The organism is Rheinheimera sp. (assembly GCF_030824435.1).
Lineage (GTDB): Bacteria > Pseudomonadota > Gammaproteobacteria > Enterobacterales > Alteromonadaceae > Pararheinheimera.
This window is the reverse complement of record NZ_JAVBXS010000052.1, coordinates 1-57671: the sequence shown is the minus strand read 5'-3', so window position 1 is coordinate 57671 and position 57671 is coordinate 1. Positions and strand designations below refer to the sequence as shown.

General features: G+C 47.4%; 45 protein-coding genes and 1 tRNA gene (1 of these 46 running past the window's edge). 30 read left to right on the top strand and 16 right to left on the bottom strand.

What is annotated here, in order from left to right:
* The 4 genes from RCH83_RS11600 to RCH83_RS11585 all read left to right on the top strand — a co-directional run.
* Positions 1-1972, top strand: partial view of an AAA family ATPase gene (locus tag RCH83_RS11600; protein WP_306522189.1) — the 3' portion only. It extends 50 nt beyond the left edge of the window; only the last 1972 of its 2022 coding nucleotides appear in the window; the start codon falls outside the window, past its left edge; its stop codon occupies positions 1970-1972.
* 30 nt (positions 1973-2002) lie between these two features.
* Positions 2003-2470, top strand: coding sequence for a DUF6641 family protein (locus RCH83_RS11595; RefSeq protein WP_306522187.1), 468 nt, complete (start codon positions 2003-2005; stop codon positions 2468-2470).
* 71 nt (positions 2471-2541) lie between these two features.
* On the top strand, positions 2542-2988 hold the full coding sequence (locus RCH83_RS11590) for a JAB domain-containing protein (protein ID WP_306522185.1): 447 nt from the start codon (positions 2542-2544) through the stop codon (positions 2986-2988).
* A gap of 22 nt (positions 2989-3010) precedes the next feature.
* Positions 3011-3424, top strand: a complete 414-nt coding sequence (locus tag RCH83_RS11585; RefSeq protein ID WP_306522183.1) for a DUF2787 family protein — start codon at positions 3011-3013, stop codon at positions 3422-3424.
* Here the strand turns inward: RCH83_RS11585 and RCH83_RS11580 are convergent.
* Complete coding sequence (locus tag RCH83_RS11580; RefSeq protein WP_306522181.1) at positions 3421-4077, bottom strand: hypothetical protein; 657 nt, start codon at positions 4075-4077, stop codon at positions 3421-3423. The genes RCH83_RS11585 and RCH83_RS11580 overlap by 4 nt on opposite strands.
* A gap of 68 nt (positions 4078-4145) precedes the next feature.
* Between RCH83_RS11580 and RCH83_RS11575 the strand changes: the two genes are divergently transcribed.
* The 3 genes from RCH83_RS11575 (at position 4146) to RCH83_RS11565 (ending at position 7159) form a co-directional block, all read left to right on the top strand.
* On the top strand, positions 4146-5360 hold the full coding sequence (locus tag RCH83_RS11575; protein ID WP_306522179.1) for a site-specific DNA-methyltransferase: 1215 nt from the start codon (positions 4146-4148) through the stop codon (positions 5358-5360).
* Between the two features lie 99 nt (positions 5361-5459).
* Positions 5460-6509 (top strand): DUF262 domain-containing protein, encoded by a 1050-nt coding sequence (locus tag RCH83_RS11570; RefSeq protein ID WP_306522213.1) that lies wholly within the window; start codon positions 5460-5462, stop codon positions 6507-6509.
* A 2-nt stretch (positions 6510-6511) separates the two neighbouring features.
* Complete coding sequence (locus RCH83_RS11565) at positions 6512-7159, top strand: hypothetical protein (protein WP_306522177.1); 648 nt, start codon at positions 6512-6514, stop codon at positions 7157-7159.
* 129 nt (positions 7160-7288) lie between these two features.
* Here RCH83_RS11565 and RCH83_RS11560 read toward each other — a convergent pair.
* Positions 7289-7375: transfer RNA gene (locus tag RCH83_RS11560), tRNA-Leu, on the bottom strand.
* 369 nt (positions 7376-7744) lie between these two features.
* Here RCH83_RS11560 and RCH83_RS11555 point away from each other — a divergent pair.
* Together RCH83_RS11555 and RCH83_RS11550 are read left to right on the top strand one after the other, a co-directional pair.
* Positions 7745-8242, top strand: a complete 498-nt coding sequence (locus RCH83_RS11555; protein WP_306522209.1) for an RDD family protein — start codon at positions 7745-7747, stop codon at positions 8240-8242.
* Positions 8243-8701: 459 nt separating this feature from the next.
* Positions 8702-9046, top strand: a complete 345-nt coding sequence (locus RCH83_RS11550) for a hypothetical protein (protein WP_306522175.1) — start codon at positions 8702-8704, stop codon at positions 9044-9046.
* A 165-nt stretch (positions 9047-9211) separates the two neighbouring features.
* Here the strand turns inward: RCH83_RS11550 and RCH83_RS11545 are convergent, their stop codons facing one another.
* Genes RCH83_RS11545 through RCH83_RS11535 form a run of 3 tightly spaced genes read right to left on the bottom strand, consistent with a single transcriptional unit; the run spans position 9212 to position 15224 of the window.
* Entirely contained in the window at positions 9212-10747 is a 1536-nt protein-coding gene (locus tag RCH83_RS11545) for an efflux transporter outer membrane subunit (protein ID WP_306522173.1), read from the bottom strand.
* Positions 10740-13901 (bottom strand): efflux RND transporter permease subunit, encoded by a 3162-nt coding sequence (locus tag RCH83_RS11540; protein ID WP_306522171.1) that lies wholly within the window; start codon positions 13899-13901, stop codon positions 10740-10742. The genes RCH83_RS11545 and RCH83_RS11540 overlap by 8 nt, the downstream gene beginning before the upstream one ends.
* A 9-nt stretch (positions 13902-13910) precedes the next feature.
* Positions 13911-15224: an efflux RND transporter periplasmic adaptor subunit gene (locus RCH83_RS11535; RefSeq protein WP_306522169.1), complete on the bottom strand. Its 1314-nt coding sequence runs from the start codon at positions 15222-15224 to the stop codon at positions 13911-13913.
* Positions 15225-15644: 420 nt separating this feature from the next.
* Here RCH83_RS11535 and RCH83_RS11530 point away from each other — a divergent pair, with 420 nt between their 5' ends.
* Positions 15645-16262, top strand: a complete 618-nt coding sequence (locus tag RCH83_RS11530) for a TetR/AcrR family transcriptional regulator (RefSeq protein ID WP_306522167.1) — start codon at positions 15645-15647, stop codon at positions 16260-16262.
* A gap of 135 nt (positions 16263-16397) precedes the next feature.
* On the opposite strand, the gene RCH83_RS11525 is transcribed toward RCH83_RS11530, so the two are convergent.
* On the bottom strand, positions 16398-16607 hold the full coding sequence (locus RCH83_RS11525; RefSeq protein ID WP_306522165.1) for a hypothetical protein: 210 nt from the start codon (positions 16605-16607) through the stop codon (positions 16398-16400).
* Between the two features lie 398 nt (positions 16608-17005).
* Here RCH83_RS11525 and RCH83_RS11520 point away from each other — a divergent pair, with 398 nt between their 5' ends.
* Positions 17006-17971 carry a sensor domain-containing diguanylate cyclase gene (locus RCH83_RS11520; RefSeq protein WP_306522163.1) on the top strand — a complete coding sequence of 322 codons (966 nt, stop codon included), beginning with the start codon at positions 17006-17008 and terminating at the stop codon, positions 17969-17971.
* Positions 17972-18042: 71 nt separating this feature from the next.
* On the opposite strand, the gene RCH83_RS11515 is transcribed toward RCH83_RS11520, so the two are convergent.
* Positions 18043-18750, bottom strand: coding sequence for a SapC family protein (locus RCH83_RS11515; protein WP_306522161.1), 708 nt, complete (start codon positions 18748-18750; stop codon positions 18043-18045).
* Positions 18751-19090: 340 nt separating this feature from the next.
* Here RCH83_RS11515 and RCH83_RS11510 point away from each other — a divergent pair, with 340 nt between their 5' ends.
* Both RCH83_RS11510 and RCH83_RS11505 read left to right on the top strand, forming a co-directional pair.
* Positions 19091-20833, top strand: a complete 1743-nt coding sequence (locus RCH83_RS11510; RefSeq protein WP_306522159.1) for a phosphoethanolamine transferase — start codon at positions 19091-19093, stop codon at positions 20831-20833.
* Between the two features lie 279 nt (positions 20834-21112).
* The gene (locus tag RCH83_RS11505; RefSeq protein ID WP_306522157.1) at positions 21113-22048 is read left to right on the top strand and encodes a porin; all 936 of its coding nucleotides are present in this window, start codon (positions 21113-21115) and stop codon (positions 22046-22048) included.
* A 147-nt stretch (positions 22049-22195) separates the two neighbouring features.
* Here the strand turns inward: RCH83_RS11505 and corA are convergent, their stop codons facing one another.
* The gene (corA, locus tag RCH83_RS11500) at positions 22196-23140 is read right to left on the bottom strand and encodes a magnesium/cobalt transporter CorA (protein ID WP_306522155.1); all 945 of its coding nucleotides are present in this window, start codon (positions 23138-23140) and stop codon (positions 22196-22198) included.
* Positions 23141-24002: 862 nt separating this feature from the next.
* Between corA and bamE the strand changes: the two genes are divergently transcribed.
* Positions 24003-24281 (top strand): outer membrane protein assembly factor BamE, encoded by a 279-nt coding sequence (bamE, locus tag RCH83_RS11495; RefSeq protein WP_306522153.1) that lies wholly within the window; start codon positions 24003-24005, stop codon positions 24279-24281.
* Between the two features lie 89 nt (positions 24282-24370).
* A complete protein-coding gene (locus tag RCH83_RS11490) occupies positions 24371-24814 on the top strand; it encodes a hypothetical protein (RefSeq protein WP_306522150.1) in 444 nt (147 codons plus the stop codon).
* Between the two features lie 580 nt (positions 24815-25394).
* Here the strand turns inward: RCH83_RS11490 and RCH83_RS11485 are convergent.
* Together RCH83_RS11485 and RCH83_RS11480 are read right to left on the bottom strand one after the other, a co-directional pair.
* Positions 25395-28082: a TonB-dependent receptor domain-containing protein gene (locus tag RCH83_RS11485; protein ID WP_306522147.1), complete on the bottom strand. Its 2688-nt coding sequence runs from the start codon at positions 28080-28082 to the stop codon at positions 25395-25397.
* Between the two features lie 167 nt (positions 28083-28249).
* A complete protein-coding gene (locus RCH83_RS11480; protein ID WP_306522145.1) occupies positions 28250-30949 on the bottom strand; it encodes a hypothetical protein in 2700 nt (899 codons plus the stop codon).
* 414 nt (positions 30950-31363) lie between these two features.
* Between RCH83_RS11480 and phoB the strand changes: the two genes are divergently transcribed.
* Positions 31364-32050 carry a phosphate regulon transcriptional regulator PhoB gene (phoB, locus tag RCH83_RS11475; protein WP_306522143.1) on the top strand — a complete coding sequence of 229 codons (687 nt, stop codon included), beginning with the start codon at positions 31364-31366 and terminating at the stop codon, positions 32048-32050.
* A 72-nt stretch (positions 32051-32122) separates the two neighbouring features.
* On the top strand, positions 32123-33454 hold the full coding sequence (gene phoR, locus RCH83_RS11470; protein ID WP_306522141.1) for a phosphate regulon sensor histidine kinase PhoR: 1332 nt from the start codon (positions 32123-32125) through the stop codon (positions 33452-33454).
* Positions 33455-33467: 13 nt separating this feature from the next.
* Here the strand turns inward: phoR and RCH83_RS11465 are convergent, their stop codons facing one another.
* On the bottom strand, positions 33468-34238 hold the full coding sequence (locus tag RCH83_RS11465; RefSeq protein ID WP_306522139.1) for a hypothetical protein: 771 nt from the start codon (positions 34236-34238) through the stop codon (positions 33468-33470).
* Between the two features lie 261 nt (positions 34239-34499).
* Entirely contained in the window at positions 34500-35795 is a 1296-nt protein-coding gene (locus RCH83_RS11460; RefSeq protein WP_306522137.1) for an amidohydrolase, read from the bottom strand.
* A gap of 281 nt (positions 35796-36076) precedes the next feature.
* On the opposite strand from RCH83_RS11460, the gene RCH83_RS11455 reads away from it, so the two are divergent.
* From RCH83_RS11455 to RCH83_RS11445, 3 genes are all read left to right on the top strand, one after another.
* Entirely contained in the window at positions 36077-37234 is a 1158-nt protein-coding gene (locus RCH83_RS11455; protein WP_306522135.1) for a DUF547 domain-containing protein, read from the top strand.
* A gap of 176 nt (positions 37235-37410) precedes the next feature.
* Positions 37411-38607: a DUF547 domain-containing protein gene (locus RCH83_RS11450; RefSeq protein WP_306522133.1), complete on the top strand. Its 1197-nt coding sequence runs from the start codon at positions 37411-37413 to the stop codon at positions 38605-38607.
* Between the two features lie 277 nt (positions 38608-38884).
* Positions 38885-39946: a DUF547 domain-containing protein gene (locus RCH83_RS11445; protein ID WP_306522131.1), complete on the top strand. Its 1062-nt coding sequence runs from the start codon at positions 38885-38887 to the stop codon at positions 39944-39946.
* A 37-nt stretch (positions 39947-39983) separates the two neighbouring features.
* Here RCH83_RS11445 and ppx read toward each other — a convergent pair whose 3' ends face one another.
* From ppx to RCH83_RS11430, 3 genes are all read right to left on the bottom strand, one after another.
* On the bottom strand, positions 39984-41519 hold the full coding sequence (gene ppx, locus RCH83_RS11440; protein WP_306522129.1) for an exopolyphosphatase: 1536 nt from the start codon (positions 41517-41519) through the stop codon (positions 39984-39986).
* Complete coding sequence (ppk1, locus tag RCH83_RS11435) at positions 41516-43633, bottom strand: polyphosphate kinase 1 (RefSeq protein WP_306522127.1); 2118 nt, start codon at positions 43631-43633, stop codon at positions 41516-41518. The genes ppx and ppk1 overlap by 4 nt, the downstream gene beginning before the upstream one ends.
* A gap of 105 nt (positions 43634-43738) precedes the next feature.
* Positions 43739-44245, bottom strand: coding sequence for a glycine cleavage system protein R (locus tag RCH83_RS11430; RefSeq protein WP_306522124.1), 507 nt, complete (start codon positions 44243-44245; stop codon positions 43739-43741).
* A 323-nt stretch (positions 44246-44568) separates the two neighbouring features.
* Between RCH83_RS11430 and RCH83_RS11425 the strand changes: the two genes are divergently transcribed.
* The 8 genes from RCH83_RS11425 to RCH83_RS11390 all read left to right on the top strand — a co-directional run bounded on the left by RCH83_RS11425 (position 44569) and on the right by RCH83_RS11390 (position 54759).
* Positions 44569-45531: a PstS family phosphate ABC transporter substrate-binding protein gene (locus RCH83_RS11425; protein WP_306522207.1), complete on the top strand. Its 963-nt coding sequence runs from the start codon at positions 44569-44571 to the stop codon at positions 45529-45531.
* 336 nt (positions 45532-45867) lie between these two features.
* Entirely contained in the window at positions 45868-48159 is a 2292-nt protein-coding gene (locus RCH83_RS11420) for an ABC transporter permease subunit (RefSeq protein ID WP_306522122.1), read from the top strand.
* 14 nt (positions 48160-48173) lie between these two features.
* The gene (pstA, locus tag RCH83_RS11415) at positions 48174-49835 is read left to right on the top strand and encodes a phosphate ABC transporter permease PstA (RefSeq protein WP_306522120.1); all 1662 of its coding nucleotides are present in this window, start codon (positions 48174-48176) and stop codon (positions 49833-49835) included.
* A 98-nt stretch (positions 49836-49933) separates the two neighbouring features.
* Positions 49934-50740: a phosphate ABC transporter ATP-binding protein PstB gene (pstB, locus tag RCH83_RS11410; RefSeq protein ID WP_373689767.1), complete on the top strand. Its 807-nt coding sequence runs from the start codon at positions 49934-49936 to the stop codon at positions 50738-50740.
* Between the two features lie 32 nt (positions 50741-50772).
* A complete protein-coding gene (gene phoU, locus RCH83_RS11405; protein ID WP_296296102.1) occupies positions 50773-51483 on the top strand; it encodes a phosphate signaling complex protein PhoU in 711 nt (236 codons plus the stop codon).
* 178 nt (positions 51484-51661) lie between these two features.
* A complete protein-coding gene (locus RCH83_RS11400) occupies positions 51662-52336 on the top strand; it encodes a TIGR00153 family protein (protein ID WP_306522117.1) in 675 nt (224 codons plus the stop codon).
* A 19-nt stretch (positions 52337-52355) separates the two neighbouring features.
* Entirely contained in the window at positions 52356-53627 is a 1272-nt protein-coding gene (locus RCH83_RS11395) for an inorganic phosphate transporter (RefSeq protein ID WP_306522115.1), read from the top strand.
* Positions 53628-53844: 217 nt separating this feature from the next.
* On the top strand, positions 53845-54759 hold the full coding sequence (locus RCH83_RS11390; protein ID WP_306522113.1) for a hydrogen peroxide-inducible genes activator: 915 nt from the start codon (positions 53845-53847) through the stop codon (positions 54757-54759).
* Between the two features lie 36 nt (positions 54760-54795).
* On the opposite strand, the gene RCH83_RS11385 is transcribed toward RCH83_RS11390, so the two are convergent.
* Entirely contained in the window at positions 54796-55020 is a 225-nt protein-coding gene (locus RCH83_RS11385) for a hypothetical protein (protein ID WP_306522111.1), read from the bottom strand.
* 232 nt (positions 55021-55252) lie between these two features.
* Here RCH83_RS11385 and queA point away from each other — a divergent pair, with 232 nt between their 5' ends.
* Both queA and tgt read left to right on the top strand, forming a co-directional pair.
* Positions 55253-56287, top strand: a complete 1035-nt coding sequence (gene queA / locus RCH83_RS11380; RefSeq protein ID WP_306522109.1) for a tRNA preQ1(34) S-adenosylmethionine ribosyltransferase-isomerase QueA — start codon at positions 55253-55255, stop codon at positions 56285-56287.
* A gap of 134 nt (positions 56288-56421) precedes the next feature.
* Positions 56422-57570, top strand: coding sequence for a tRNA guanosine(34) transglycosylase Tgt (gene tgt, locus RCH83_RS11375; RefSeq protein WP_306522107.1), 1149 nt, complete (start codon positions 56422-56424; stop codon positions 57568-57570).
* Positions 57571-57671: the final 101 nt, after the last annotated feature.

The following is a 57671-nucleotide window of genomic DNA, read 5'->3' as shown; positions in this document are numbered from 1 at the left end:
GCAGTTTGCCATGCTTATTGTGAATGAACTGCTGGAGCAACACGACGAAGAAGTGTTAACCCCATCCACGGTGAATCGCATCATCTGCAGGCGTGAATTGGGGCCAGTCCAGCGCAGCCACTCAGAGCTATTAGACCTGCTCAATACAGATGACCGCTACCCAGCACAAACCAAGCTGATGCAGCAAAACTGCCTGAATCTGTGTGGACTATTTGGTGTCCCAGACACCATGGCAAAGGTGATTGAATTCGTGCTGGTGCATAACGCTAATACAGGCTTACACCACTTGGTTCAGGCGACTGAACTCACCCTGTTAGAGCAGGATTTTACTGACCTTATTGCGCAGCAAGCAGGGTTAAGCCGTGCTGAAGTGTTGGAATACTTGATGGTTTTGGTGGCACAGGGGCTGTTTTTAGAGGGCTATGACTGTGGTGAAATTCATACCATGGGCATACCACGCCCCATGTTACAAACTCTGATGCGTGAAGAGGTGGATAGCAAAGAAATGCTATTGCATACCATGCTGCACCCAAGCCCTGAGCCAAAGTTTAGGCTCAAACACTTCCCGCATGTGAATACCGACCTGTTAAGTCAGTACCTGCATCAAGCCTGTGCGGAGCAGCATGGGGGGGTTAGCATTTTACTCTATGGTGATGCAGGCAACGGCAAAACCGAGTTAGCGCGAACCTTGGCTGACTACAGTGGCCGCATACTGTTTGAAGTGCGCAACCTGAAAATGGATGAAGGTAAGCCCAGCAACGAGTTCAGTGCCAAAAATGCCAGTGGTCAGCGTCTTGAACACTTGGCCTTGTTGCAGCGCCTACTGGCGGGTTCATCGGATGCCATCTTATTGATAGATGAATGTGAAAGCTTGTTTCGTCAGGCTGATGGGGGTTATAGCAAAGAGACACTACACCGGATGATTGAGCAATCCGAAGTGCCTTGTATCTGGATCACCAACCATGTCTATGAGCTGGAAAACAGCTACATCAGGCGCTTTAAGCTCTGCGAAGAAGTGCGCCAGCCGGATAAGAAAACCCTGCTGTCGATTGCAAAACAGTCGTTTAAGGGCTTATCGGTCAGTGAGAAATACGCGAAATCACTGGTCAATACGCCAAGTATAACCCCTGCCATATTGCAAAATGCAGGCTATATCGCCAACACCATGGCGGTTGCCAGTAGTGAAGCGCAGCAAGTGATTGGTGATGTGGTGGAAGGAACATTACGGGCGTGCATGCTGTGGAAAGATGGCCTGACGTACAAACAACAAATGGCATTCGACCCAACCTTACTGAACCTGAAACAAGGGCCAGAGGTACTGAATGAAATTGCCTATGCGGTGGAACACCAACAGCCCGTACGGGTGCTGTTATGTGGACCGCCTGGCACGGGTAAAACCGCCTTTGCGCATTATCTGGCCGAGCAGAACGACCATGACCTGTTTCGGGTGAAATGCTCAGACATCTTAAGTAAATACGTGGGAGATAGTGAAAAGCAGGTGGCTCGGTTATTTGAAACCGCCCACCACGAACAGAAAATCCTGCTGCTCGATGAAGTGGACAGCCTGCTCACCAGCAGGGAGCGACTGAAATCACACCATGAACTGACGCTTGTTAACGAACTGCTAGCACAGATGGAGTGCTTCACTCAGCCGCTGTTCGCAGCAACAAACTACGAGACGCTATTAGACAAAGCTGTACTGCGTAGATTCGATTTTAAGCTCGACTGTGACTACTTGACTGCACCGCAAGTGATAGCGCTCTACAAGCGCGCTCTGAGCGTTAAAACGCTGGCAGATGAAGAGCTTAGCGCACTAGCTCAGCTCAAGCTGCTGACCCCAGGCGATTTTGCAATCCTTGCTCGTCGCATGATGTTTCAACCCAAGCAAAACCATCGCACTTCGGCACTCGAGCTGCTGAAAGGCGAAAACAACCGCAAGCAACCCAACAGAACCATTGGCTTTGTCCATTAGGCTCTGATTAACCAAAACTCCGAGGTATCTATGACTACATTATTGAGTTCTCTCAAGGTGATCGACCGTCCAAAAATCGAGCCGAAGCCACCGATTTTAGGCAAGCGTATGAAGTTGATTGAAAAGCTGGATGAACAGCTTGCTATGGCGCAGTGCATGTTACAAAACCAAGCCTTTGAGGCGTTTAAAGACAAAAGCATCAAAGACCCTGAAACTGGTGAGCGCAAAATCGTTAGAAAACGCAAAGCCGTCCGGCCTTGGTATTACGACAGCGATAACCACTACTACTTTGAAATCAAGGTGGGGTTAAAAACCATGGAGCTGGCGAAGGGTAAAACGGCTATTGATGTAGGGCCAAAAGAGAAACTGCTGGAGGTGATAGGCATCATCATTCAGGCGGTTGAACGTGGTGAGTTAGACCAGCAGATTTTACAGGTATCACCGCCCAAAGCACCGAAGGTAAGACGCACCAGCAAAGCAGAACTCGCCAAAGCGTAATGTGCAATCTATTTCAAAACCACCACAGGCCGGACATCAGTTCCGGCCTTTTTATATCTTTAGGAGGCTTTATGGCAACCCTACGTGAAATTGATGTGAAGTACCGCTTTAAAGAAGTGGAATGCAACATCATTGGTCAATCAGTGACTGAGCCAGAGGTTGTGGCCAAGCTCTTTGACTACCTGAAACACGAAACCAAGGAGCAGTTTATCGTCGTCAACCTGACCAGCCAGCATGACATTAACTGTTTTGAGGTGGTGGCAACAGGCAGCACAGATTCAGTCTGTATGCGTCCGGCAGAGATAATGCGCACGGCCATAATATTAAATCTTAAAGCAGTGCTGCTGATTCATAACCACCCATCAGGGAAATCAAAACCCAGTCAGGCCGACATTAATTTTACAAAGCGGGTCTGTGAAGCCGCCAAGGTGATGGATATCAACATACTGGATCATGTGATCATCGGCCTTGATACCTTCACCAGCCTGCAACAAACCCACTCCCACATATTCAACTAACACCACCAGAAGGAATTTAACGATGCGTATTCAGTACGAGGGCCTTGCTTTGCCTGTAAGTAGCACACTGGTAAACCACCTGATTAAGTTACTCAAAGACCATGACTTTAGCAATGCCAGCACAGTCACCATCAACTTCAGAGATCCAGACTACAGCGCTGAAAAACGTGGCTACCATCCGGTTGAGATCATGTTATTTCGTAAAGGTGATACGTGGCACTTTGCCTACATTACCGACTTTAAATATGTCGGCCAAGGGCAAGACGTTGAACTTGCAAAAGATTTGGATTTTGACTTTCAGGCGGGGGTGTTTCAGACATTGTATGGGTATTACCGGATAGAAGAAGGGTTAGACATCTATCCGGTGTGGGAGGATAACTTTTGCTGTTACTGGCAAAGTATTGGAGTGTTTGTAGTCACAATAACCAATAACTAATCGTCACCAAAGTAAGTTTTTAGAAACTGGTATGCCAAGGCTTTGTCAGCATTTGGTAAAGCCTGAATTACCGCAATAGTATTAATTTTTCCCGATGTCGAATCCCAAAAGTTTTTCTTAACGACCTGATGACGACCACAAAGGGCTTGCCATTGTGCAGGGTCATTAGGGTCAGAATTAGGGTTGACCGAATGCGGCTGCATATGGTCAGGAGTTAATTTGACCGTGCCTCCGCCAATAGGGTCAATATCACCTTCGGCCAAGCAGCAATGATGCCCGCCTTCTGTCCACTCACACCTGTTATTTGCACGAGCAAGCACTAAGCCCCACGTATCTTTAGTTGGAAGAACTCTTTTTCCAGCAGACGCACGTTTCTCCAGTGAATCCAGCACATACTCTTCGACAGACAGATAACTACGATCTCTTTTCGACAAAATCGTATAACCATCATCAGTTCGCAATTCTGATAATCGTTGGTGCCAGTTCTCTGGTTCCTTCCCTGTTATCGGATCTTTTGAAACTTCTATAAGCATTTGTCGGGTAACAACTTTACCTACGTTATCAATCAGGAAGGCTTCTAAACGCTTTTTAATTGCTTTTTGTTCGTAGTTTTTAGTCAACGACCCCATTGGATATGGGTTTTGTCCTTTCATCCAGTTCTCCATATATAGCGGCTTAGCTCTCTGTTATCATACCACCATAAAATAAGAGTAAAAGAAAGATGTCACTAAAAATCAAACAGATAGATTATTCTGAAACACCTGCTGTTAGCGAGATTCCAGACATCAGAAATACAGACGATGACTGTGCTCTTTACGTCGGTGATAACCTTTCGGTTATGAATCAATTGTCAGGCTTCTTATCTGGCTCGGTAAACTTTTGCTACATCGACCCACCATACAACACAGGTAGCAAGTTCATTTACAACGACCGTAGATACTCAACGAACGATCCTGTATGGGGTAGTCATTTTGCTTGGATGGAGTTCATGCGGCCACGGCTGGAATTGGCAAAGACTCTTTTAGCTGACGACGGAATTATTGCAGTCAGCATTGATGACTATGAACAGCCATACCTCAGAATTTTACTCGACCAGATATTTGGCGAAACGAATTTCATAAGCTGTATAACTACCTGCCGAAGCAATAATGGTAAGGGTGCGCGTGGCAATATTGCTACTAACCATGAGTACATTGTTGTTTATAGTAAAAGTAAATCGGCCAAAGTCCGTGGTCTACCAGACTTGGATTTAGAGTCATACAATAAATTTGATGAGCACGGCGAGTATCGGATTGATGGTCTGTTTAGGAAGAAAGGTGACGCGAGCCTCAGAACAGATAGACCTAATATGTTTTACCCACTGTACTTTGATGACCTAGGGCGGGTGTTCACAGAAAATGTGATTCCAGGACTCAAAGAAGTATATCCTGTAGATAGCCAAGGTATAGAGCGTCGTTGGCTTTGGGGCAAAGATAAAGCTACTGCTGAATCATGGAAGCTCTACTCAAGCCCTAAAGGCGTTGTCTACGTAAAAAACTACTTTGACCGTTCTAAACGTATTAAACCAAAAAGCTTATGGGTTGATAATCGTTACCTTACAGAAAGGGCGACAAACCAGATAAAAGAAATTTTTGGTTCAAAGGTGTTTGAGACACCAAAACCAGTTGAACTGTTAGAAGATCTAATTGATAGCCACACATCAGAAAACGCCTTGATATTGGACTTTTTTGCAGGCACAGGGACAACGGCTCACGCTGCATTTAATCTCAATAAAAAAGACAATGGTAATCGGAAGACCATTTTAGTTGAGCAAGATGCAGCTATTGATCCATCGCATGTTGCTTATGAGAACGGGTTCAGAGTGATTAGTGATATTACTCAGAGGAGGCTAGATTGGCTTGTTAAAGTCCACAAGTTTAAATATATCCGAGCATAACTATATTTATCATATCGAAGATGTTTTGTAATGAATGAATTAAGTGATGTATCTTTACTGAATTAATACCCTTAGGTAATAACTTTGAATGAGGTCAACGTGCGAATAGAAGAGTCTAGATATTCAATTGCAGAACTAATCGACATGCATAAACGTAAAGATTTGTTCGTTAATGAAGAATACCAAAGAGCACCTAGACTTTGGCCATCCAGCGCAAGAAGTTACTTTATCGATACGATTTTAAACGATTACCCATTCCCTAAAATTTTCTTTAACGAAATGATTGATCGAAATAGTAGAAGACCAAGGCGTGAACTGGTCGACGGCCAACAACGATTACTATCTATATTTGACTTCGTTGACGACAAATTTGCTCTAGGAAGAAACTCTAAAATTTACCAAGGTCTTTATTTCTCGCAGTTAGAGGAAGATTTACAAACAAAATTTTTATCCTACACGGTATCAGTTGATGTAATTCGAGGTGCTCAACGTGCTGAAATATTGCAAATGTTTAGACGGATGAATGCTTATACACTGCCACTGAATGAAGCTGAGAAACGTCATGCTGAGTATTTCGGTGAATTTAAAGATTGGGTAAATAGACAACTAGATGGATTTGGTGAAATTTTCTCAAACTGGGGCATTTTATCTAATAGACAAATCGTAAGAATGGCTGATGCCGAACTAATTACAGAGATCGCTTTAGCAATAACTCATGGGGTAGTAAGCTCCAGTCCTAAAAAGCTAAAGGACTTATACGAAGTCAAAGATGCATCATTTGATGAGGCTGATGATTTCTCTACTAAACTTGCAGAAATTTTCCACGAGATTCAAACGTCCTTGTCAGAAATTCAGTCATCGTTTATGACAAAACACTACGTGTTTCTGTCTTTAATAGTCTCGATGTACCATTTGAAATGGGGCATTCCGCATTTGGCTGATAAGTTGGGAATCGAACCCAAAGGCTTGTTTTTCCAAGATAAAACCAAAGCAGTGGCAAACTTACTTGAACTTGCTGCGGCTCATGAAATGAAAGATTTAAGTAAACACAAAGAATACGTTGCAGCCTGTTCAGAGGGCGCCAATAGGGAAAAGCAACGACTGGTAAGGGTAGCATACATATCTAGAGCCCTATTAGACGAGATCTGATAATGCATCTAGAAGCTGAACATCGAAAGTTCATGAAGCGGCTTAGATATTTTGAGGGGCAGTTGGGTGACTTTGCAGCTACCCATAATGTCAGGGAGCTTAATTTTGAGCAATTGATGTTTTTAGAAGGATTACTGTCCAATTTATGGCAGAGTTGGGGGCGGTTTAGTCGGTCAATTTTTTTAAAATCAGCAATGGGAGCTACCACCAGAAGTGGTAGCGTAACTCACCCTATAGACCCTATAACTAATAGTGAATCGCGAATTTCATATATTGCAATTAGATTAGCAAAGGGAAACAGAATAGACCCTCTTCTCACCAACCTTGAAAAAAGAAAAGAGCCCACATGGGGAGATATTGACGTTCTTCACACCATAGTTAACGCAAGTACGCTAACGAACAAATCCAAGCTTAGTTCAGGACTCACTTTAGATATATACCCCAAAATTTTACAATCAATTAGAAATTCTTCAGCCCATACAAATACCGAGACAATACAGAGCATCTATGATTATGCATCTCTATTCACGTCTTTCAAAATTCAACATCCATGTGAAGCTCTGTTTTGGACAGATAATACAAGCAAAGATTTTCTTGGGATGACGTGCATAGCTACATTGGGAATTATGGCCGAAATCGCCACTGAATAATTTTGGCGCAAAAGGCAAAAGCAGAATGCTATTTATTAATGACTAGGAGTTTTTACTAAGATTCATTTGTTAATGCATTTAGTAAAACCACTAAATGGCATTTTATTTTGAAATTAATATTAATAGTATTGGTGCCTAGGGTCGGACTCGAACCGACACGAAGTTTCCCTCGGCGGATTTTGAATCCGCTGCGTCTACCGATTTCGCCACCCAGGCATATAGAAGGGGCATTTCTAAAACTTTACAAGACTTTACAAGCTCGGTTTACTTATCTAGTCTTTTTATTCACTTACTAATCAACCACTTAAGCCTAAATTCATCGTTGACGCGTTGCATTTTGAATCCGCTGCGTCTACCGATTTCGCCACCCAGGCATTGAGGGGGGTCTTGCGTGGTAAACAGCCGTGATTATACAAAGCTTGGCTGGCTTCGCAAGCAAAAAATCAATGGCAACAGTTAATTGCGTAATTTTTAAGCGCTCCGGCTTTGGCCTTTGGCTGTTGCCGCTCTGGGCTTGCATGCTAAACTGCGTTTTTTTCTGCATAGTGTATGCGGGCGGAATTTGCCGGAATGAGAGTGGATTTTATGTTTGCAGAAACGCCGCGGGCGGGACTGGTACGCAGATTAGGCGTGCTGCTGTATGATTTTATGACTTTGATTGCGTTATTAATGCTGGCGATGTTGCTGGCGCTGGCGCTGGTGGCTGGGCTGGAAAAAGCCGGTTTGTTGTCGCTGGTGGGTTATCAGGACGCAGCTGAATATATTCAGCGTCATGCTTTGTGGTTTCAGTTGTATCTGCTGGTTTGGGTGTTGTGGTTTTATCTGTATTTCTGGTGTAAAGCCGGGCAAACCCTGGGCATGCGGGCCTGGCGTTTATTGCTGGTGCAGCAAAATGGTGCGCCAGTGACGTTAAAACAAGCACTTATCCGCTTATTTACCTCGTTAGGTGGACTTGGCAATTTATGGTTGTTGGTGCGCTGGAAACAAAAACTGGCGCTGCAAGACCAGCTGTCCGGCACTATGGTTTTAGTGCTGAGTAAAGAACAAAGTCAGCAGTTAAATTTGCACCGTCAGGCGCGTTAATTGCTTTTATCAAAGAGGGCAGGCCGCAGTTTTGCAATAGCAGTGACGCAATAGCAGTTACGCAATAAGCACAGCGGGCGGCTTTGCTGTTGTTTGCCCCGTCTAACCAGCCCTTTTTGGTCTTTTATACTGATTTTGCGGCGAAAAGGGCAAAATCAGTATTGATCTGTGATGTTCCGGCCTTTGTAACCCTGTTATTTTTGTGATGCAGCTGAAAAAAGCAGCAGTGAGTCAGAACATCAAATGGCATCATCAGCTTTGGTATCAAATAATTTTTGCCGGCATTTATCTGCGCGCGAAATGGCTGCAGCCCATGCTGGATAAGGGGGGCAGAATAAAAACAACACATCATCTGATGTTACCGCTGTTGTCACAGCACTTATTTTCAGCAGAACAGCCTCAAGTTTTCCCTTTAGGTTCCGATATAAAAGTATCAGGGATCACCAAGTGGACAACATCATGCAAGAACATCAACGCCTGCAAAAAATTCGCGAAATTGGCATTCGTTTGCATGAACTTGGCCTTGTCAGCAAAAAAGCTGAAACTTCTTATGCATCACTTGCTATTAACTACTTGTTTAGTTTGTATAAAATGCCAAAACCAAGCGGAGTTTCATTACAGGAAACTTTGCAACAACTGGCTGAAGCTGTGGTGCTGGAACATAAACTGGCATATCGTCGTTTAAGTGCAGACTCAGTGCTGGATTTTTTCAGCCACAGATATCAGGTTTCAGCGGCATCAGCTCTGGTGCATCCTTCTTATCGTCGCCGTCATACAGCGGGCGCCAGTTTACAATTTGCCTGATTTTTGCCTGACGCTTGCTATCTTTGCACTTGCCAAAGCGTGGAAAGCAGAGGAAAAAAGGGAAAACACCAGCATCTGCAGATATAAAAATCTGCATCACTACCAGCGGCGGGACAGGAGCCGCTGGCAGTCAATCACACTGATATTTTCCCAAGCAGGAAAGCCTTAGCTCAGGTTGAGTCCCCCGGCAAAATTGCGGTACAACAACACCAATAACTGAAAATTCTGCTGACTTAATCTGGCTTGTTCATCACGGGCGGCCAGTAGTTCCCGCTCTGCATCCAATAACTCCAGAAAATCGGCATTACCAGCTTCAAACCGGGCTTTGGAAAGTGCAACCGCTGTGCTGGTGGCGGCCACTTGTTGTTGCTGAATGAGCTGCTGGCGCCGGCTTAAGTTGTAACTTTCGAGGCTGTATTGCATGTTGCTGAGTGCATCCAGCACTTGCTGGCGAAAATCGGCCAGCGCCATTTGTTCACTGGCTTTGGCGCCTTTAATGCGGGCTTGTACCGAAGTCCAGTCAGCACCTTGCCAGCTTAAACTCGGGGCCAGAGCCCAGGCGCGTTGATCGCTGCCCAAAGTTAAACCGGGCGCTGAGATAAAACCCAAAAAGCCACTCACCGAGACATTGGGATATAAATCTGCGGTGGCTACGCCAATATCGGCAGTGCTGGCGGCCAGTTGCCGCTCGGCCTGGGCTATATCTGGCCTGTGGCGCAACAGATCTTTGGTGATTGCGATGGCCTGAGGTTGTTTCAGCTCTGGCAAAGCTTGTTTGCCTGCTTCAGTTTGTTGTAATTGCAGCTGTTCGGGGCTAAAACCCAACAGTGCCGCCAGCGTAGTGAAAGCCCGGCTTTTATTGGTTTCAAATTGCGGCAAGCTGGCTTCGAGTTGATAGAGCTGGGCTTTAATACGCGCCAGCTCTAAATCTGATGCCATACCAGCGTCCCGTCTTGCCAGAATCAACTGCTCAGTTTGTTGCATATTGGCGAGGTTTTGCTGCGCAACCGCCAGACGCAGCTCTGCACCGCGGTAATCACCATAACTTTGTGCCACCTGGGCAATAATGCCGATTTGCGCGTCCTGCCAGGCAAATACCGCACTTTCTGCCCTGGCATTGGCCGCTTCGCTGGCACGTTTTAATTTGCCGGCTAAATCTAAATCCCAGCTTAAAGTGCCGCGCAGTTGTGATTGGCGGTTATATAGTGCGTTGCCATCAACACTATTTACAGCGCCTGCTACTTCGGCCGGTGTGCGGCTTGTTTGATAGCTGCTATCCAGTGCAACTTTGGGCCAGAGATTGTCGTCGCTGTCGGCAAATACCGCATAAGCCCTGGCCACATTCGCTTGTGCTTTAGCCAGCTGCTGGTTTTGCTCAAGTGCAGTTTGAATAAGCCGGTTCAGCTCGGCGTCCTGAAACTTTTGCCACCATAAAGTGGCGTTATCAGGAAGCGTCATATTGCCAGCTGTTTCAGCTATCGCCGGCATGGCCATGGTGGTGTTGAGTGAGGTTGGCGCCTGATAATCAGGGCCAACGGCGGCACAACCAAGTAGCGCGCTGGTGAAAAGCGCCAGTACTGCTAAACGGGTTTTTGGCAACCGGCTTTGACGGCTGGCGTTGTTGTTGGCAGCCCTCAGAGATTGCCCGGAAATCTGAGTGTTTGCAGTCAGATTTAATCTTATATTCAATAACTTAACCATGAGTCAGCTCCTGCGAGGTGGCAGCACTGGTGCGGGCAGCTCTTTTGGCCAGCACATAATAAAACAGTGGGGTTAAAATCAGACCAAAAATGGTGACACCAATCATGCCGGCAAATACCGCCACCCCCATGGCCTGACGCATTTCAGCACCAGCGCCGGTGGAGAACACCATAGGTACCACACCCATAATAAAAGCAATCGACGTCATCAAAATGGGGCGCAGTCTTAAACGGGCCGCTTCTAAAATGGCGGCCAGTGGCGCCATGCCGTGGTCTTGTTTTTCCTTGGCAAATTCCACCATCAGAATGGCGTTTTTGGTGGCAAGACCAACCAATACGATGAGGCCAATCTGGGTGAAAATATTGTTGTCACCACCGTATAACAACACACCGCTGATGGCTGAAAGTAAGGTCATAGGCACTATTAAAATAATGGCCAAAGGCAGGCTTAAACTTTCGTATTGGGCGGCCAGCACCATAAACACCAGCAGCACCACCAGCGGGAACACCAGATATTCGGCGTTACCGGCCAGAATTTGCTGATAAGAAAGTTCTGTCCACTCGTAGGTCATGCCGGCTGGCAGAGTCTCGGCCAGAATTTTTTCAATAGCGGCCTGGGCTTCGCCAGAGCTAAAACCAGGCGCCGGGCCACCGTTAATTTCGGCTGTGGTGTAACCGTTGTAGTGCATCACACGGTCTGGGCCTGCACTGTGAGATACCTTCACAAAGGAACCCAGCGGTATCATATCGCCTTGATTATTGACCACTTTAAGTGCAGCAATTTGCGAAGGATCTTGCCGGAAGCTTTCGTCGGCCTGCACATTGACCTGATAGGTGCGGCCAAACTGGTTAAAGTCGTTGGCATAAGTGGTACCTAAATAACCTTGTAACGTCTGGAACAGCGTGTCTAAAGAAACGCCCTGTGCTAAAGCTTTGGTGCGGTCTACGTCTAAATCCAGCTGTGGCACGTTTACCTGATAACTTGAGAATACCCCAGCCAATTCAGGCGTTTGCCAGGCTTTCATCATCACTTGTTGCGTTACTTTGGCAAGTTCAACATAACCTAAGTTGGCTCTGTCCTGAATTTGCAAACGGAAACCACCTATGGTGCCTAAACCCTGTACCGGTGGAGGTGGGAATATGGCAATAAAAGCGTCCTGAATACCGGCAAATTTGGCATTTAAATCAGCGGCTATGGCATTGGCTGAAAGCTCCGGGCCTTGGCGCTCGTCAAAACTTTTTAATGGCGTAAACACAATGCCGCTATTGGGGCTATTGGTAAAACCATTGATGCTAAGACCAGGGAAGGCCACTGAGTTGGCAACACCAGGGTGCTCCAGCGCAATACGTGACATTTCTTTGATGACAGCTTCAGTGCGCTCTAACGAAGCTGCGTCCGGCAACTGGGCAAAAGCCACCAGATATTGTTTGTCCTGACCCGGCACATAACCTGTGGGTGTGCTTTGGAATAACCCGGCGGTTAAACCCAACATACCAATATAAATAATGCCAACCAGAGCGCCAAAACGAATCACCTTACGCACCAGCAGGCCATAACCTAAAGAGGCTTTATTAAACAATCGGTTAAATGGCTGAAATAACCAGCCACCTAAGGCTTTGTCCATCACGCGGGTCAGTTTATCTTTAGGCGCGCCATGTGCTTTTAACAACAAGGCCGACAGCGCCGGGCTTAAGGTTAAAGAGTTAATGGCTGAGATAAAGGTAGAAATAGTAATAGTCAGCGCAAACTGCTTATAAAACTGACCTGTTAAACCTGTCATAAAAGCAGTGGGAATAAACACAGCTGCCAATACCAAAGTGGTGGCAACAATTGGGCCTGTCACTTCTTTCATGGCTTTTTGCGTGGCTGCCAGCGGGCTTAAACCATCGGCAATATTACGCTCAACGTTTTCCACTACTACTATGGCGTCGTCTACAACTATGCCAATGGCCAGTACTAAACCAAATAAACTCAAGGCGTTGAGCGAAAAACCCATTAAGTGCATAAAAGCAAAGGTACCGACCAAAGACACCGGCACTGCCACCAGTGGAATAATAGAAGCGCGCCAGGTTTGCAGGAATAACACCACCACCAGCACCACCAACAGCACAGCTTCCAGCAGGGTTTTCACTACAGCTTCAATAGAACCACGCACAAAAACTGTGGGGTCGTAGACGATGTCGTAACTTAAACCCTGTGGGAAACTTTTTGACAGTTCCGCCATTTTGGCCCGCACATCATCAGAGATTTGAATGGCATTAGAGCCAGAGGCCTGAAACACCGGAATAGCCACAGCGTCTTTGTTATCGAGCAGAGATTTCAGTGCATAAGTGCTGGCACCCAGTTCTAACCTGGCCACGTCTTTTAACCGGCTGATTTCACCTTGTGCACCCACTTTAATAATAATGTCGCCAAATTCTTCTACTGAGCTGAGCCGGCCTTTGACGTTGATCAATAACTGAAAATCGCTTTCGCCCGAAGGCTGCGCACCTAAACTACCGGCTGCTGCCTGTTGGTTTTGTTCACGAATGGCGGCCACTATATGTTGTGGGGTCAGGTTCAGCGCCGACACTTTATGTGGGTCCAGCCACACCCGCAGGCTGTATTCACCGGCACCAAATAACCGCACAGCACCTACACCTTCAATACGCGCCAGCTCGTCTTTGACGTTTTGCGCCGCATAGTTAGACAAATACAGCATGTCGTAGCGGTTATCCGGCGAGGTTAAATGCACCACCATGGTTAAATCCGGTGAGGATTTTTCGGTGACAATACCCAGGCGCTGCACTTCTTGTGGCAAACGGGGTTTGGCACGGTCGACCCGGCTTTGTACCTGAGTCTGGGCGCGGTCAACATCTGTGCCTATGGCAAAAGTAATGGTCAACGTCATACGGCCATCAGAAGTGGCCTGGGATGACATATACAACATATTTTCCACACCGTTAATTTCCTGCTCCAGCGGCGAAGCCACAGTGTCGGCTATGACTTTAGGGTTGGCGCCAGGGTAGTTGGCGGTCACCACTACTGTTGGCGGCACTACTTCCGGATATTCGGTTATCGGCAGTTGCCACACAGCTATGGCGCCACTGATTAAAAACAGCAGCGACAACACAGCGGCAAAAATGGGTCTTTTAATAAAAAATTGCGAAAGCATAAGGGCTCCTTAACCGCGGCTGTTGCCAGTGGTGTTGCTGAGTTGCTGGCTGCTGTTTTGACTAATGTCGACTACCGCTTTAACAGGTTGTGCTTTGATTACAGGTTGTTTTGCAACAAGTTTTGCTGCTGCTTCGTCCAGTTGTTGCTGGGTGGTTTTAAGCGCCTGCAAAGTTTCAGCAGAGGTCATAGCCACAGGGTTTGGCGTGATTTGCATAGTCGGGCGTACCCGCTGCAGGCCATTCACCACAATAGTTTCGTTGGCCTTCAGCCCTTGTTTGATAATGCGCAGGCCACCGACTTTTTCACCTAAAGTGACAGCGCGGTATTGCAGCTGCTGTTTGTCGTCCAGCACCAGCACAAACTTGTTGTTAAGGTCGGTGCCAACAGCTTTGTCATCAATCAGAATGCCCTGGTAGCTTGCGCTGCCGGTTAGTTTGATATTGGCAAAAAGGCCAGGGATCAACAGGTTATCTTTGTTATCAAACACAGCTCTGGCGCGGATGGTGCCGGTTTGTGGGTTAACGCTGTTATCGAGAAAATCCAGCTCGCCGGCAAAGCGGTAGTCCTGGTCTGAACTTAGCGCCATCAACACCGGGCTTTGTTCGCGGCTGTCAGCACGTTCACCTTTGGCGGCAAGCGCCACATATTTCAGGTAAGTTTGTTCGTCAGCGTCAAAATAAGCGTAGATTTTTTCGGTAGACACTATGCTGGTCAGCTGGCTTTGGCCGGCGTGCACAAAGTTGCCGCTGGTGATCAGCGCATTGGAAATGCGGCCGCTGATAGGAGCAGTCACCCGGCTATGGGATAAATCGAGTTGCGCTTTATCAAGGGCTGCACTGACTGCTGCCACCTGAGCTGCACTTTGCTCCATTCTGGCGCGACGGGCGTCCAGTAACTCTTCGGCTATCGCTTTTTGCTTGCGCAGTTTTTCGGCCCGTTCAAAGTCGTTTTTCGCCAGTTGCTGGTTACTTTTGGCAGCAATTAACTCGGCTTGCAGCCGTTTGACTTCAGCCTGAAAAGCACGGTCGTCAATCTGAAACAACAAATCGCCTTTTTGGACCAGCTGACCTTCCGAAAACAGCACCTGCGTCAGGTAACCCGAAACGCGAGGCACCAAAGCCACAGTTTCAGGCGCCTGCAATCGACCGGTAAAGTGGTCCCATTCGGTAATACGTTGTTCAACCACAGTGGCAACATCTACTGTTGGTCCTGTCTGAGCACCGGCGGCTGGCGGGGCTGCTTCTGGTTGGCTACATGCGGCAAGCACAACTGCGGCAATGCTGGCGAGTATAAAGTTTTTGACAGTATGTGTTTGGCGCATAACAAGGTCCTTTTAGGGTTGAGCTGGCAGCAATCTTTTGTGGTTGCTGCGTTATGTACTGACTGGTATATTGTACTGGTCGGTAAATATATAGGATGTGAAAACGGAGTCAATGTTTTTCTGTACCAATCGGTAAAAAACTAAAGAACATTTTGTGCTAAGCAAAACAGGCTTTGGCTATATCAAAAAATTTGTTGGCAAAAGGGCTGTAGTTAGTGAGCTTTTTTGTCGCTGGTTGTGGCTGCTTAAGTGGTTGAATTGGCATCGTTCTGGTCAGAGCTGTTGCAGTCGGAAAAATGCTGCTGGCAAGATTTCTGTACCGCTCGGTAGGTATGGCGTGCTTTACAAGGCTTGCAAAGCTGATTACTCTGTCGCCATAGAATTACCCTGTTGCAGTTATGGTTATTGAGGAGTTTTGTGATGTCAGAAAACCAGGCTCAGGTAGGTCGCCCGCGTGCATTTGACATGGATAAAGCTTTGCAAAAAGCCCTCGAAGTGTTCTGGGCCAAGGGTTACGAAGGCGCGTCTTTGCCGGATTTAACCGAAGCTATGGGCATTAATAAACCCAGTTTGTATGCAGCTTTTGGCAATAAAGAGCAGTTGTTTTTAAAAGCCATTGAGCTTTATGAAAACCGCCCTTGTGCTTTTTTTCAACCGGCTTTATTACAACCTACCGCTTATCAGGTGGCGGAACATATGTTGTTTGGCGCCGCAGCGGCCAATGCAGATCCAAGCCATCCAAAAGGTTGTGTGGTGGTGCAGGGCGCTTTGTCATGCAGCGACAGCGCCAATAATGTCAAACAGGCTTTGATTGAAAAACGGCAAAAAGGTGAGTTGCAGCTGCAACAGCGTTTAGAACAAGCCCAGGCCGCCGGTGAAATTCCTCCCGACGCCGACTGTGGTGCGCTGGCGGGTTTTATTGTGGTGCAAATTCAGGGTATGTCGATTCAGGCCGCCAATGGCGCCAGCGCTGAGCGTTTACAACAAGTGGCCGCTATTGCGTTGTCGGCGTTTAAGGCCTTGTTACAAAAAGAATAAAGTGTTATTGATTGGGCTGCGTCTGTACGGCGCAGTCTGGTTATGTTTAAAAATTACTGCAAAAAAACTTTCAAAAGCCTTTTAGAAAACGCTTTAAAAAACCTCGCAGAAAACAGACAAAAACCGCTTTGAAAACTAAGGTTTTTTGCGGTTTTGTGGCAACGCCTGTTTGCAATGACCGGCAGTTCTGAAGTGCGCCGCCTGCTTTACCCAGCCTTGCCCGGGCGAGTGTTGGGCACAAATCAAACCACCTGTTATTTTACTTTGCCACTGATACCAGGGCGCCTGTTCTGCCATGCTGGTGGTACAGAGCAGCAATAACAACAGGATCATTGCATCACGCATCACAGCTCCTTTTTATCTGAAACTTAATAAAACCACTGGTTGCTTCCGGCTTTTTGCTGCTGCAACGCCGGTGTACCGTACATCCTGTACATCACCGGCTTTTTGCTCCTGCAACGCCGGTGTACCGTACATCCTGTACATAAAAAAAATTAAAGCAAAGTAAATGCCAGCTGTTGGCGTCAAACTTTTGTTTTTAAGCATAAAAACCAGTTCAAGGCCAGATTTTGTCAAGCCTTGCTGCCGTTTGTTGTGGTGCTGATGCTGTTGTTGATTGAACCCAAAGCCGTTAGTGGCAGTCAGATGAAGACATGCGTCAGTTCAGCGGTGGTTTTCAGCTGCGGTAAGGAAGACCTGATTGCACGCGTGACACCTGAGATCAGCAAAAGGAGTCACACGCTATGTATCAAGCCACTATTCCCGATAATGAGCCTATGCGGCTCGCTACCCTGCATACGTCACAATTACTGAATTGTCGTGGTAATGAGCAGTTTAACCGGCTCATTCGTTTAGGGCGGCGTTTATTACAAATGCCGATTTGTGCTTTGCATCTGGTCGACGCTGAGCAAATCCGCGTACTGGCCGCTCAGGGTTGTAATTTAACCGGCAGCGACCGGCAAAGTTCGTTTTGTGGCCATACCATTCTGGGAGACGATGCTTTGGTGATTCAGGACACCCGGCATCATCCTTACTTTTTTGATCATCCGCTGGTGCAAGGCCCTGAAGGGATCCGCTGTTATGTCGGTGTACCTTTACGCGCTTTTAATGGCTGCAAAATTGGCACCTTGTGCCTGATGGACAAAGTGCCCAGAGACATATCGGCCGATGATTTGGCCGCTTTGCGTGATTTAGCTTTGTTAACAGAACAAGAACTGGCGGCCTGTCAGCTGGCCATTATTGACGATTTAACCAGTCTGGTGAACAGAAGGGGTTTTGAAACTATGGCCAGGTTGTTGTTAAGCAGCAGTGAACGGCAGGGGTTGCCCGCTGTGTTGTTATATTTTGATCTCGATGGTTTTGCCACACTCAATCACGCTTATGGTGAAGCCGAAGGTGACAGGGCTCTGATGCGTTTTGCCCGGTTGTTAAGGCAAACTTTCAGGGGCAGTGATGTGATAGGGCGGCTGGGTGATGATGAATTTGCCGTCTTGGTGGCTAACAGCAATGCGATGCAGGCCGAGCAGATAGTGGAAAGGTTAAGGCAGAGTACGCTGATGCAGCAAAGTCAGGAATCCTGGTCGAGCCCACTGCAGTTTAGTGTGGCTGCTGTGCATTATTTGCCGGATCAAGGTCCCAGTCTGGAGCATTTATTAAGCCGTGCCGATCAGCTGATGTATCAGCGCCAGCAAGGCCAAAGGTTGTGCTGATGTCCGTTGTTGTACAATAAAAAAGCGAAGCTGATGCTTCGCTTTTTTTCGGCTGTAATAAGTGTAAAAGCTTAAGCAGCGTCAACCGGCAGTTTTTTGATTAAAGTGCCAATACGGTCCAGCGAGCTTAAATGAGCGTAAATGGCTGGTAATACACCAAATTTGCGCAGTGACAGGAATTGTTCATCGCTCAGGGCGTCAAACTTTTCGCGGTTAATCACATAAAAACCATTTAAACGGTGATCTTTGCCAGCGGCATCAGTGTATTGCAGGCCATCGGCTTTAAATAAATCCATCTCTTCAATCTGTTTCACAATATTGCGGCTGACGGTGTTAGCGTCGATATAATCGCGGAAGAACTTATTCACACCGTCGAAAAACTCAGTGTTGCTGCCATCTTCGTTAAACAGCGGCTGGCCTTCAGCGCGGCTGACGTTGTCGGCCTGTTCATTTACACATAACACCAGTTGATCATCACCAGACTGAGCCAGGGTAAAAGGGTAAGTGCGGATAGATGCCGGCAGATAACCACCTGTGTAGCTGTCATTTTCTACAAACAGGTTTTGTTCTTCTTTTAAACCATAAACGGCAACTGCGTTATAACCGCTGTTGTCCTGAGCTTTTAAAAAGAAAATCGGGAAATATGGGGCTGCAGCAACAAATTCTTGCAGCATCAGCGGTGCCAGATGACGGCCATTCACTGCTTCTAATGAGAATTTTGGTACTATTTTTAAGTCTTTATGAGTTTCGTTGCTTAATGCGACTGGCTTGGCGAGCATAATAATTCCTCAGATAAATGTCGGTGGCCTGGCAGATGGCGTATTGTGCAACAACACGCCAGAGAAAAAGCCGGCCTTTTTTAAGATACCGCAGCACCATACTATAAAAATATGACAAAATACCAGTGCAGTTTTGCAGAAATATGCTACCCAAAATGGCATTATGCTGGCTTTTATAAGCAAGCCCACGACTAAAGATTTGAATTCACAAATGAAAGCCAAATCTGACTGCACATTTAGTGTCCAGGTGCCTTGTTTTATTGTCTGCAAATGCCCGACCACAAGGTAAAAAGCTGGCTTGGCCCTTGTTGTGTTTCGCCTGAAATAACCAGAAGAGTGTATGAAACCATTGTTAAAACATCGGATCACGCTGCCGTTGTCGGTGATGTTATTGTTGCTGCTGATTTTGTCGCCGCAGCTGTATCTGTTGCCGCAAAAAACCGACCTGCAGGCTTTTTTGCAGCATGGCATTTTGCCGGCATTGCTGCTGTTGTTATTGTTATTGTCGGTCAGTCACAAGCTCAGTAACAGCATCTGGCTTTTGCTGCCTTTTGCCTTGCTGGCACCGCAGGAGTTGTTTTATCTGTCCACTTATCAGAAAGTGACAGACGCCCATGCCATGGCCATTATTGCCGAAACCGATTTGGCCGAAGCGGCCGGTTATTTATCCGGCCTTGGCTGGTTGATTTTACCGGCCATTTTGTTGGTGTTGTTGCTGGTGGCCTTGAGCAGTGCAGTGTGTAAAGTACAAGAATTGCATTGGCCACGTTTTGGCAGGCCTGTGGTGTGGCTGGCAAGTATTGTGTTATGTGGCTGGTTGTATCAACAGGAGCTGGTTTACCGTGAACTCTATCCGGTAAAACAAGGGCGTAATGCCACTGAAACAGCGCTGGCACAAAGGCCTTTGCCCAATACCCACAATTTGTATCATCAGAGTTACCCGCTGAATTTAGTGCTGGCGGCCAACGAATTCAGACTACAAAAAGCCGCTTTGGCTGAAGTGGCCGCGACTGTTGCCGATTTTCGGTTTGGTACCAGTCAGCCTGTAGCAAGCGCTGAGCGGCAAATTTATGTGTTGGTGATTGGCGAAACACTGAGGCCAGACAGATTGCAGCTGAATGGTTACCCACGCGCCACCACACCCAGGTTGGCAGGTTTGGGCAATGTGGTGAGTTTTAGCAATATGATAAGCCCCTGGGCCTGGACCCGGATGTCGGTGCCGGTGATTTTGTCGCGTAAATCAGCGCAGGATCACAGTTATTTTTCCCGTGAAACTTCCATAGTGGCGGCTTTTAAAGAAGCGGGTTTTGCCACAGCCTGGTTATCGACACAAAGCCCGCTGGGGGTGCATGACAGTTCTGTAGCATTGCATGCCAGCGAAGCGGATGAAGTGCAATATTTAAACCCTGTGGGTTATAAAAAAGAAGGTTTTTACGACGATGTGCTGGTTGGTGCATTTTCGCGGGTTTTGGCAAAAGGTACACAAAAACAACTGATAGTGCTGCATACCCTTGGCAGTCACTTTAGTTATGCCGACCGTTACCCCGACAGTTTTGATTTATTTCAGCCTTCGGGCAAAGGCGAAACCCTTGGCATGCACCAAAGGGCCAATAAAGAAAAACTAAATAATGCTTATGACAATACAGTGGCTTATACCGATTACCTGTTATTTAACCTGATCCGTCAGTTGGAAGAACAGAATGCACTGAGCAGCCTGCTGCTGGTCTCGGATCATGGCGAAAATTTGTTTGACGGTGCTTGTGATAAAAGTGGGCATGGCCACAATACCGAGTTTGACTACCGGGTAGCTGCTTTGTGGTGGGGCTCAACCAAATTCCGCAGCCAATATCAGGCCCAGGTGCAGCTGTTAACAGAACGCCGTGATGCACCTTTACTCACCAGCCAAACCTTTCACACCATGTTGGATCTGGCGCAAATCCGTTATCCGGATGAACGTTTGCCACAAAGTTTTGCGTCGGCACTGTTTCAGCCACAACGCCGTGTGCTGGCATCAGGCATCGACTTTGATACGGCAAAACGCAGCGGCGCCTGCAAGCTATTGCCATCACCGGTAAGCCACTGAACAAGCAGCCCGTAAAACAACCCCACGAACAATAACAACACAGCAGCGGCCACTGGTCGGTGTTGTGCTGTCATATTCTTGTCATATAACAGCCATAAAATAGCCACCCGAACGCCATGAAAATGACGCTAAATTGTCATTTAACAGACACTTAACTGTGATAAAGCGGAAAATTTCCGCGCTGTTGCCGGTTTCGCCCTTGAATTTTAACTGAAGCGGTTATACTCAACGGGCTTAAGCTGTCGAACCTTTTTCCTCAATGCTGAGAAGGATTTACCTATGTTCGCCAAGAATATGTTCGTAAAGAATACCTTTGTTAAAAACACCTTGTTGCTTGCGCTGTTATCCGGCTTGTCTTTACCGTTACAGGCCGACCCTTTGACTGTCTACGGTAAAATTAACGTGACGGCACAACAATCTGACGAAGGTGAAGGTTCGTTCAGCGAGTTAAAAAGTAATGCTTCCCGCTTTGGCTTAAAAGGCGATTATGCGCTGGATGGCGAACTGACGCTGGTGTATCAGCTGGAATGGGAAGTTGACCCTTCAGATGAAGCCAACGAAAAAAATATTAAAGCCCGTGACCAGTTTATTGGTATTAAAGGCAGCTTTGGTACTATTAAAGCCGGCCGCAACGACACTGCACTGAAGCTGTCACAAGGCAAAATGGATTTATTTAACGATTACGAAGCGGATATTAAAACCTTGTGGAAAGGTGAAAACCGGATGAGTAATTCTCTGGCCTATATCAGCCCGTCTTTTAACGGTTTTTCAGTGTTGGTCAGCCATGTGATGGAAGACTCAGCCAAAGGTCAGGACGGCCAGTCAGTGGCGCTGATGTATGGTGATGATGGTTTAAAAGACAGCGCCATTTACGCTTCTATTGCGATGGACAACGATATCAGCGGTTATGACACCAGCCGTGCTTTTGTGCAAACCAAATTAGCTGGTTTTAAACTGGGTGCCGGTGTGCAGCAACAGGAACCTATGGCCGGTGGTGCCAAAGATGACGGCTGGCTGGCAAACGTGGCTTACCCAATTGAAAAATATGAATTAAAAGCACAGTTCCAGACGTTGGAAGAGCACGATGGTTACAGCCTGGGCGCCGACTATAAACTGGGCAAAGACACCAAATTATTCGCCTGGTATTCCAGCTTTGATTTTGATAACAAAGTAGACAGCGACTATCTGGCCATTGGTTTAGAACATAAGTTCTAACAGCACTCTGCTGGCCCGATAAAACAAAACCCCACGTTAAACCGTGGGTTTTTTGTTATTGCCGGGCTGCTTTTCGGCTTGTAAAGACAGCAAGCTGTCAGCCAATAGCCATTAGTCATTAGTCAGTAGCTATCAGCCAATAGCAGTTTATAACCAGCCTTTGCGTTTAAAAAACCAATAAGGCGCTAAACCCGCCAATAACATTAAGCCAATCGCCAGCGGATAACCAAATCGCCAGTTTAGCTCCGGCATCAACTGAAAATTCATGCCATAACTGCTGGCCACCAGGGTTGGCGGCAGGAAAATTACCGATACCACCGAGAAAATTTTAATAATGCGGTTTTGTTCAATATTGATAAAACCCATGGCCGACTGCAGTAAAAAGTTCACCCTTTGTGAAAACGACTCGTTGTGTGGCAATAACGACTCGACGTCGCGCAAGACATCACGCGCCTGCTCCAGCTGATCAACAGGCAAGCGGGCCTTGCGCAGCAAAAAACCAATAGCACGTTGGGTGTCCATTAAACAAAGCCGTACTTTCCAGCTCATATCTTCCAGTTCTGTTAAGCGTGACAAACTGTGTTTAAAAGCTTCGTCCTGTTTGCCTTTTAAAATCACCTGGCTGATCACTTCAAGCGCCAGCGAAATTTCTTCTATGGTATCAGCCAGTTGCTCAATTTTTACTTCAAATAAATCCAGTAACAGCTCGTAAGCATTGCCCACCGACAATAAATGGTTGCGTGCTCTCATCCGGTACAACCTGAATACCGGCAGCTCACGCTCGCGCAAGGTAAAAAGCCGGCCATCCCGAATGGTAAAAGCCACAGTGGTGGTGCTGGCCAGGGTTTCCTGGAAAAAAAACAACGAGTGAATATGCAGGCCGTCTTCATCTTCAAAAAAACGCGCCGAAGCTTCAATATCATCAAGCTCCAGCCTTTCGGCCAGCTGCTGACCAAACTGGTCGGTGACAAACTGTCGCTCCTGCTGATCCGGCTCTTGTAAGTCCAGCCATATCGCCTGTGAAACATCGGCATGTTGTTGTAATTCCAGCCGTTGTAACCGTTGTTGTTGCAGGTTAAATATTCTGAGCATGGGGTTCTCCTGCGAAAAAGCAGACTCAGCTGAGCAAACCCGGTACTGATTTTGATGTGAGAGGAAAAAAACTCACGCGCCCCGGTCAGGCCGCGTAATGGCTCGGACAGGAGTCAGTTAAAACCAGAAAATTCGACTGGGTATGTCCAAGGCATGGGTCTCTGAATAAAAAGTTGCGGCGATCATAAGAAGGCGGCTTGCTGCCGTCAAGCTGGAAATACCAGCGGGTGGTTGGTGGCGCTTGTTAAGCCGTATTTGCTTGGGCTTTCCTGAGGGCTGTTGCATAGGAGACACTGCAATTCAACCACATAGGTAACACTCTGGCCGGTTTTGTGGATGTCTGCGGCATGGCTTGGTTGTCAGCTTGCAGCTGAGGTTGCTATGCCGGGTTTCGCCCCGGCAGGCGAGTCCCTTTCTTTGCTGACAAAGAAAGGGACACAAAGAAATCACCCCGGTGTGCCTTCGAAAGCCCGCTAAAAATCAAAAGTTTGAGGCGCCGCCAAAACTCGGCAAGCGCTATGCGTCGCTTGCCTCAAACAGTTGGCGTCTTAAAACCTCAAACTTTCAATTTTTATCGGCTCGGCAAAACGGGGAGGAAAAGCGCTGGCTGGGTGCTTGGTCTGTTCCTTATTTAGCCAGCAACACGTCACGTATTTTGTCGTAAGTGATTAATTTCAAATTAACTATGCGGGGTTATCCACGTTTTCACCCCCAACCCAAAATCGCTGCTGTTATAACAACTTGTCGTGAATCGTATTTCTGTGTAACGTCAAAGCATCGTCAAGAGAAAAAAGGGACGAACCATGATTTAAGCGACGTTTGTCTCGTTGATTAAGTTGTTAGGCAATAGAAGGAGCTATAGATGAAGTATGTTATTGCAGTGTTTCTTACATTGACGTTGATCGCTTGCGCAGGCACGCCGTTCAATTTTGAAAATGCTCGCCAAGTTAAAGTTGGCATGGTTGAGTCTGAAGTCACAAACCTAATGGGCTCTCCATATTTGGTTACAACTAAAGGTGAGGAGCAAATTTGGGTTTGGAGCTATGCAAATGGAATGTCTGGCGCAAGTAAATCGATCTCTTTTGTTATGAAGGATGGAAAGGTTATCTCTGTCCCAACAATTCCAGATTCATTCAAGTAGAGCCTAACAAGGGGAATCAGTATGGGCTTGCGGCCGGGACGCACTGAGCGCGCGCTCCTGTTTTCGGCGTTATGTAAATGGATTTGTCTATGAATTATGAAATAAAACTGCCAATTTTAAGTGATTTAGATGGTTACAAGCCGCTCATATATATAAAGCCTTCCTCGCCTAAGAAACAGAAGGAAGCCTTAGAAAAAATGGCTGTGTATTTTAGGCGAGAGTTTAAATACGACTATGTACAATATTCTAAAGAGAATCATGGCAGTGACTGCACAGGTATTATTTTTACCGAGACTGCAATGGATCTTGTAAAGAATGAAAACCATTTTCCTAACAGAGTTATTGGCGGTGCGTGCTTTAGGCAAAAATCAACTGGAGAGTATTTCTTGGATTGGGTGTGGTTTCATCCATTTGCAAGAAACCGGAAAATTCTGAAACGACATTGGCCTGAGCTTAAACAAAAATTCCCGAATTTTACGCTTACTAAACCATTGTCGGCTCATATGGAGGCCTTTGTTAAAAAACATAAATAACAAAGCGGTCAAACCTCGTTCCGCTTTGCTCCAGTGAACAGAATTTATCGCAAGAACCCTTAGGGCCAAGCCTTGACTCTTGTCAATAGTACCGATAGGAAAAACCAACACCGGGAACTGCAGAGTGAGCATTCAAGAGTGAGCGCGGGAGGCGCGAACGGGCGAACGGCGTAGTTGCCGGTGGTGGTTTAAGTGCCAGTCATGCTTTTTTACGCCACGCCGCAGGCATAACAAAACAAAACCCATAGGGTCAAGTCTTGACTCTTGCCAATAGCATCAATCGCAAAAACCAACAGCGGGAACTGCAGAGTGAGCATTCAAGAGTGAGCGCGAACGGGCGAACGGCGTAGTTGCCGGTGGTGGTTTAAGTGGCAGCCGTGCTTTTTAAGCCATGCCGCAGGCATCACAAAACAACGTCAGCAGTTGAGGGGCAGCTGAGCACAATTTACGGTGTCAGCAATAAAAAAGCCCCGGTTTTTACCAGGGCTTGTTCTCTATCAACAGTGTGCAGCCACTGTCGCTAAACACGGCAAAGGCTGCGGTGGTTAATAACAGCCGCTCAACGCAGCCTAACGCAGCATCAAAACCGCTGGCTATAACTTAAGCCCACACTGCGGCCTTGCTCGCGGCGCTGTAAAATTTCGCCTTGTTGCAGAATTTCCACGTCTTTATTCAGCAGGTTTTTTGCGGATACTTTAATGGTGCCTTCTGGCAACACATTGTAAGAGTACACAAAATCCAGTGAGTGGAATGGCTGCTCGTAAGCGTCGTCTTTACCGTCGATGCCGGCAAAAGCAATACGTTTACCAAAGACGTTGTAGGTTAAAGTGGCGGTGTGCGCTTCGTTGTCGGAGTCAAAACCCAGCTGCATATTCACCACATATTTGCTGTGGCCGGTAAGCGGGCGTTTTAAGTTAGTCAGGTTGGTTTCACCCAGCGATTCAATTTCAATTTCGGATTCGCTGTATGTGAAATTACTCACCACAAAGAAGTTATCCAGCACTTCGCCAACACTGCCTTCAAACATATCCAGTTTTTGCAGGGCTTCGGCTTCTACACCATAGACTTCACCGCCGAGCGCATTTCTGAATGACATCAGCAGGTTACCGTCAGAACCTTTGAGTTCAACCGCTTCAATAGGGTTGGTTAAGTCTTTATAAAACAAACCCAGACTGTAGTTGCTGCCGCTGTCCAGGTATTGCTCCCAGCGTAAGTCGTAAGCGCTGATGCTGGTGCTTTTTAAACCGGAAAAACCAATGACTTTAAAGTCGGTGATAGGGTCGATAAAGAGCACTGGCGTCACTTCGCGTAAATCCGGCCGCACTACGGTTTCAGAAAAACCAAAACGGTATTGGTTTTCTTCCGACTGCATCCAGGTCACTGCCAGAGAAGGGTAGAGGTCGTCTTCCTGGCGTGGGAAGTCGCTCAGGTTGCCTTCAATAGCGCCTGTGGCCGGGTTCAGCGGAATAGACACCTGACGGAAGTCTTCATAACGCACACCGGCATTCACCCGCCAGGTCATGTCGTAAGTGGCTTCTACACCGGCATAAGCAGCGTCTGTTTGCTGGGCCGCCACATAATCGTCGGCCTGGGCTGTCACGTCAGATAATAAAAACTTCTTCGCAGGGTTGCTGATATTGGCATCGGAGAAAATCGCCGAATAAGCCTGGCTTAACTCTTCGTTGCTAAAACCGCGGGTATCCATTTTAAATCTGTTGGTGCTGGCGTTACGCTGGCGCTCAAAATAGGCATAACCTGCGCTCAGGCTCAGCTCAGTGTCGCCCAGGGTCATAGGGTATTTGGCGTTCCAGCTGGCGTTTTCGGTGTTGTCTTCCAAAGTACCAAACTGATAAATAGCGGCGTTGTCGCTGCGGCGCATGGTGCGGTTTTCCAGGCTGCCGTCATTGGCCAGCTGGCGCACATAACGGTATTCCACTTCGTTTGGCGCATAACGTTCGGCTTTGGCGTCTGTGTATTGCCAGTCCAGCGCTAAATCATTGAGGAAATTCAGGGTATGACGGCCGCGGATCTGATTGGTCAGCATGGTGCGTTCTTCATACAACACTGAATAATCTTCGTTTTCGCGGTTTTGTTCGTTGATGGTTTCAATCGAATCACCGGTTTTGATTTTCAGCTCGTCTTTGGTGTCGGCCAGATAAATGCTGGAGGTTTCAAATCTGTGGTTTTCATCCCATTCCAGACCAAAGTTCAGCATGCCCGACATTTTCACCTGATGTTCGGTGCCGCGGATATCGTCGTAACGGTTCAGTGGCGTTAAATTACTGCCCGAGCTGATGGAATAATAACGTTCCTGCTCTTTAAAGTTTTCCGAAGATTTGTCGTAACTCACGCCAGCCATCAGACCAAAAACCGTCTGGCCTATGTCAAATCTGTTGCCATAAGACATGCTGCCGTCGTATTCAGGGCCGATGCTTTTTTTGCGAAAATCCATATTGCGGTTCAGCTCAAGGCCAAGACTGCGGTTAATGGCTTCGGCTTTGGCCAGATTTTCTGCGCTGACACCACCCAGACCCTGGGCAATTTTCACCACATCCAGCGAACCATACTGGTCCAGCGCTTGTTGCAGGCCTGAGGACAAACCGCGCGAACCATCGTCTTTACCACGCCAGTCATCAGAGCCACCCTGATAATCAAGGCCGTCGTCTGAACTTAAGCTGTTGTAACCGGTGCCAATAGAAAAGTTAAAAATTTCTTCACGCGGAATACTGACGGTGCGGATATTGACGTTACCACCACCAAAGGCGGCAGGTAATTCCGGTGAATAGGCTTTTTGTACCACCATACTTTCAATAATGCCGGCCGGGAACATATCCAGCGGTACCACGTTGCGGGTTGGATCCGGGCTTGGCACCTGAGCGCCGTTTAGCAATGTGGACGAATAACGTTCACCTAAACCACGCACATATATAAATTTGTCTTTGACCAGCGTCAGACCTGTGACGCGGCGCAGGGCGCTGGCGGCATTGCTGTCACCGGCACGGGAAATTTGTTCCATGCCCAAAAGTTCAGCCACATAAGGTTGCTGGCGGCGCTCTTCGGCAGTAGCGGCGGCAGAGCTTAATAAACGGCCTGAAACATTAATACGTTCAACCTGTTCAGCCAGCGGTTGCAGGGCAACAGGCGCGGCATCGGGGGTTTGGGTTTCTTTAGCAGAGGCGGGCATAAAAACTACGGCAGCGCTGGTGGCTAAAGCCAAAAGCACACCCAGATTCACGCGGTTGTATTGAAAACTATGCTTGCTGCTCATCTTTATTCATTCCTGTGGGCTAACTTGGTGGCTGTGCATCAGGTGCAGGGCAGCCGCGTCAAATGTGTCGAACCGTTGTCTTATTGCTGTCTTGTGTTTGTCTTGCTGTTGTCATAGGACAGTGGCAAAAACAAAGCCGCCGGCCATAACGCCGGCGGCTTGTGTTGTTATTGACCTAAACCAACAGTCCAGCCTTTGGTCCAGTCGCTGCTGGCATCTACAGCGCCCACAGTGGCGGACTTGCTGAAAAAGCTGTTTACAGCTGACATGTCTTTTGGTGTTGTGGTGTCGATGGTGTAAATGCCATTCAACACTGCAGCCTGATCAGCAGCAGTTTTATTGCCGGTCTGACCTTCAAACCACTGTTTAACAGTTTGAGTGGCAGACACTGTGCCTTTAAATGGTTCAGGGCAACCAATCACAGAGTGAGTCATCACCAGTGCACCCGAAGCGGCCAGCGCCTGAGACTGGGCAGTTTCAATTTCCAGACACTCACCCATACCTGTTGGGCCTGTGATCAGGAAGTTATGCAGTTGGGCATTGGTACCGGCACGTAACAACACACCTTCAGAGTCTTTTTCGGCAGACTTATAGGTGTTACCGATAATGGTCATATTGGCGATGGTTGGGTTCGAAATTGGTGTTGCATCGAACTTAGACGACTGGTTGTCGGCTTCGATACCACGGTTGGCTTCAGCATTGTTGGCAGCGTGTTTTACCAGGAAATACTGGCCTTTACCTGTCCAGCCATCAGCCCAGTCCAGTGAGTCGTCGCCATTGCTGGTTAAAACGACATATTTGACGTTGACAGTACCACCAAAGAACTCAACACCGTCGTCCAGGTTCTGGTGTACCTGAATATGGCTGACGGTTGTGCCTGCGCCCACACCGGCGAAGGTAATGCCGTTTAATTCGTTGTCCTGCAGTACTTCATAACCTGCGTGTTTCACCCGCACATATTTCAGCACGCCTGAGTTGTCGTTCACATCAGCACCACCATAAGGGCCGGCGTTGCCTTCAGCTTCAATTTTACAGGCAGCCAGGTTGGCCTGGTCACACTTGTTGCTTGGGGCTTTACCCAATAACACCATACCGCCCCATTGACCGGCCGCTGTTGGCGCGCCAATCACGTCTTGCAGTGAAGTGAAGGTAATAGGGTTTTGTTGTGTGCCTTCGGCGTTAATTTTTGAACCGCGGGTGACCACCAGGAAGTCAGCACCTGAGCGGCCGTATACTGTGACACCAGGTTGTACTGTTAAAGTGGCTGCTGTGGTGTTGTCCACACCAATACGCACCCGGCCGTTTAACACATAATCAGCACCTGCCACTAAAGTGACGTTGCTGGTGATATCACCTTTGAGTTCACAGTTTAATTTACCTGTTAAAGAGGCAACTTCTGCGGTGCCGGCAGGGCAGGCTGCAATAGCAGTAGAAGCATGCAGGCCGAAGGTCCAGCCTTTGGTCCAGTCCGACACACCATCAAAGGCGCCGATGTAGTCAACATCGTCAAACCAGGCATCCACAAAGTTCGACACGTTGTAACCGTTTTTCAGCGCTGGAGAAGTTGAAGCTGGCATATAACCGCCCAGCAGCGCGTCAGTTGTCATATTGCCTGTTTGCGCCATAAACCAGTTTTTCACGTCCAGCAGGGTGTTGCCGGCAGCGTCTTTTGGATTTTTAAACGGCTCTTTACAGTCAATAATGGAGTTACGCATTAACAAAGCACCGTTTTGTGCTTGTTGTACTGACTGCTCGGTTTCAATTTCCAGACACTCGCCCATAGCGGCCGGGCCTTTAATAATGGTGTTGTAAATTTCACCTGCAGTACCGGCGCGCAGCAAAATACCTTCAGAGTCGGCGTCGGCAGATTTGTAGTTGTTGCCAAGAATGGTCATGTTGGCAATTTTTGGTTTACTGACAGGGGAAGCAGAAAAATTACCGGACTGGTTATCGGCTTCAATACCACGGTTGGCTTTGGCGTCGGTTTTGCTGTGCTGAATCAGCACATGTTGCATTTTGCCTGTCCAGCCATCTGCCCAGTCTAATGAGTCGTCGCGGTTACCGGTTAATACCACATGTTTGGCATTGACGTTACCACCAAAAAACTCCACACCGTCGTCCAGGTTGTTATGCACCTGAATGTAATCCACAGTGGTGCCTGAGCCGACACCGGCAAAGGTAATACCATTTAATTCGTTGTCGGTTAATACTTCAAAACCGGCATATTTCACCTGCACAAATTTTAAAATACCGCTGTTATCTTCCGGTTTATCACCGCCGTATGGGCCGGCGTTGCCTTCAGCTTCAATTTTGCAGCTGGCAAGGGCCGCAGCGTCACATTTGTTGCTTGGGGCTTTACCTAATAACACTAAACCACCCCATTGGGCGGTAGAGTCTTCGTTCACAGAGCCAATCATGTCGTTGACAGAAGTAAAGACGATTGGGCTGGCGCTGGTGCCTACAGCACGGATTTGTGAACCACGGGCAATCACCAGGTAATCTGCACCGGATTTACCAAAAATGGTGGTGCCTGGTTCAATGGTCAGCACTGCGCTATTGGCATTGTCGTTACCCACTGCAACTTTACCGCTTAAAGCCCAGGCGATATTGGCAGTTAAAGTGGCGTCTGCGGTTAAAGTGCCGGTGATTTCACAAATTGGTTTAGTCACGCCACCTAAAGCTGCACCTTGTTTGGCAAAAGCAGGGCAGACGGAAGCCGGCGGTGGAGTTGTTGGGGTAGTTGGGTTGGTTGGTGTGGTCGGGCTGGTGCTGCTACCGGTATTTACGACTATATCGCCACCGCCACAACCGGCCAACGCCAGCGCTGAAGCCATAGCGCTTAATTTTAAAATTTTTGCAAAAGCCATCATATTCTCCATCGGGCCAGGGTTTAAAACTCAAGGAACTAAAATCAGCTATTAAAAAACTGAGCTGAAGGTAAAAGATGGCCGTGACTTTTTTATGACAGAAAATCGACAGGCAGATGACAGCGACACAACAGCAACAAAAACCAAGGGCTGGCGGCAATTTGGCAGAAAAAACTTCATAAAACTGTCACAGTCGCTGGTGCGTTTGTTGGTGCTTTTTCAGGGAAGAATAAAGCGCCATCAGCTTTGGCTGGCTTGTAAAATGCAAAAAAGGGGCAGATCAGGCGGCTAAGATGCATGACATTTATTTCACAAAAGACGCCGTTTTGGAAAAAGCCGCCTTTTGTTTCATAAAATTGTCATAATGGCAGCAGATACTAAGTCCAATACAACAGGACAGGTGGGTGACAGGTTATGTCGAGAAGAATTTTGATTGTGGAAGATGAAGCACCAATCCGCGATATGCTGTGTTTTGTGCTGGAGCAAAATGGTTATCAGGCCAGTACGGCCGGTGACTTTGACGCAGCCATGAATCAGCTGGTAGAACCTTATCCGGATTTAGTGTTGCTGGACTGGATGTTACCGGGGGGCAGTGGTATTCAGATCGCAAAAAAGATGAAACAACACGAGTTAACCCGTGCCATTCCTATCATTATGATCACCGCCCGTGGTGAAGAAGAAGACAAGGTGCGTGGACTGGAAGTAGGCGCTGACGATTATGTCACTAAGCCATTTTCACCCAAAGAGCTGATGGCACGTATTAAAGCGGTGATCCGCCGTGTGGCGCCAACCAGCCTGGATGAAGTGATTGAAGTGCAGGGCCTGAAGCTGGATCCGGTGTCACACCGGGTGATGGCGGCGGAAAATCCGCTGGAAATGGGCCCAACTGAATTTCGTTTACTCCACTTTTTTATGACGCATCCGGAGCGGGTGTACAGCCGTGAACAGCTGTTGGACCATGTCTGGGGCACCAATGTGTATGTCGAAGACCGTACTGTGGACGTACATATCCGCCGTTTGCGTAAAGCCATTTCGGTGGCAGGGCACGACAGATTAGTGCAAACAGTTCGTGGCTCTGGCTACCGTTTTTCGGTAAAGTAAGGTCGCTGTTGCCGGCAGCGCGGCTGCCGATAAGCCCGGTACTGCGGGCTTTTTTCTTCCAAAGCAGGTGTTATGCGATTATTGCTCTCCAAACGCACTATAACGCTGCGGCTTCTAGGTCTGGCCGCCGGCGCTTTATTGTTCGGCTGGTTATTTGATCTGGCTACAGAATTTTTATTGGTTTTGTGTGTTGGCATTATTGGCTGGCATTACAAGCATTTGTTTTTACTGGATAAGTGGCTGTGGCGTGATAGAAAGTTGTCACCGCCGGCCGGCGATGGCAGCTGGCAACAGGTGTTTGATGGCATTTATTATCGCCAACGTAAATCCCGTAAGAAAAACAAAGAATTACGCGCTCTAGTGCGCAGATTCCGCGATGGTGCTGAAGCTTTACCTGATGCGATAGTGGTGCTCAGCAACGACTGGACCATTGTCTGGTGTAACAAACTGGCGCAACAGCTGGCGGGTTTACGCTGGCCTATGGATGAACGCCAGCGTATTGATAACCTGATTCGTAATCCGGAATTTCAGCAGTTTTTGCAACAAAAACAATTTGATAATGCGCTGGAGCTGGTGTCACCTCTGACCGAAGAAGTGACGCTGGAGTACCGCATGTTGCAGTATGGCGAAAAACAGCAGCTGCTGATCATCCGCGATATTACCCAGCTCAAACAGCTGGAGCAAATTCGCAAAGACTTTGTCGCCAATGTGTCACACGAACTACGTACACCGTTGACGGTATTGCAGGGTTATCTGGAAATGATGGACGCCGACCATATGCCTGCCAACAACGTCTGGCAAAAGGCCCATGGTGTGATGTTGGATCAGACCAAAAGGATGGACGCTTTGGTGCAACAGCTGCTGACCTTGTCGCGGATTGAAGCCGCTGCCAAAGTCCATTTTGATGAAGTGGTGGATGTGCCTGCCATGCTGACTTTATTAGAGCAGGAAGCGCACAGTTTAAACCGGGAAAAACAACATCAGTTGTTGTTTCAGATTGACCCCAATCTGCGAGTGACTGGCATCACTGAAGAGCTGCGTAGTGCCTTTTCCAATTTAATTACCAATGCCATTAAATACACCCCGGATGGCGGCAAGATTGAAGTGAGCTGGCAGCGCGAACATCAAAAAGCTTTGTTTAGCGTGACTGACAATGGCGAGGGCATAGCGGCTCACCATGTCAAACGTTTGACAGAAAGGTTTTACCGGGTGGATGAAGCCCGCACCCGCAGTACCGGCGGCACAGGTTTAGGCCTGGCTATTGTGAAGCATGTATTGTCCCGTCATCACAGCAGGCTGATGATTTTTAGTGAACCCAAAAGGGGCAGTAGTTTTTCTTTTGCTTTGCCACCTGAGCTGGTGTTGCCTGCACGGCAGCAAGCCAAAACGGCCCGCAAGTCATAACGCCCAAGTGCAGTTAACGATGTTTACGCAGCAGTTTTTCCACCTGCTGCGGCACTTTGGCGGCTTCCTGTTCAATATTTTCGATAGCACCCTGTTGCAGATATTTCAGCAACAGCGGCTCGGCCTTGTCTTTGAGTGACGCCCGGGAAAATGCCAGCTGGTATTCCACCTGAGGTAACACATCAAAACTACGCACCAGCGATGCCGGTTGTTGCAGCTCGGCAAGGCGGCGGTAAAAGGTTTTTTTATTCAGTACCAAAAGTTCAGTGCGACCTTTGAGCAGCAACTGCACCGCCTGAATATGGTCAAATACTTCACGGTAAGAAGGCGCCTGACGGCTGACTTTAGCAAATTCCTGACCAAGTACATGGCTGGCATTTTGAAAACCAACCAGCGGATAAAACTGCAAATCGCTGATGCGCTGGATGTTGCCGGCAAAGTCGTTGCGGGCAAAAACCAGATTATGCACCCGCAGGTACACTGAACTATAAAACAACGCAGGCGCCGGCTGTCCCGACTGACGGGTTGCGACATCAATCTGGCCTTGTTGCAGCAGCTGGGTGAGTTTTGCGTAAGGCGCCACAATAAATTTCACCTGATAACCCAATTCGGTAAATAAGCGATAACTCAGCAGTACATCCAGATGATAATTGTTGCCTTTACGGCTGATATTAACCTGGTCGCTAAAGCCAATGCCGACCACAAGCACAGGCTTGGCCGCCTGAGCTGAGGTGGCGCCAAGCGCAAGACAAAATAACAGGCTAATAAGCAACAGGCGCACCATAACAAAAGTCCTTGTTGTGAGAGTCGCATCTAAGTGACAAGCCCTGTCTTCCGGTTGGCGGTTGTCACTATTGTCGGAACTTTTACAGCATAGCAGACGCAGTTGAAGCTCAGCTTAACAGTGCTGTTGTCTGTGGTTGTTGCGGCCACCATCAACAAAAGTGGTGCTTCTACATGACATGAGCAGTGGTAAAACACGGGAGAGTGGCATAAAAAAACGCGGCAATAAGCCGCGTTTAGCTACAAACACAGCTGGGGCTTATTAGGTTTTTTGCAGAAAATCAACGGCTAAAGCTGTCAGCGCGCGCACACCATTTTCCATGGCTGGTTCATGAATTTTAAAAAAGGGTGAATGGTTAGGCGCGGTTTTTTCAACACTGACACCGGGTTCGGCAATACCTAAAAAGAAAAACACCCCCGGCACCTGCTGCTGATAAAAGGAAAAATCTTCCGAAGCAGTAATAGGTTTAATCGGCGCCACACCAGCGTCGCGCCCAGCCCATTCTAAGCTTGGCATAGCCCATTGGGTCAGTTTGACATCATTCCAGGTCACAGCTGCAAAACCATGTTGTGAAAATTCAGCAGTCGCGCCGCTGGCGGCAGCTACGTGTTCTGCTGTGTGTTTCATTTTGCTCAGCAGTTGCTCGCGCATCTGCGGGTCAAAGGTGCGGACCGTGCCGCCCAGCGTGACTTCGTCCGGAATAATATTCCAGCGCACACCACCATGTACCTGACCTATCGACATGACCGCAGGCGCTTTGGTGACATCGAGCTGGCGCGCCGGAATTTGGTGCAGGGCGGTAATAAGTTGACCCGTCACTGCAACAGGGTCCACTCCGCGCCAGGGGCTGGAGCCATGCACCTGCACGCCTTTGACTTTAATTTCAAAGCTGTCAGCAGCCGCCATAATGCCTTCTTCTTTCACCTGCAGCTGGCCACTTGGCCCAGGCCAGACATGGACGCCAAAAATGGCATCGGGTTTGAGTTTGCTGAATAACCCTTGTTTCAGCATTAAAGCAGCACCACCTTCTTCACCGGCCGGCGCCCCTTCTTCAGCAGGCTGAAAAATAAAGATCACAGTGCCTTTGAGCTCTTTTTGCAAAGATGTCAGCGCAGTAGCCGCGCCCAATAACATAGCCACATGGGCATCATGGCCACAGGCATGCATCACGCCCACCTGCTGGCCATTAAATTCGGCTTTGGCTTTGGAAGCAAAAGGTAAATCCACCTGCTCTGTCACAGGCAGCGCGTCCATATCGGCTCGCAGCGCCACCACTGGCCCTGGTTTGCCGCCTTTGAGCACAGCAACCACACCGGTATGGGCGATGCCGGTTTGCACCTCAAGACCCAGCTTTTTCAGCTCGCCTGCCACCATTTTACTGGTGCGAAACTCGCGGTTAGACAGCTCAGGGTGCTGGTGTAAGTCGCGGCGCCAGGCAATGACCTTGGGCATCACTGTGGTAATTTCGCGTTCCAGCGCAGGTTTTACATCTGTGGCCAGCGCAAGCTGGCTGTGAAAAGCACAAAGGGTCAACACAAATGGCAGGCAAAAACGCATGATGAATATCTCCGGTGCTGCAATGACCTGTTAGCAGGCGCAGGCATCTTGTGGGTTGGATAAACTTTAAGGTACCTATCTTTCTGCCAAAAGCCAATGATCAGTTGCAGTGCTGCTGTTCTAACTTGCTGTTGTTTATCAGAAAAGAAGATATTCGTTTTAACTTTGTTGCCAGACTTTGGGTTGACTTTACGTTTTCATAACAATATGTTGGTGTTTTGGCGGGCCTCACCCGGGCTATGGGATGGCAGGCATGGATCACAGATATTTCAGGAGAAGGTATGGAACACCACAAAATCAGCGGCACTCTGGTACTTGGCTTATTGTTATGGATGCAGGCACCTGTTGCCGCAAGCCCTTTACCAGCCAGTTTTATCGGTGCAACTGCAGAATCAAAAATACAAATCAGCTATGACGATCTGGATGCATTGTTGCGTGCAGCAGTATTACCGGCTGGCCCTGCCAACCGCGATTTTGCTGCCGCTGATGAGCCAGGAGTCAATAGCAGGATCAGAAATCAGCGCAACGTTCTGACTCATATGAGTGCTGCACGGTTTCAGTATGAAGGATTTCGTCATAACGAAAAAATGCGTCAGTTGGTAAAGCGTATCCGTGCTGAACTCAGTGCCATTCCGGACGAAATAGCCCTGAATGAACTGACCAAAGATGAACAACTGGCCTACTGGCTGAATTTATACAATATCACTGTACTGGATGAACTGATCCAGCGTTACCCACAACGTAACCTGCAACAACTGATGCTGGCAGAAGATGGCCTGTTACAGCAGCCATTGTTAACTATTAGCGGTATCAAGCTCAGCCTTGATGACATTCAGTTTAAAGTGCTGCCGGCCCAGTTTGGTCTGGAGCCAAAACTGTTGTACGGTTTGTATCAGGGATATATTGGCAGCCCCAGTATCAGCAGCCGTGCTTATACCGGTGCCAATGTGCAGGCCTTATTGCAACAACAGGCGACTGAGTTTATTCAGTCGAACCGAGGTACTTATCCGGGTATTGGCGGCAGTTTCAGGGTGTCGGGTTTTTATCAGCGTTCAGCGTCTTATTTTCCGGATTTTCAGGCTGATTTAACGGCGCATCTTGCGGCTTTTTTACCGGCAACAGAAAAAGAACAACTGCAGCAGGCGACTGAACTCAAAGCCGATATTACCGATTATTCGGTGACGGATTTATATGGCACGCTGCGGCAGGCCGGTGGTGGCGCTGCAACTTCGGATGCGGCTTTGTTAGATTCTGCAGCAAGTACTATTGAAATTGCCGGCTCGCAGCGTGCAGTCAGCCATCTGTCGCCAGCGCAAATTAAACAGCTGCAACAGCTGAATTTGCGACGTTTAAAAGAGGGTGGAAATGTCACAGTGACAGATTTGCCTGAAACACAACAAAAAACCAATGCAGAAACAGACAACAAAACCCGGAAATAACAACAGCACTTGCGATGCTGTGCTGCTGTTGATATTTTCTGTTGTTGGTACAGTTAACAACCTGACGGGGGCAAAAGTGCCCACTGTCGGGGAGTCTGGCGGGAAAGTATAAACGGCAGTGTTGAGGTCGCCGTATACAAGATGATCAAACACCAGAAAATACGGGGAGACTTTTTATGCACAAGTTCACCAAAACGCTGATTGCCGTTGGCTTCAGTGCCTTGTTGGCAACACCGGTCTGGGCGCAGACAGCCCCTTTGCCAGAGTCCTTTTTTGCAGAAACGGCAGATTCAACTTTTAGCATTAATTATGATGATTTAGACGCTGTGCTGCAGGCTTCAGTGTTATCCAGTGGTTTACCAAGCCGGAAAAAAGCTACGGCCAGCTCGGCGGCAACGGGCACCCGGATGAAAAACAACAGCAATACGTTAACCGCAGCGTCCGGTAACAGATTTTCGTTTGAAGAGTATAAAAATAACGCCCAAATGCGGCAGATTGTCAGCAATATCCGCAACAGTTTGCAGAACCTGCCGTCCGAAGCCCAGCTGTCAGATTTTTCCAACAAAGAGCAACTGGCCTATTGGCTGAACCTGTATAACATCACAGTGATAGACGAAATTATTCAAGTGTATCCACGTAAAAATCTGCAAGATTTTGTTGTGGGCGAAGACGGTTTATTACAGCGGAAGTTATTGAAAGTTGCCGGTGTTGAGCTGAGTTTAAATGATATTCAGTTTGAAATTCTGCAGAAAAAATTTCCTGATCAACCACAGATCATCTATGGCCTGTATCAGGGTTATATTGGTAGCCCCAGCATTCGTGCCCGCGCTTATACCGCAGCCAATGTGTCGCGTATGTTAAATATGAACGCCAATGAATTTATCAACTCCAACCGTGGTACTTATCCTGTTGGGAAAGATGGGTTCAGGGTGGCTGGTTTTTATCAGCGTAATGCCAGTTATTTCCCGAATTTTCATCAGGATTTAAAAAACCATTTGCTGGAATATCTGCACGAAGACGACAAAGCAGCGTTGGAACAAACGGCTGAACTGACCGCCAATATTGAAGACTGGAGCATTACCGATATTTACGGTACCACCCGTAATTTTGGTGGTGGTGCTGCCAATAACTCAGCTGCGTTATTGGATGCTTTTGCCCAGGGGCCGGATAGAGGACCAGACAACAATGAAGTGGCCAATATTGGTTTAATGGCTGACACTCTGGCCAGCCGCTCTGTTACTTATGGCCGCTTTGCACCGGATCAGGCGTTAAAAATTAAAGAGTTACAACTGCGCCGTGCCAATCAGGCAGGTGCTGTGACTGTGACGGATCTGGAATCAGACGAGAAGAAAAAAGACGAAAACAAAGAATAACAAGAAGTAAAGTTCAAAGGGCAGCATCGCTGCCCTTTGATTTTTTAAAGGGAAACTGCCGCTTAAAATGGCTGGTGCATAAAGACTCAGATAGGCCTAATGTCGTTGAACAGTGGCTGGGTAATAAAAAAAAACAACAAATACAGGGACAGATTTAATGTTTAATCTTAGAAAAACACTGATTGCTGTGGCTTTGTGCTCCATGCTGACAGCCCCAGCCTTTGCTCAACCGGCCGCTTTACCAGCGTCGTTTTTTACTGAAACTGCAGATTCTGTTTTGACTATTAATTACGATGATTTAGATGCGGTGCTGCAAACTTCGGTGTTATCCGCTGGCTTACCCAGCAGGAAAAAGGCCGCAATCACTAATGCGTCTATCGGTACTCTGCTAAAAAACAATCATAATCCGCTAACCGCAATGGCTGGCAACAGATTTTCGTTTGAAGAGTATAAAAATAATGCCCAAATGCGGCAGATTGTCAGCAATATCCGCAACAGTTTGCAGAAACTGCCGTCCGAAGCCCAGCTGTCAGATTTTTCCAATAAAGAGCAACTGGCCTATTGGCTGAACCTGTATAACATCACAGTGATCGACGAAATTATTCAAGTGTATCCACTTAAAAATCTGCAAGATTTTGTTGTCGGTGAGGGCGGTTTATTACAACGGAAGTTATTGAAAGTTGCCGGTGTTGAGCTGAGTTTAAATGATATCCAGTTTGAAATTCTGCAGAAAAAATTTCCGGATCAACCACAGATCATCTATGGCCTGTATCAGGGTTATATTGGTAGCCCCAGTATTCGTGCCCGCGCTTATAGCGCAGCCAATGTGTCGCGTATGTTGAATATGAACGCTCATGAATTTATCAACTCAAACCGTGGTACTTATCCTGTTGGGAAAGATGGGTTCAGGGTTGCCGGTTTTTATCAGCGTAGTGCCAGCTATTTCCCTGATTTTCAACAGGATTTAAAAGAACATTTACTGAAGTATCTGAATGCTGAAGACAAAGCTGCACTGGAACGAAACTCAGAGCTGATTGCCAGTATTGAAGATTGGAGTGTGACTGATATTTTTGGTACCACCCGCAGGTTTGGTGGTGGTGCAGCGACCAACACGGCCGCCTTGTTGGATGCCTTTACTTCGGCAGGCGGGGGCGAAGTGGCAAATGTGGGTATGTTGGCAGAATCGGTGATGGACAAATCCGCAGATTATGGCCGCTTTGCACCGGATCAGGTGTTAAAAATTAAAGAGTTACAACTGCGCCGCGCCAATCAGGCAGGTGCAGTGACTGTGACAGATCTGGGATCAGAAGAGCAGAAAAAAGACGAAAACAAAGAATAATATAAGGCAGTTTGAACAGGGCAACAGCGTTGCCCTGTTATTCTTCCAGCAAGGTTTGTCTAAGGCCAGGGCACTGCAGTTCAATGCCAAGCGTGGCTAAATGTTCTTTTTCTGCCAGTAAATCCGCCGCCAGCACACTTTGTTGCAGATACCATTGCTGCGGAATTTGTAGCTCCAGCTGATTTGCTCTGGCACTGAGTTTGAATTCAGGCACCACATCATCCCGGCGTTTTTGATTAAATAAAATGGCAAGACGAAATAACGCCAGCGCCTGATACACCTGTTGGCTCTGGAATAAATAAAAAGGCGGGAATTTATCACTTTTAATTTTGCGTCTGTGAAACCGCACCAGGCAAGCCAACAACTGTTGTTGTTCCTGATTAAAACCGGGCAGGCTGGTGTTTGACAGAATATAAGCACTGTGGCGCTGCACACTGGACGAATTAATTTGCAGGCCAGTTTCATACAAAGTGGCGGCCCAGCCAAGCAATTGTGGCCATTCACCGTCAAGCTGCCAGTCTTGTTGCACCTGAGCGTGCAACATCAACACTGTGTTTTTCACCCGTTCGGCTTGTTCTGTGTCTATGGCATAACGTTTCACTAAACTGGCTACGGTATGGCTGCGGATATCCTGATGCTGCAGCCGGTCGCTCATCTCGTACAACACCCCTTCGCGAAGTGCGGCATCCACATACAACATCTGGTCAATATTCAGCATATTAAAAGCGGCAATTAAAATAGCGAGGCCGGGGCACAGCAGTTGTTTGCGGTCTTCGGTCAGGCCTGGTAAATCCAGTTCATCACAGTTTTCATGCGCCAGTGCCAGCTGTTTGATTTTTTCCAGATGCACAAGCTCAATACAATGTGGATGCCAGCCAAGGCCGCTGATAATGTCTTTAATGGTTTTGATGGTGCCTGAAGTGCCCACCACCTGCTGCCAGCCGGTGCTTTTGTAATTGTTAACAATGTTTTCCAGCTCTTGTTCGGCCTGAATAATGGCGCGTTCAAAACGTTTTTCGCTGATTTTACCTTTGGCAAAAAACTGTCTGGCATAACTGACGCAACCCATATTACGGCTGGCCAGACGCAGTGGCTGAAAGTCTAACCCTATGGCAAATTCGGTACTGCCACCACCAATGTCCATCACCAGACGCTGACCGGCATAATGTTCAAAATGCGCCACACCCTGATAAATAAAACGGGCTTCTTCCTGACCTGAAATCACTTCAATTGGAAAGGGGAATACCGCTTTGGCTTTGTGTAAAAAGTTGTTGGCATTTTTGGCGCGGCGCAAAGTGTAAGTAGCTATAACCCGCACCGAAGCCGGCGGCACGCCCTGTAAAGTGTCGGCAAATTGTTTCAACACCAGCAGGCCACGGTTCATCGCCTCTTCACTCAGCAGCAAATGTTCATCCAGACCATCTGCCAGCTGTACTTTTTGTTTTTCCCGGTGCAATAACTGCAAAGCGCCATCCATGATACGTGCTATCACCAGATGGAAACTGTTGGAGCCTAAGTCAACTGCAGCAATAAGTTCGGCTGCAGCAATTGCACTGGGTGTTAACTGGGTCATGGTTCTGCCTGAATCGTCGGACCAAACTGCTGACTGGCCAGATAATCATAAATGGCCTGTTGCGAGCGGATGTTCTTTTTATTGCCCCGTTTGACGTAGGCATTCTGTTGTGACTGGTCAATGATACGGGCTTTCACGTTGTCGTGCCATTGCAAATCAAGGATTGTCATTATTTGCTGTTTAATACGGGAGTCGTAAATAGGCACACCTACTTCAACCCGCTGGTCAATATTACGGGTCATCCAGTCGGCTGACGACAGGTATAAATCGATGTCTCCACCATTGTGGAACTGATACACCCGAGCATGTTCAAGGTATCTGTCGAGCACACTGATCACTTTAATATTGTGACTTTTACCCGCAATGCCGGGCACTAACGAACACATACCCCGGATGATCATGCGGATTTTCACCCCGGCCTGACTGGCTTTGTAGAGTAAATCTACTATCTCGTTATCGACCAGATTATTAATTTTCAGCAGAATTTCCGCTTTGCGACCACTGACGGCAAAGTTGATTTCCCGTTGAATCAGCGCCGTTAACTTAGTACGGCTCCAGGTAGGGGAGACGATTAAGTGGTTAAATTGGAAGGGTTTATAGCTGTATTCAATAAACTCAAAGACCTGATCCACTTCATCACAAATTTCCGGGTGACAGGTAAACAAACTCATATCGGTATAAATACGGGCGGTTTTTTCATTAAAGTTGCCGGTGCCAATATGGGCGTATTTAACAATTTTGCCTTTTTCCTGCCGGTTGATTAAACAAAGTTTGGAGTGAATTTTTAAGGTGGTCAGGCCAAACACCACCTGAATGCCGGCCTGAGTCATTCTTCTTGCCCAATGAATATTGTTTTCTTCATCAAAACGGGCTTTCAGTTCCACCACCACTGTCACTTTTTTGCCGTTGCGCACCGCATCCAGCAACGAATGAATCACGCGGGAGTTTTTGGCCACCCGGTACATGGTCATTTTGATGGCGGTCACTTTAGGGTCAAAAGATGCCTGCCTTACCCATTCAGTAAAATAAGTAAAATTGTGATAAGGGTAATGCAGCAGCACATCGTTGCTGCGAATGGCATCAAAAGTGGTGGTGTGTTGTTCAAAATCCGGGCTTGGCAAAGGCGGCAGCGGTGGATATTCCAGGCTGGCGTGGCCAATATTCGGGAAGCTGATAAAGTCTTTAAAATTGCGGTAACGTGAACCCGGAATAAGGGAGTCAAAAGAGCTGGCGCCCAGCTGCTTTTTCAGAATTTTCAGCATATGTTCCGGCATAGTGGCGTCATACACCAGCCGTACCGGTTCAGATTCCAGCCGCTGACGAATGCCTCTGGACATTTTATCTAACAGGCTTTGATCCAGGGTGTCACTTAAATTGTATTCGGCGTCTTTGGTTAGTTTGAGTGAAAAAGCCTGAATATCACAAAATTCAAAAAAACCACGAAATAAGTCGTGCAGGCAATGAATGATTAAATCATCCAGCATCATAAACTGATGGCGGTAACGGCCGCGCTTTTTGGTTTTATTTAAATAAATCGGCAGTTCAATAAAACGTGACACTTCTTCAGTGGGCACCTGCACTATGGCGTATTCAGCTTTATTGGCGCCTGTCATTTCCACCATCAGATAAGTGGCGTTGTCTTCTAACCTTTTGGACAGCTTTAAATCTTCATTCGACAACAAAATAGGCGAAATATGCCGAAGCACCCGCTCACGGAAATAAGTGCGTACCCAGGCCGACTGGGATTCGTTCAGTTTATGCTGGTCGATAAACTCAATATTGTGTTTGCGCAGTTCCAGCAACAAAGTTTGATAAATACCATTAAATTTGTCGCCAAGGCGCAACACATGGCGCTGAATATCCAGCATCAGTTGTTCGGCATCTTCTTCATCAGCCTGGTATTTTTTTAATAAGATCCGTCTTTTAACGTCTGCCACCCGTACCCGGTAGAACTCGTCCATGTTATTGGAATAAATACCCAAAAACCTCAGCCGTTCAATCAGCGGATTGCGTTCGTCAGCTGCTTCCTGCAGCACACGTTCATTAAAGGCTAACCAGCTCAGTTCTTTGGGGAAATAATGCAATTCAGTTACTGTCTGTTGTTGTGCATTCATAAGGTGACCATCATCCGCAGGGGTAGCGGCACTCTATGGCAGTTTGATGAAAGTTTTATGAACAAGATAGCCGCGCCGGGCTACCTTGTCCTTTATATTGTTGTATTAATGCAGATTTTCGACGTCAACCACCACATCTGAAGCGATGGCTTCTAAAGCCCGCACCACTTCGTCTTTATTCAGACCTTCCGGCAGTTCAACAGTGGCAATGGCGTTAAACAGTGGCACACCCCAGTTCGGTGCACTTTGTTTTGAACTTTCAAAATGAATAATGTTGGTGCCTTTGTGTTTAATCACCGATGATAGTTCCCTTACTATGCCTGGCCTATCGTTGCCGGTGATGACAAATTTCAGCAGCTTGTGTTCATTCACTTTAGATTCTATGCCCTGATGGATTTTGACATCCAGTTCCTGCATGGTTTCCAGGGCCTGAGTTAAGGCAGCGGCATGCTCCTCTGCCACTTCAACCTGCAGAATACCGGCAAAATAACCGCCCAGATGGCTGAGGTTGCTGGCGGTCCAGTTGCCGTGGTGGCCGTTAATAATAGTGGCTAACTGTTCAACCAAACCTGCTTTATCTTTACCAATCAGTGTCAGAACCAACTGCTTCATAGCGCAATTCCTTGTTTTAAGTCGTACATCATTCACAAACTTGTTGTTGTAGTTTTAACTGCTTAGCGCTGGTATGTCCAGCGCCTGGAGCGGCATTAGTCGCAAACAGCCGCTGATTTTCAGCCAGCGGAAACTATAGACCCTCGGCATAAAAACACAATATAACCAAAGGGAACAAAAAGCAGAAAATCGGCAATTAGTCATAATAGTGTCATATTAGATTCTTATGATTGTCACATTCAGTTCTTAAGATGATATCGATTCGAACCTAAGGCCAATGCCTGATTTCGCCAACAGAGGACAACATAGTGAAAGCTTTGAATATGTTAACTACCGCAACTTTGGTTGCAGCTACTTTATCTTTTAGTGTTGCCGCCAATAGCAAGGTTGACCCGTTGCTGCCTGAATATCAGAAAGCCAGCGGTGTGTCGGGTAATATTTCCAGCATTGGTTCTGACACTTTAAATAACCTGATGACTTTATGGGCAGAGGATTACCGCAAGGTGTATCCAAACGTCAATATTCAAATTCAGGGTGCAGGCTCTTCTACAGCACCAACTGCTTTAACTGAAGGCACGGCCAACTTCGGCCCTATGAGCCGTTCGATGAAACCTTCTGAAATTCAGGCTTTTGAAGCTAAATATGGTTACAAACCAACAGCGGTGCCTGTTGCTATCGACTTATTGGCTGTTTATGTCAATAAAGATAACCCAATCAAAGGTTTAACCATTGCTGAGGTGGACGCCATTTTCTCTGCAACCCGTCGTTGTGCTTATAAAGAAGACGTGACACGTTGGGGTCAGCTGGGTTTAACAGGTGCATGGGCCAACCGTGATTTTACTGTGTACAGCCGTAACGCAGTGTCTGGTACTTACGGTTATTTTAAAGAGCACGCTTTATGTAACGGTGACTTTAAAGCCAGCATCAACGAACAGCCAGGTTCTGCTTCGGTAGTGCAGGGTGTCAGTGAGTCGATTAACGGTATTGGTTATTCAGGCATTGGTTATATCACCTCTGGTGTACGTGCTTTACCTCTGGCGAAAAAAGCCGGCGAGCCTTTTGTTGAAGCGACTGCAGATCATGCTTTAGACGGTAAATACCCGCTGTCGCGTTTCCTCTACGTTTATGTAAACAAACATCCAAACAAAGAGTTAGCGCCAATGGAGCGTGAGTTTGTCAAGATGGTGTTGTCAAAACGTGGTCAGGAAATTGTGGTACGTGACGGTTATGTACCAGTGCCAAACAAAGTTGCAGCTAAAGTGCTGGCCGACCTCGGCATTAAATAAACAGCACCTTGTGCCGGGCGCTACCGCCTTTGTCACAATAAACTGCAGATGAAAAACAACAAAGGCGCCTTCAGGTGCCTTTGTTGGTTGTGGGGGGAGCCTACATCACTGAGTGACGTGGCGCTGTTATCAACCTTAATCTTGCTCTATGTCTTTGCTTTAATAGGGTTAAAGTGTTTTTTCAAACTTTGGCTTTCGCAAAAATATCCCCAACTTTTATCAGGGTTTCTGACATTTTTGTGTCAGTAGTATGACAAAAGTGCACTATGTAATATTTCTGACATATTTCTACTCTATAGTTTGCAGCATCCTAAAGTCAGAAGTGGATGTGCAACAATGCAACCTAACCAAGCCAGTTCAACTACAGCGGCGCAGTCCGATATTCGTTCTTTGCTGCCCAGTGGTGAACGCCGCGCCCGGTTACGCCGTTGGCGTAGTCTGAAAGATAAAATGTCCCGTTATGGCATCGCTTTTGCCGGTATCAGTGTGGTACTGGCCTTTGCCACTATTTTTGTTTACCTGTTTTCTGAAGTGGGACCGATTTTTTCATCGGCGTCCACCGAACAGCAACAGTCTTATCAAAGCCCTGAAAAAGAACCGCTTTTTGCCAATCTTGAGCGTTATGGTGAAGTGGGTCTGGTTGCAAACAAAAACGGCGAACTGCAGTTTTTTAATGCACAAACCGGGGTGGTAAATCAAAAACTGCAACTGGCCTTGCCAGAAGGCGCCAGCATCAGCAGCTTCTCCCGTGGTGAACCCCGCTCAGGCATTATTGCTTTTGGTTTGTCCAATGGTCAGGTGCTGGTGGCAAAACACGAATACAACTTAAGTTACCCTAATGATAAAAGGCAAATAGTGCCGGTGGTGACTTATCCACTGGGTGAAGCGCCGCTGCAGCTGGACGCCAAACAGCAGGCCATTTTATCGCTGGCGGTGCAGGAAGGCCCATCGGGCACTGCTATTACCGCTTTTACTGCCGATGGCCGTTTGTCTTACAACCTGTTTGAAGCCAAAACCGAGTTTTTAACCGGTGAAACCACGCTGGAACGTAGTGAATATCAGCTGCCGGATGCGCCAAAAACAGTGTTAAAAATGCTGGTCGATACCACATTACAAAATCTGTTTGTGGCTGACACCCAAGGCAATATTCATTATTACGATATTCGCGACCCAGCGTCTGCACGTTATGTCGAAGCCATCAGCGCGGCCAAATCAGGCCAGACAGTCACAGCTTTAGAGTTCCTCGTTGGCTCAGTGTCGCTGATTGCCGGCAGCAGTGACGGCGCTTTAAGCCAGTGGTTTTTAGTGCGGGACGAACACAATAACTTTCACTTAAAACATATCCGTGATTTTGAGCAGCATCCGGCGGCCATTGTGCAGATTGAACCTGAATATTCACGTAAAGGTTTTATGGCCATTGATGCTAAAGGTTTTGTTGGCATTCACTACGGTACTTCTGCCCGTACTTTAATGCTGGAGCCTTTGGGTGATGAGCTGCAACCTGCGCGTATTGCCATTTCACCTATTAACCAGAGTTTTCTGGCTTTTGATAAAAACGGCAGCATTGTGCATTTTGCGCTCGATAATGCCCATCCGGACGTCAGCTGGAAAGCGATGTGGAATGAAGTCTGGTACGAAGGCCGTGGTGAAAAAGATTATATCTGGCAGGCTTCATCAGGCTCTGATGAATTTGAAGCAAAAATGAGTTTAGTGCCGCTGGCTTTGGGCACGTTAAAAGCAGCGCTTTTTGCCATGTTATTTGCCACGCCGCTGGCGGTGATGAGTGCGTTATATACCGCTTATTTTATGACGCCAGCACTGCGCGGTAAGGTCAAACCCACCATCGAAATTATGGCGGCTTTACCTACAGTAATTCTTGGTTTCCTGGCTGGTTTATGGCTGGCACCTTTTATTGAAAATTACTTAAGCGCCATTTTTGCCATTCTGTTGTTATTGCCGCCTTTAATGATTGTTGCCGCTTATTTATGGCGTTTTATGCCTGCGGCTGTGCGCAACAAATTAGGCCTTGGCTGGGAAGTGGCCATTTTAATTCCGGTGATTGTGCTCTTTATCTGGTTATGTGTGAGTTTAAGCCCGGCAGTGGACGCGATGTTTTTTAATGGCAGCCTGCGCCAGTGGTTTACCGACAACGGCATTACTTATGATCAACGGAACGCACTGGTGGTCGGTATCGCCATGGGTTTTGCCGTGATTCCGAATATCTTTTCTATTGCCGAAGATGCGGTATTTAACGTGCCACGTCATTTAACCCAGGGCAGTCTGGCGCTGGGTGCTACCCCATGGCAAACCATGCTTGGTGTGGTATTGCCAACGGCAAGCCCGGGTATTTTTGCTGCTGTAATGGTGGGTTTTGGCCGCGCAGTGGGTGAAACCATGATAGTGCTAATGGCTACAGGCAACAGCCCTGTGGTGAACTTTAACCTGTTTGAAGGCATGCGCACCTTGTCGGCCAATATCGCGGTTGAATTGCCAGAAACCGCAGTCGGCAGCACACATTTCAGGGTGTTGTTCCTGGCGGCTCTGGTGCTGTTTGTGTTCACTTTTATGTTTAATACGCTGGCCGAAGTGATACGCCAACGTCTGCGTCAACGCTTCAGTAATCTGTAACGGGGATTTTTACAATGAGAGCATGGTTTAAAACAGGAACCCCGTGGATTTGGTTAAACGCCGGTGCCATCGCCTTATGTCTGGTGATGGTGATTGGCGTGCTGAGTCTGATAGCGGTGCAGGGTGGCAGTCATTTTTGGCCAGCCGATTTACAGACAGTACAGCTGAAAAAGGCTGAGGGTGAACCACAGACTTTATTGGCAGAGCTGGTACGCACTGAAGAAGTCAGTGCAGTGGTGCTGCGCGAGTCGGGTTTAACTCTGGACAGCAAAGCCGAATATTTACAACGGCATTTACTGAAAGTGGGCAACCGCGATATTTATGGCCGTGATTTTGCCTGGTATCTGGCCGATGATTTAAGCGGCTGGACAGTGGACAACAATGCCACTGTGATTGAAAGGCGCGAGTGGGGTAACTTTTATGGTTTCCCGCAGCAGCTGCTGGAAGCTGACAAAGTGGTCGCTGAAGGTGCGGCAGTTTGGCCAGAGCTGGTTAAGCGTATCGCCCGTGCCAACGCTATTTTTGAGCAAATCAGCGATATTGAAAAAGGTGATATTGGCCGTATCAACAAAGGCCTGGAGCAACTGCGGTTAAACGAGCGCAGGCTGGAAATTGACGGTGCTGATAAAGCCGCTATCGAAGCTTACCGCGCACAATCTGCGGCGGACCGTGCTGCGCTGGATGCTGAATATGCCGAGCTGCAAAAGCAGCTGGAGCAACTTTATGCCGAAGCTAAACGCGACACCCTGGTGGCCACTTCAGCTGAAGGCAAAGAACTGAAAATCAGTCTGGGCAATATAGTGCATGCCCATCAGCCGAACGCCATGTCGTTGCTGGATAAGTCTGTGCATTATGTTGGTGCTGTCTGGAGCTTCTTAACCGAAGATCCACGCGAAGCCAACACTGAAGGCGGTATTTTCCCGGCTATTTTCGGCACCATCACTATGGTGATCCTGATGTCGATTATTGTCACGCCTTTTGGTGTGCTGGCGGCCATTTACCTGCGTGAATATGCCAAAGACGGCCCGCTGCTGCGTATTATCCGGATTTCGGTGTACAACTTAGCTGGTGTACCTTCGATAGTGTATGGCGTTTTTGGTCTGGGCTTTTTTGTCTACATTCTGGGCGGCAATATCGACCAGCTGTTTTATGCCGAGTCTTTACCTTCACCAACCTTTGGTACCCCTGGTTTATTCTGGGCTTCATTAACACTGGCGTTATTAACCTTGCCAGTGGTGATAGTGTCGACCGAAGAAGGTTTGTCGCGTATTCCAAGCACTATCCGCATGGGCAGTCTGGCACTTGGCGCCACTAAGTCTGAAACTTTATGGAAAGTGGTAGTGCCGCTGGCAACACCGGCCATGATGACGGGACTTATTTTATCTATCGCCCGTGCTGCCGGTGAAGTTGCCCCTTTAATGCTGGTGGGTGTTGTCAAACTTGCGCCGACTTTACCGGTAGACGGTAACTTCCCATTTGTGCATTTAGATCAAAAAATCATGCACTTAGGCTTCCATGTTTATGATGTAGGTTTCCAGAGCCCGAACGTTGAAGCCTCAAGACCCTTGCTGTATGCAACTGCTTTGGTGCTGGTGCTGCTGATTGTGGTGCTGAATATGGCGGCTATTCACCTTCGCAATAAATTGCGGGAGAAATACCGCAGCGAGTCGGACTAGAAAACATTTAACAACAGAGTTGGCAGCGTTTCACGCTGCCGCAGCTGGCGGTGAAACCGCCCAAACACAGAATTTTTGCAGCATAAGAGTAGCGGGTTATGAGTCAACAGCAGATGCAAATGAATGATGCCGAACTGAATTTGGCAGATGAAAAAATCAAATTAGAAGTCAACGATTTACGCTTGTATTACGGCGATTCGCTGGCACTGAAAAACATTAACCTGCAAATCCCGGAAAAACGCGTCACCGCTTTTATCGGCCCTTCAGGTTGTGGTAAATCCACTTTGTTACGTTGTTTTAACCGCATGAACGACCTGGTGGATATTTGCCGTATTGAAGGCAAAATCCTGATGGATGGCCAGAACATTTATGACAAAAATGTCGATGTCGCAGAGCTGCGCCGTCAGGTGGGTATGGTGTTTCAAAAACCTAACCCATTCCCAAAAACCATTTATGAAAACGTCGCTTATGGCCTGCGCCTGCAAGGTGTCAAAGATCGCCGTGTGCTGGATGAAGTGGTAGAAACTTCACTGAAAGGCGCCGCCCTTTGGAACGAAGTAAAAGACCGTCTGCATGACAACGCTTTTGGTTTGTCCGGTGGTCAGCAACAACGTCTGGTGATTGCCCGTGCTATTGCCATTGAACCTGAAGTGTTATTGCTGGATGAACCTGCTTCAGCACTTGACCCTATTTCAACCTTAAAAATTGAAGAGCTGATTTACGAGCTGAAAGACAAATACACCATCGTCATTGTTACCCACAATATGCAGCAGGCGGCCCGGGTGTCGGACTATACTGCCTTTATGTATATGGGTGATTTAATTGAATTTGATGCCACCAACAAGATGTTTACCAATCCATCGCAACAGCAGACTGAAGATTACATCACAGGTCGTTTTGGTTAAGCGTTCAGGGTTTTGATAAAGAGGAATTGATGATGGATAAGTTAAATCTGACAAAACACATCTCCAGCCAGTTTAATGAAGAAATTGAACAAATTCGTAACCATGTGATGGCGATGGGTGGCTTGATTGAACAACAGCTGTCAGACGCTCTGACCGCTATAGCACAAAACAATGCAGAGCTGGCGCAGCAGGTGATTGCCACCGACTTAAAAGTGAATGAGTGGGAAATCCGTATTGACGGTGAATGCACCCGTATTATTGCCAAACGCCAGCCGGCAGCCAGCGATTTACGCTTGATTATGGCCATTATCAAAGCCATTTCTGACTTAGAACGTATTGGTGATGAAGCCGAGCGTATTGCCAAAGTGGCGCTGGAATCATTTAGCAGTGCCCAGCAGGATTTGCTGGTGAATCTGGAAAATATGGGCCGCCATGTCGCGCAGATGTTACACGACGTGCTGGATGCTTTTGCCCGGATGGACGTGGAAGCGGCACTGGCTGTTTATAAAGAAGATAAAAAAGTAGACCGTGAATATGAAGCCATTACCCGTCAGCTGATGACTTATATGATGGAAGACCCACGTTCTATTCCCAAAATTATGAACGTTTTATGGTCGGCCCGTTCGCTGGAACGTATTGGTGATCGCTGCAAAAACGTGGCTGAATATGTGATTTCTTTTGTCAAAGGCAAAGATGTACGTCACAGCGACGAAGACAGTCTGGAGCAAAACGCCCGTAGTTAAGTGGCAGGGGTTGAGAAGCTTTGTCGCTTAATCAGAAAAATACACGGCAAATCAGCCAGTCCTGACTAATATTCAGGCTGGCTTTTGTATTTTTGCAGCAGAATTCGTTTTTATTCACGACCTGATGCAGTACAATGCGCGCCGACTTTCGTCCATTCAAAAACCAAGAGGCAAACTTATGCCAAGTGCATTTTTAGCTGTTTTTGCTAAATCACCGATCAAACCGATCGAAGAGCATATTCGCAAAGTATTATTAGCAAGCGAGCAATTATTACCCTTTTTTGCTGCTGTATATAACAAAGACTGGGATAAAGCAGCGGAAGTCAGGAAGACGATAGTGGCGCTGGAAAAAGACGCCGACAAATTAAAACGGGATATTCGTATTCATTTGCCACGTGGTTTGTTTTTACCTGTGGATCGCACCGATATTCTGGAGCTGGTGTCACAACAAGATAAAATTGCCAACAAAGCCAAAGACATCACAGGTCGGGTATTAGGCCGTGAGTTAGAAATTCCTGCGCCTATTCAGGCCGAATTTCACGCTTATCTGCAACGTTGTATCGACGCAGTGGCGCTGGCTTGTGAAGCCATCAACGAATTAGACGAACTGCTGGAAACCGGTTTCCGTGGCCGTGAAGTGGATTTGGTGATCAAAATGGTCGAAAAAATCGACGAGATTGAACACGACACTGACCAGATGCAGATCAGTCTGCGTAAATTCGTCCGCAAAGCAGAAACTGAGTTAAACCCGGTTGATGTGATGTTCCTGTACCGCACTCTGGAATGGGTTGGCGACTTAGCCGACACTGCACTGCGTGTTGGTTCACGTCTTGAAATCATGTTAGCTCGTTAATTCTCAGGGTAGTTAAATCATGGAATTATTGTCTCAATACGGCTTTTATTTGCTGATTGCAGCCGCTTTATTCGGCTTTTTTATGGCTTATGGTGTTGGTGCAAACGATGTTGCCAATGCAATGGGTACTTCAGTTGGCTCTAAAGCTTTAACTTTAAAACAAGCGTTAATTGTTGCTGCTGTGTTTGAAGCGGCAGGTGCCTGGTTAGCAGGCGGTGAAGTTACGTCCACTATCCGCAGTGGCATTGTAGACGCAGCTGCTTTTGCACCTGTGCCCGAACTGCTGGTGTACGGCATGATAGCCTCATTGTTGGCGGCTGGTACCTGGCTGTTAGTGGCTTCGTATTTTGGTTGGCCTGTGTCGACCACTCACTCCATTGTTGGCGCCATTATTGGTTTTGCTGCTGTGGGTGTTGGTATGGAGTATGTGCACTGGGATGAAGTCGGCGGTATTGTCGGTAGCTGGGTGGTCACCCCCATGTTATCCGGTATTCTGGCGTTTTTAATCTTTATGAGTGCACAGAGGCTGATATTTGATACTGAAAACCCGTTAGCCGCTGCCAAAAAGTATGTGCCTTTTTACATGTTTTTTGCCGCTTTTATTATGGCTTATGTGACAGTTTCAAAAGGTCTGAAACACGTTGGTCTTACTTTAACTTCATCTGAAGGTTTGTGGTTGTGTGTTGCTATTGCCGTTACTGTTGCAGTGATTGGTAAAATTGCCATTAGCCGGCTGAAAATTGATCCGGATGCCGACAAAGAGATGCATTTTAACAACGTGGAAAAAATCTTCGGTATTCTGATGATTTTCACTGCTTGTTGTATGGCTTTTGCCCACGGCTCTAACGATGTGGCTAACGCTATTGGTCCTCTGGCTGCAGTGGTTGGTATTATCCAGTCTGGTGGTCAGATCCTGGATAAAGTGGCGCTGGACTGGTGGATTTTACCTTTGGGTGCAATAGGTATTGTGATTGGTCTGGCGACTTTAGGTGCCAAGGTTATTCAAACCATCGGTGAAAATATTACCCACCTGACACCAAGCCGTGGTTTTGCTGCTGAAATTGCCGCGGCCAGCACTGTGGTTATTTCTTCAGGTTTAGGTTTACCAATTTCTACCACTCAAACGCTGGTTGGTGCCGTGTTAGGTGTGGGTTTGGCTCGTGGTATTGCCGCACTGAATTTAGGTGTGATCCGTAACATCTTTATTTCCTGGGTAGTGACTTTACCAATTGGCGCTTTCCTGTCGATTGTGTTTTTCTACATCATCAAAACCATTATGGGCATGCTGTAATTTAAGTCCTTGCCAAAATTGCCGCTGCCTTTTTGGCAAAGTGGTTTTCCTGACTATAAAAACCCGCTTAGGCGGGTTTTTATTTTTGGTGGCATGGCACTCAGATCATCATTGCTTTAGCAAAAGCTGAACTTTCACTTGCTGCCATCGCGCTTATCCACTAGCATCATTTCATCGTAATTACAGGTAAGAATCTTTCTTTTTAACGGATTTAATGATGAAACGATTGCCCAGTATTAAACAACTGCAATACCTGCTCGCTTTGCACGAACATCAGCATTTTGGCCGCGCCGCTGACGCCTGTTATATAGGGCAATCTACCTTAAGTGCCGCCATTGCCAATCTGGAAGAAACCATGAATGCGCAGTTGCTGGAGCGCGACCATAAAACCTTTATTTTCACCCCTTTGGGTGAAGATGTAGTGCGTCAGGCCCGTTACATTATTGAACAATGTGAAGAACTTACCGATTTTGCCCGTCATCAGGGTAAACCTATGACAGGGCCGTTCCGGCTGGGTTGTATTCCAACTATTGCCCCTTTTGTATTAAGTGAAGTGATGGCTTTGTGCCGCGAGCGTTACCCGGATTTACAGCTGCTGTTGCGGGAAGACACCTCAGATAATTCTTTACATGCGCTGGCTGAAGGCCGGCTGGATATGGTATTGCTGGCTTTGCCTTATGAAACAGGCGCTTTGCATACTGAAGTGCTGGGGCAGGATAGTTTTAAGCTGGTTTTGCATAAAGACTGGTTGGATCGCGGCTTTCAAAACGATATCAGTCAGTGGCCGGATGAAAGTATTTTTTTACTGGAGCGCGAACATTGCCTGACCAACCATGCGGTAAAAGCCTGTGAGCTGGAGGATTCGCGCAAAGTGAACCCATTTTTTGCCACCAGCCTGCATACCCTGACGCAGATGGTGAATAACAAACTGGGTGTCACTTTTATGCCACAAATGGCCATTAACAGTGGTTTGCTTGATGGCACTGAACTCATCAGTCAGGCGCCTTCTGCAGCAGGGGCTTATCGTGATATTGGTGTGGCCTGGCGGCCGACATCTACCAAAGCACGTAGTTATCGTATGATGGCAACCTTAATTGCTGAAGTGTTACAACAAAAATGTGCTGAGCATTAAGCTCAGCACATTGTTAATCTAATGGTATAAACGATGTCAGGGGCGTTGCCGGTGTTTACTAAAATACACCTGGTGCAGATGGGCATTTTTATCCGGTAACAAATACAGCAGTATTAAAGAGAAAAAGTTCAGCAGTGGCACCAGACCCAACAACGCAAACAACCAGGGCAGATAACCTTTCTCCTGCGCCAGCTGATGGCAATACCAGCTTAAAATTAATAAACTGCAACCAAATAACCAGATAGTAAACCAAAGTTCCATTTTTACCCTCAATCACCGGCATCCTGCCGTTTTTTTAACTGTCGCCAGTATAGTCTGGCTTTGCACCGCTGAAAAATAAAAATAACAAAAAATAAGCATTTACTGATAAACGCTGATGTTGTTCGGTTTTTTGTCACATTTATCGGGGCAAATGGCTGGTTTGAGTTCAGCGGCAAAGCTCAGTACAATGGCGCCCCTTTTTTATAGTTTGTCAGTAAAGCGGACTAAGCCCATGTTAAGAACCGATTTTAGTTTTGAGCTGCCAGAGCAGTTGATTGCCCGTTTCCCACAACCCGAACGTTCTGCCAGCCGGCTGCTGCGGTTAAACCGGCACAGTGGTGAACTGTCCCACCATAAATTCAGCGATATGCTTGCTGCGGTAAATCCTGGCGATTTGCTGGTATTTAACAACACCCGGGTGATCCCGGCGCGGCTGTTTGGTCAAAAAGCCTCTGGCGGCAAAATTGAAGTGCTGGTGGAGCGTATTCTGGATGAACAACGTTTTTTGGCCCATGTGCGTGCCAGCAAAGCACCTAAAGCCGGAGCTTTACTCATTCTGGAAAATGACGCCGAAGTAGAGATGGTGCAACGTCAGGGTGAATTGTTTGAGCTCAGAGTCACAGGCGAAGAGCCTGTGCTTGCCATGCTGGAACGGCTGGGTCATATGCCATTGCCACCTTATATCGACAGACCGGACAGCGCCGCTGACCGTGAGCGTTATCAGACGGTGTATAACGAAAAACCCGGAGCAGTAGCAGCGCCTACAGCAGGCCTGCATTTTGATGAGCCGCTTTTGGCTGCACTGAAAGCCAAAGGGGTAGAGTTTGCTTTTGTCACTTTGCACGTAGGCGCCGGTACTTTTCAGCCGGTGCGGGTCGATAACGTACTTGAACATCAGATGCATGCTGAATATATCGAAGTGCCGGATGACGTTGTTGCAGCGGTAAAAGCCTGTAAAGCGCGTGGCAATAAAGTGATTGCTGTTGGCACCACTTCAGTGCGTTCGCTGGAGTCTGCGGCACAAATTGCCAAAAACAACGGCAAAGAACTGGAAGCATACAGTGGGGACACCCGGATTTTTATTTACCCCGGTTATCAGTTTGCTGTAGTGGATGGCTTGATCACCAACTTTCATTTGCCGGAATCTACGCTGATTATGCTGGTATCTGCATTTAGCTCCCGCGATTTTGTAATGAACGCCTATCAAACTGCGATCAAAGAGCAATATCGTTTTTATTCTTATGGCGATGCCATGCTCATTCTGTAATTTTCAGGCGAAACCTTAGCCTGCAAAGCCTTAGAGATCGACGCTTGCAAGGGTAGGGTTCGCCATTTCTTTCTGCTACAATCGGGCGGATTTTTGACAAGCGCTGGACTGTTTTTCCGGCCAAAGAGGTTTTAGTGAAATTTGAATTATTAACGACCGACGGCAAAGCCCGTCGTGGCCGTATGGTCTTTGACCGTGGTGTGGTAGAAACCCCGGCTTTTATGCCGGTGGGTACATATGGCACAGTCAAAGGCATGACACCGGAAGAGCTGGAAGCGACAGGCGCGCAGATTTGCCTTGGCAATACCTTCCACCTGATGTTACGCCCTGGCACCGAAATTATTAAAAAACACGGCGACCTGCATGATTTTATGCAGTGGCAAAAACCTATTCTGACTGACTCTGGTGGTTTTCAGGTATTTAGCCTGGGTGAACTGCGTAAAATTAAAGAAGAAGGTGTGACTTTCCGTTCACCGCTCAACGGTGAAAAAATCTTTTTAACACCGGAAAAATCCATGGAAGTTCAGGCCGCGCTTGGCTCTGACATAGTGATGATTTTTGACGAGTGTACGCCATACCCTGCCACGGAAAAACAAGCGAAAAAGTCGATGGAAATGAGTCTGCGCTGGGCAAAACGCAGCAAAGATGCGCATGGCGACAACCCTTCTGCACTTTTTGGCATTATTCAGGGCGGCATGTATCCAAACCTGCGGGATGTGTCATTGCAGGGCCTGGAAGACATAGGTTTTGATGGTTATGCCATTGGCGGTTTGTCGGTGGGTGAACCTAAACATGAAATGATCAAAATTCTGAATCACACCGCTGATCAAATGCCGGCGCATAAACCCCGTTACCTGATGGGCGTGGGTAAACCTGAAGATTTAGTTGAAGGTGTGCGCCGTGGTATTGATATGTTCGATTGTGTGATGCCAACCCGTAACGCCCGTAACGGTCATTTGTTTGTGCAAACTGGTGTGGTGAAAATCCGCAATGCCAAATACAAAGACGATGTGACGCCATTGGACGCAGAATGTGATTGTTACACTTGTAAAAATTACACTCGGTCATATTTACATCATCTGGACCGTTGCAACGAAATTCTGGGTGCCAGGCTGAACACCATCCACAACCTGCGGCATTATCAAATTTTGATGCAAGGTTTACGGGATGCAATTGCAGCAGGTAAGCTGGACGCCTTTGTGGCAGACTTCTACCAAAAACGTGGTTTGGACGTGCCAGCGCTTGATGCACTGCCGCCGATGCCGGCCACTGAACAAGCATAAAAAATTTAAGTTTTTTAATTTAAGGGGACAACCATGAGTTTATTTATTTCCAACGCTTACGCCCAAACTGCACCAACTGGCCAAGCTGGCCCAGGTGGCGG

Excerpts from the sequence above, each read along its gene's own strand:
- RCH83_RS11595 (WP_306522187.1), top strand. The coding sequence starts at position 2,003 with ATGACTACATTATTGAGTTCTCTCAAGGTGATCGACCGTCCAAAAATC.
- RCH83_RS11590 (WP_306522185.1), top strand. The coding sequence starts at position 2,542 with ATGGCAACCCTACGTGAAATTGATGTGAAGTACCGCTTTAAAGAAGTG.
- RCH83_RS11585 (WP_306522183.1), top strand. The coding sequence starts at position 3,011 with ATGCGTATTCAGTACGAGGGCCTTGCTTTGCCTGTAAGTAGCACACTG.
- RCH83_RS11580 (WP_306522181.1), bottom strand. The coding sequence starts at position 4,077 with ATGAAAGGACAAAACCCATATCCAATGGGGTCGTTGACTAAAAACTAC.
- RCH83_RS11575 (WP_306522179.1), top strand. The coding sequence starts at position 4,146 with ATGTCACTAAAAATCAAACAGATAGATTATTCTGAAACACCTGCTGTT.
- RCH83_RS11565 (WP_306522177.1), top strand. The coding sequence starts at position 6,512 with ATGCATCTAGAAGCTGAACATCGAAAGTTCATGAAGCGGCTTAGATAT.
- RCH83_RS11555 (WP_306522209.1), top strand. The coding sequence starts at position 7,745 with ATGTTTGCAGAAACGCCGCGGGCGGGACTGGTACGCAGATTAGGCGTG.
- RCH83_RS11550 (WP_306522175.1), top strand. The coding sequence starts at position 8,702 with ATGCAAGAACATCAACGCCTGCAAAAAATTCGCGAAATTGGCATTCGT.
- RCH83_RS11545 (WP_306522173.1), bottom strand. The coding sequence starts at position 10,747 with ATGGTTAAGTTATTGAATATAAGATTAAATCTGACTGCAAACACTCAG.
- RCH83_RS11540 (WP_306522171.1), bottom strand. The coding sequence starts at position 13,901 with ATGCTTTCGCAATTTTTTATTAAAAGACCCATTTTTGCCGCTGTGTTG.
- RCH83_RS11535 (WP_306522169.1), bottom strand. The coding sequence starts at position 15,224 with ATGCGCCAAACACATACTGTCAAAAACTTTATACTCGCCAGCATTGCC.
- RCH83_RS11530 (WP_306522167.1), top strand. The coding sequence starts at position 15,645 with ATGTCAGAAAACCAGGCTCAGGTAGGTCGCCCGCGTGCATTTGACATG.
- RCH83_RS11525 (WP_306522165.1), bottom strand. The coding sequence starts at position 16,607 with ATGCGTGATGCAATGATCCTGTTGTTATTGCTGCTCTGTACCACCAGC.
- RCH83_RS11520 (WP_306522163.1), top strand. The coding sequence starts at position 17,006 with ATGTATCAAGCCACTATTCCCGATAATGAGCCTATGCGGCTCGCTACC.
- RCH83_RS11515 (WP_306522161.1), bottom strand. The coding sequence starts at position 18,750 with ATGCTCGCCAAGCCAGTCGCATTAAGCAACGAAACTCATAAAGACTTA.
- RCH83_RS11510 (WP_306522159.1), top strand. The coding sequence starts at position 19,091 with ATGAAACCATTGTTAAAACATCGGATCACGCTGCCGTTGTCGGTGATG.
- RCH83_RS11505 (WP_306522157.1), top strand. The coding sequence starts at position 21,113 with ATGTTCGCCAAGAATATGTTCGTAAAGAATACCTTTGTTAAAAACACC.
- corA (WP_306522155.1), bottom strand. The coding sequence starts at position 23,140 with ATGCTCAGAATATTTAACCTGCAACAACAACGGTTACAACGGCTGGAA.
- bamE (WP_306522153.1), top strand. The coding sequence starts at position 24,003 with ATGAAGTATGTTATTGCAGTGTTTCTTACATTGACGTTGATCGCTTGC.
- RCH83_RS11490 (WP_306522150.1), top strand. The coding sequence starts at position 24,371 with ATGAATTATGAAATAAAACTGCCAATTTTAAGTGATTTAGATGGTTAC.
- RCH83_RS11485 (WP_306522147.1), bottom strand. The coding sequence starts at position 28,082 with ATGAGCAGCAAGCATAGTTTTCAATACAACCGCGTGAATCTGGGTGTG.
- RCH83_RS11480 (WP_306522145.1), bottom strand. The coding sequence starts at position 30,949 with ATGGCTTTTGCAAAAATTTTAAAATTAAGCGCTATGGCTTCAGCGCTG.
- phoB (WP_306522143.1), top strand. The coding sequence starts at position 31,364 with ATGTCGAGAAGAATTTTGATTGTGGAAGATGAAGCACCAATCCGCGAT.
- phoR (WP_306522141.1), top strand. The coding sequence starts at position 32,123 with ATGCGATTATTGCTCTCCAAACGCACTATAACGCTGCGGCTTCTAGGT.
- RCH83_RS11465 (WP_306522139.1), bottom strand. The coding sequence starts at position 34,238 with ATGGTGCGCCTGTTGCTTATTAGCCTGTTATTTTGTCTTGCGCTTGGC.
- RCH83_RS11460 (WP_306522137.1), bottom strand. The coding sequence starts at position 35,795 with ATGCGTTTTTGCCTGCCATTTGTGTTGACCCTTTGTGCTTTTCACAGC.
- RCH83_RS11455 (WP_306522135.1), top strand. The coding sequence starts at position 36,077 with ATGGAACACCACAAAATCAGCGGCACTCTGGTACTTGGCTTATTGTTA.
- RCH83_RS11450 (WP_306522133.1), top strand. The coding sequence starts at position 37,411 with ATGCACAAGTTCACCAAAACGCTGATTGCCGTTGGCTTCAGTGCCTTG.
- ppx (WP_306522129.1), bottom strand. The coding sequence starts at position 41,519 with ATGACCCAGTTAACACCCAGTGCAATTGCTGCAGCCGAACTTATTGCT.
- ppk1 (WP_306522127.1), bottom strand. The coding sequence starts at position 43,633 with ATGAATGCACAACAACAGACAGTAACTGAATTGCATTATTTCCCCAAA.
- RCH83_RS11430 (WP_306522124.1), bottom strand. The coding sequence starts at position 44,245 with ATGAAGCAGTTGGTTCTGACACTGATTGGTAAAGATAAAGCAGGTTTG.
- RCH83_RS11425 (WP_306522207.1), top strand. The coding sequence starts at position 44,569 with ATGTTAACTACCGCAACTTTGGTTGCAGCTACTTTATCTTTTAGTGTT.
- RCH83_RS11420 (WP_306522122.1), top strand. The coding sequence starts at position 45,868 with ATGCAACCTAACCAAGCCAGTTCAACTACAGCGGCGCAGTCCGATATT.
- pstA (WP_306522120.1), top strand. The coding sequence starts at position 48,174 with ATGAGAGCATGGTTTAAAACAGGAACCCCGTGGATTTGGTTAAACGCC.
- pstB (WP_373689767.1), top strand. The coding sequence starts at position 49,934 with ATGAGTCAACAGCAGATGCAAATGAATGATGCCGAACTGAATTTGGCA.
- phoU (WP_296296102.1), top strand. The coding sequence starts at position 50,773 with ATGGATAAGTTAAATCTGACAAAACACATCTCCAGCCAGTTTAATGAA.
- RCH83_RS11400 (WP_306522117.1), top strand. The coding sequence starts at position 51,662 with ATGCCAAGTGCATTTTTAGCTGTTTTTGCTAAATCACCGATCAAACCG.
- RCH83_RS11395 (WP_306522115.1), top strand. The coding sequence starts at position 52,356 with ATGGAATTATTGTCTCAATACGGCTTTTATTTGCTGATTGCAGCCGCT.
- RCH83_RS11390 (WP_306522113.1), top strand. The coding sequence starts at position 53,845 with ATGAAACGATTGCCCAGTATTAAACAACTGCAATACCTGCTCGCTTTG.
- RCH83_RS11385 (WP_306522111.1), bottom strand. The coding sequence starts at position 55,020 with ATGGAACTTTGGTTTACTATCTGGTTATTTGGTTGCAGTTTATTAATT.
- queA (WP_306522109.1), top strand. The coding sequence starts at position 55,253 with ATGTTAAGAACCGATTTTAGTTTTGAGCTGCCAGAGCAGTTGATTGCC.